The sequence below is a fragment of the Acinetobacter venetianus RAG-1 = CIP 110063 genome (assembly GCF_000368585.1).
GTDB lineage: Bacteria > Pseudomonadota > Gammaproteobacteria > Pseudomonadales > Moraxellaceae > Acinetobacter > Acinetobacter venetianus.
The window spans coordinates 1,253,420-1,311,090 of record NZ_KB849558.1 but is presented as its reverse complement, the minus strand read 5'-3'; the positions used below and the strand labels follow the sequence as shown (position 1 = coordinate 1,311,090).

Sequence of the window (57,671 nt, the reverse complement as noted above, 5' to 3'; positions counted from 1 at the left end):
TTTATTTGCATCTTAAAGAAACGGAGTATCGCTTCAATCATCGGAACGGTAATTTATATCTCGATTTGCTTAAATTACTCCGTAACAATCCTCTTTAACTTCCTAAGCCCCAAATTAATTATAGGATTGTTATTTTGCTAAGAATCTGTAAAACTAAAAAAGCTTAAATTTTGGTCATGACATTATGCACTGGTTAAGAACATGCCTTTCGCTGTTTTTATCATTTGCTATCCTCATCGTTGGATCGGCAGCAGCTGCTGCATCTGTACATAGTCCATGTTTAATGTCATCTCAAGATATGCAACCCATGCAAATGATGAATTCTGAAGATCATGATAAAGCAAGTGCTATGCACATGGATTGTATGAAAGCTGAAGTAAAGATTAAGAAGCAATTACATGATCCATCATGTATGTCTAAGCAAGATTGTATTATGTCTTTTGCAAAGATCGCCTATGCAAATACAACACAACAGATTTTACAATTACAGACATTTCTACCTTTAGAACAACTAGAATTTTATTCTTCAGATCAAGATATTCCTTCTCCACATCCTTCTGGTTTATGGAAACCACCTAGGCTTATCTAATTTGATGACTAATCATCATTCATAGAGTTTTCTATGGATGTTCTGCACGTGCGCGTGTACATCATTTTAGAGCTAAAAATATGAACTTTAATAAAGAAAAACTGTCCCTAAAATGGGGTGGATGCTCAATTGCGACGATCTGTTTTTTCTTGAGTTATGGTCATGCTTATGCCCAGCCATTGACTTTGGATACAGCGTTGAAGCTTGCTGAGCAATATGCACCTACTCTAAGGGCCAATAGTGCTCAGATTGAAGGCGCTGAGAATATGGTTTCAGCTTCCGGTATCTTACCCAATCCTAAACTGTTTGTTGGCTTAGATAATTACCCCGTGTCTGGCGATGCCGCATGGTCAGTCACACAAGAAGGCATGACGATGCAAAAGATTGGCATCATGCAAGATTTTCCAAACCGCGCCAAAAGACAAGCCGAGGTCGAGTTAGCAAAAGCTGAATTGGGTTCAGTCACTGCTCAAACTGAGATTCTACGTAGTGAGTTACGTCAAAAAGTTGCATCTGCTTGGTTTAAACGTTTTTATCTTGAGCGTAAATTGGCGCTATACGATGAACTGTTTTCAGAGAATCGATTACTTTCTCAGATGACCCAAACACAGGTCACCTCTGGTCGGACAATGGTTGCTGATGCACTTGATCCAAAACAAGAAGCCACGGTATTGCTTGACCAGAAGGATGATTTGCTTCGTGATTTAAATAAAGCCAAGCTAGAGTTGCATCGCTTGATCAGTGCAGAGCCTACCGAAAACCTTACTCAAATTGAAACCTTACCTGACCAAGCTCCATCCATCCATCTTGATACATCAAAGCTGTATCATCACTTGCATCAGCATCCTGAATTAAAAGCTTTTCAGGCTGAAAAGAAAACTGCTGAAGCAAAATTGAAACAAGCTCAAGCTTTACAAAAGCCTGATTGGGGGATTGAGCTTGCATACCAGCATCGTGCCCCAGAGTTTGGCGATATGATCGGTGTACAACTGACAACTGAGCTTCCTGTATTTTCAAAAAAACGTAGTGGTCCCCTCATTCAGGCAGCTTTAGCCGAACAAAACCGGATCATTGCCGATCAAGAAGTTCAATACCGTGAATATCTCACCATGCTGGATGATGGGTTATCTGATCTTGATGCGCTTGATCAGCAAATTAGACGTGCAATGCAAATAAGTATTCCACTCGCTAAACAAAAAGTGGGTTTACAGTTGGCAAGCTACCAAGCTGGTAAAAGCAATTTGTCCAATGTCATTACTGCCCGACAAGCTCTTTTAGAACAACAGCTGCGACTTATTGATCTTCAACAACAACAAGCAATTACAACAGCACAACTTTATTTTGCCTTTGAAGAGCCGACCTTAAACCATGCTGAGGAGCAGCTATAATGTTAAGAAATAAATTGGCAATGACTGTCATGGGAGTTGCCACAATTAGTCTTGTCGTAGGTGGCGGTGCCGGATATTGGTTTGCTCATCAGGAAGAGGGTTCTCAATCGGCATTGGTAAGCCAGAAGCAGGATGCTAAAGTGCTTTATTGGTACGATCCAATGAAACCAGAACATCATTTTGATAAGCCAGGCAAGTCTCCATTTATGGACATGCAACTGGTACCTAAATATGCAGACGAAAATACTGCGATGACGGATGAAAGTCGTCCTACAGTCAAAATAGATCCATCTCTTCAACAAAATTTAGCCATCCGTTACGGCACTGTTGAACAGGCTGTAATTGGAAATGCCATGTTTACTAATGGCATATTACAAGCAAATGAACGGCAAACAGCTATTTTACAAACTAGAGCAAGTGGCTTTGTTCAGCGAGTGTATGGGCATGCTGTTGGAGATATGGTGACCGAAGGAAGCCCTATAGCTGATATTTCAATACCCGAATGGACTGGAGAGCAAACTGAATTTTTAGCTGTGCTCCGTACTGGAGATCGTTCCCTTATTCAAGCAAGCCGTCAACGTTTGCAGCTTTTAGGAATACCACAAAATGTGATTCATCAAGTTGAGCGAACTCGTCGAGTGCAATCTAATATAACTTTGCAAGCTCCCATTAGTGGATTTATTGATTCACTAGAAGTCCGCAATGGTATGGCTTTGGCTATGGGACAAACCTTGGCCACAATTAAAGGTATCAACCCGATTTGGCTAGAGGCAGCCGTTCCTGAAAAACAAATTGCTGGAATCAAACGAGGTATGAGTGTAGAAGCCAATTTTGCTGCTTTTTCTCAAAAAGTAACTGGCAAAGTTATCGACATTTTGCCTACCTTAGATACAACATCAAGAACTATTAAAGTTCGGATTGAATTACCAAATCCTAGTGGTCAACTTAAGCCAGGGATGTTTGCTTCTGTCAATATAATAAATAATCCCCAAAGCAGTTTGGTTATACCAGAGCAAGCTGTTATACGGACAGGTACTCGGAATGTTGTCATTGTAGGGCATGAGCAAGGACGTTTTGAACCTGTTGTTGTACAGTTAGGTCAAAGTGATGGCAATAAAATTGCAGTCCTGCAAGGGTTGAAAGCTGGTCAGAAAGTAGTGATTTCAGGACAATTTCTGATTGATTCTGAAGCAAATTTGCAAGGCGTATTGGATAAGCTCAACACTGGGCAACCAATTGCATCATCTCAGACGATTAAGAGGTCAACATATCAAGGTCTTGGTAAAGTTGAAAAAGTCACAAATCAAGATATTACCATTTCACACCAAGCTATTCCTGAGTTGGGCTGGGGTGCTATGACTATGAGCTTTAAACAACCAGTTCAACCATTTACCCAAATTCAGCAAGGCGATCAGGTCCGTTTTGGGTTTACACATACTGGAGATGCTTACGTTATTTCTGACATTTCCAAGATGTCCATGACATCTATGAAGAACTAAACGGGAGAACCATTATGATCGCTCGTATTATTCGTTTTTCAATTGCGAATCGCATATTTGTTTTGTTGGCAGCTTTAGTTTTGGCAGCTTGGGGAACTTGGGCTGTAAAGAATACACCGGTTGATGCTTTGCCAGATTTGTCTGATGTACAAGTGATTGTCCGAACTAATTTTCCCGGTCAGGCACCACAAATTGTTGAAAATCAGGTGACCTATCCTTTAACAACAACCATGTTATCGGTGCCCGGTGTTAAAACTGTTCGCGGTTATTCTTTTTTTGGTGATTCATTTGTATATGTCATTTTTGATGAACATACCGATCTTTATTGGGCCCGTTCGCGTGTATTGGAATATCTAAATCAGATTCAGGGAAGAATTCCTGCAAATGCGAAATCTTCATTAGGGCCAGATGCCACAGGCGTTGGCTGGGTTTATGAATATGCGTTAGTTGATCCAACAGGACAACATGACCTTGCACAACTGAGAAGCATACAAGACTGGTTTTTAAAGTATGAACTAAAGACATTACCCAATGTGGCTGAAGTTGCCACGATTGGGGGAATGGTGAAGCAATATCAGGTTGTCTTAGACCCAAGCAAAATGGCGGCTTTAGGTGTTACACAAAACAATGTCATTGAAGCGATTCAAAAGGCTAATCAGGAAACTGGTGGTTCAGTCCTTGAAATGGCTGAAACTGAATATATGGTACGAGCTTCTGGTTATTTAAAAACTTTAGATGATTTTCGCCAGATTCCACTACGAACAAATAGTTTGGGTGTTCCTGTTTCTTTAGGTGATGTTGCAACAATTCAACTCGGACCGGAAATGCGTCGTGGTATCACTGAGCTGAATGGACAAGGTGAAACTGTTGGCGGTGTTGTGATTTTACGGGCCGGTAAGAATGCACGTGAAACGATTACTGCTGTGAAAGCAAAACTGGCTGAATTGCAACAAAGTTTACCTAAAGGAGTGCAAGTTGTTCCTGTATATGATCGCAGTAAACTGATTGATCGGGCAGTCGAGAATCTCAGTCATAAATTAATTGAAGAATTTATTGTCGTGGCTTTAGTCTGTGGACTTTTCCTCTGGCATTTACGATCAGCAATGGTAGCTATTGTTTCTTTACCACTTGGGATTTTGTCGGCTTTCTTAGTCATGTACTATCAGGGCCTAAATGCCAATATCATGTCATTGGGGGGGATTGCCATTGCTATTGGTGCTATGGTTGATGCAGCGGTTGTGATGGTTGAAAATGCACATAAGCATATAGAGACTTGGCAGCATGAACATCCCAATCAAGTATTAGAAACTCAAGCACGCTGGAATATTATTGCCCGTTCCGCCAGTGAAGTTGGTCCTGCTTTATTTTTTTGCTTACTTATCATTACCTTATCTTTTATTCCTATTTTTACTTTACAGGCACAAGAAGGACGTTTGTTCTCGCCTCTGGCGTTTACCAAAACCTATGCCATGGCAGCGGCAGCTGGTTTATCCATTACCCTGATTCCTGTTTTAATGGGTTATTGGATTCGAGGGAAATTACCTTCTGAACAGCGTAATCCACTGAACCGTTTTCTGATCAAAATATACAGCCCTATGTTGGATAAGGTTTTAGCTCATCCAAAGACAATTTTACTTGGTGCATTGCTAATTTTCCTTATTAGTCTTTTCCCTTTAACACGGTTAGGTGGGGAGTTTCTACCCAATATGGATGAAGGTGATTTACTGTATATGCCTTCAGCTTTACCGGGATTGTCCGCAGCAAAAGCTTCTGAGCTACTCCAACAGACTGATCGAATGATTAAAACCGTTCCTGAAGTTGCAACAGTATTCGGTAAAGCTGGTCGCGCTGAGTCAGCCACAGATTCTGCACCATTAGAAATGTTTGAAACCACGATTCAGTTCAAACCACGGTCTGAATGGCGTTCAGGTATGACACCTGACAAATTGATAAAAGAACTAGATAAGGCAGTCCAAGTACCGGGTTTAACAAACATTTGGGTGCCACCTATCCGTAACCGGATTGATATGTTGGCAACTGGGGTGAAAAGTCCAATCGGGATTAAGATTTCAGCAAATGATCTGCAAGATATTGATCGGGTAGCACAGCAAATTGAACAAGTGGCTAAACAGGTGCCCGGTGTTAGTTCAGCTTTAGCTGAACGGCTCACAGGTGGTCGATATGTTGATGTCGATATTAACCGTATGCAGGCTGCGCGATATGGTCTCAATATTAAAGATGTACAGCAAATCGTCTCATCAGCGATTGGCGGGGAAAATATTGGTGAAACTGTTGAAGGCTTGGCACGGTATCCCATTAATGTACGTTACCCACGAGAGATTCGAGATTCACTGGAAGCCTTAAGAAATTTACCGATTCTAACAGAATCTGGTCAACAAATAGTCTTGAGTAGTGTTGCTAATATTCAAATTACAGATGGGCCGCCAATGCTTAAAAGTGAGAATGCCCGTCCAAGTGGTTGGGTCTATGTCGATGTACAAGGACGTGACTTAGCTTCGGTTGTACAAGATTTGAAGCAGTCTATTGATCAAAAAGTAAAACGCTCCTCTGCCATGAGCATTAGCTATTCAGGACAGTTTGAGTTCATGGAGCGTGCGAATGCTCGCTTAAAAGTTGTTATTCCAATTACTTTGATGATCATTTTTCTATTGCTCTATTTGATTTTTAGGCAAGTACAAGATGCTGTTCTGATTATGGCAACACTACCTTTTGCGTTGATTGGTGGTATTTGGGCTATGTACTTGAGTGATTATCACTTTTCGGTTGCGATTGCTGTTGGTTTTATTGCACTTGCTGGTGTTGCCGCAGAGTTTGGTGTAGTCATGTTGTTCTATTTAAAGCAAGCAATTGAGCATGCACAGCAAAGCCTATCTTCTTCAGCGGCATCCTTAACAGAGCAACAACTCAATGATGCAATCCGAACAGGAGCTGTACTACGCGTTCGTCCTAAAGCCATGACGGTTGCCGTCATTTTGGCAGGCTTAATTCCTATACTTTTAGGGACTGGGACAGGTTCTGAATTGATGAGCCGTATTGCTTTACCTATGGTTGGGGGCATGATTTCAGCTCCTCTACTGTCAATGTTTGTTATCCCGGCTGCATATCAGCTTTTAATCAAAAGAAAACTATCAACACATTGATCGTTTTGTTATTTCGTCTAAAGAGGTTTTATTATGTTGAAATTTATAAAAATTATTGCTCTTGTTACCACTATTGCTGCATTAAGCGCATGTAGTAAAAATGAAGCGGCAGAGCAAAAGACTTCTGCTGTGCCAATGGAACATATGTCTCATGAGAAAGCAGAAATGGTCCAAGCTGTTGGCGTGATTACTGCAATTGATACTAAAGGAAGCATATTGACAATAAGCCATGAAGCAATTGCAGCGATTAATTGGCCGGCAATGACAATGGGTTTTAAGGTTGCTGACCCTAAGTTGTTAAATGGGCTTGCAGTAGGGCAAAAAGTTGATTTTGAATTAAAAGCAGAAGGTGGAAATCAAGTTATTACTAATATTAAGCCAAAGAAATAGGTTTGAACTAGTACACCTCATGTATTTAATACATTAGTCTGTAAGTAAAAAACTAACATCGTTCATTAGAAACGGTGTTGGTTTTTTACTATTTTCAATTATAAAATAATGATTTATGTTTTTTGTGAAAGATTTTAAAAAGAACTGTTTGGTTGATAAGTAGCCTATTGATTAGTCTCTAGATCTATAATGTCACCAAGTTTAATCTGTATATAGCATTTGATAACTGCATCTAATGCAGAAACAGATTTCTGAGTTGCTTTGGTATGGTTACCAAGCGGATTAATTTCCATGGCAACCCAATGTGTTCCAAAGAACACTAAACTAATCTTTTCACGTTCAAGAATATTGCCACATAACTTCCAATCAATAGTGGGAGTGGTTTTATGCTGCATAGCTAGCATGAGTGCATGAGGCAATTGTTCTGTAGTAAGTTGAGATATTTGAATCATAACAATGAAGGTTAGTTTTCTTTAAAAGTTTCATTCAATGCTTGTTGTACTGCATCAACTCTAGATTTACACGCTCTGTAAGCTGTCATGGATTCTTCAACAATCTTCATCAGATTATCAATGTCAGGCTCTTCTTGAGCTTCAAGTTGAGTAGCATTCTTCTTCAGTAATTCATAGCCATCTTTAAAGCTTAATTTTTTTTCACTCATGATTTGTCACCTTACTTACACTGGCATGAATATAGCCATCCTGCATCTCAATTGAAACAGTTGAACCGACCTGTTGTACAAATCGGATAGCCTTGTTTTGACTTCGTACAATTGCATAGCCTTTGGCAAGCACATTCCTTGGATTCTGTAATAAAGTCTCACGCATTAAAGACTCAACCTGTGTAATGGCAATCTTAAGCTGCTGCTGGGCAAAATATTGTGTTGAACCGTACCGGGTTTGTCGGAGACTTTTTTATTTAAGTTAGGCCACCTGACCTAACGGGTTAATCTTATCATAGTGCGTTGCTTCAAACTCAAAAGGCGATACATAACCCAGTGCACTGTGTACACGCTTTTTATTGAACCAATCTACCCAGTTTAGTGTCGCAAGTTGTACATCCGCTAAACCTTGCCAATCTGCTTTTAAATATTCAATCACCTCTGTTTTGTATAAGCCATTCACCGTTTCAGCCAGAGCATTATCGTATGAATCACCAGTTGTACCGACTGATGCTCGTAAATTTGCAGCTTCTAAACGATTGGTATAGCGAATAGAAAGATATTGAACACCTCTATCGGAATGGTGAATCACGTTCTTTGGCATGCCTCGATCGTGCAATGCTTGCTCCAATGCATCCAAAACCATGTCTGTATTCATCCGTGTAGATACTTTCCATCCAACAATTGTTCGTGAGAACACATCAATAATAAAGGCGGTATAGACCCAGCCTGAATGAGTTTGAATATACGTAAAGTCACTCACCCACAGTTGGTCAGGATGATCAGCATTAAAATTACGTTTCACTAAATCATCTGCTCTTTTTTGATCATCTCGGCTACGGGTGGTTTGTTTATTCTTACCACGCCAAACACCTTGTATACCTAGCTTCTGCATCAATCGAGCAACTGTACAACGTGCGATAACATAACCTTCACGTTTCAATTGTTGCCAGACCTTACGCACACCATATCGACCTAAACTTTCTTTCCAAATTCGTTTAATTTGTTCAGCATGATGCTCATCATGTAGATCTCGTTTCGCTCGATATTCTGGATTTACTGTGAGATCTAGTGTTCGATAATAGGTTGAAGCTGCGATCGGTAAAATCCTACAAATCGCATCAACACCATATAAGTCTTTATTGTTATGGATGAAATCCACCATTATTTGTGTGGGCGGTCGAGCTCCGCCTGAGCGAAAAAAGCGGCTGCTTTACGTAGAATTTCATTCGCACGTTGCAGTTCTTTATTTTCGCGTTCCAGTTGTTTGATACGTTCTTGGTCTGAAAACTGCTGTACTTTAACTGGATTTTGTTTATCTAAATATTTTTGATACCAAACACGTAGTGTTTCAGGAGTACAGCCAATCTTAGGAGCTATTGCTGTGATTGCAGCCCAATTCGATGGATAATCTTTCTCGGATTCAATCAATAATTGAACCGCTCTTTCTCTGATTTCAGGGGTATATTTTAATTTTGTCATCGGCATAGTCTCTCAAAATATTGACTCTCCGACAAACACGGTACGGTTCAAATTGTTGACTTAGCTAGGTCAAGGTTTCTGTTGGCTGTATTCATCTGATTCTGTGCATGAGTCCTGATAGTATTTATCAACTGGTCATTCTGGCTTTGATATGCTGTGATTTGATGCTGTGACAGCAGCTTGATGGTTTGCAAGTAGCCCATCACATCCTGAGAACGTTCTGAAATCACATTGCGAATACCTGCAATTACCTTGCTTGGTGTATCGAAAGAACGATGGGCGATTTCATCCAGAATGGTTCGATCTTTTTCATGACCAATCCCCACCCATATTGGAACCTTGCGCTTGCATAGCAGGGCAGCGAGATCATAGTCATTTAAATAAGCTAAATCATTTACGGCACCACCACCACGAATAATCACAATAAGGTCAGGTGGAATAGCATAATCTTTAGCCCATTGACGTAGTCCTGAGCTTAATGATTCCATAATACTATTTGCAGCAGTATTACCCTGAAAAGTAGCTGTGTGATAGACAAAGTGGCATACGCCAGCCTTGTCCAAGGCATCGGCATCTTTCCTGAAGTCACCCAGACCAGCAGCATTTTCTGGTGCAATCACCAGAACATTTTCAATGTCAAAAGGGGCAGGAAGTGACTGGTTCAGATTGGCCAAACCCTCAGAGCTTAGACGAGCAAGAATCTGTTGGTAACGTTTGGCAATATCACCTAGTGTGAAACTAGAGTCGATGTCTTCTATGTTGACGGAAAAACCGTACTGAGGATCAAAACGGGCTTTGATTTTAATGAGAACATTTAAGTCTTTTGAAAGTTCAATGCCACTTTCACGCTCAAATTTAAGCACAATTTTTACGGCGGTGAATTTCCAAATTGTTGCTTTACAGCTTGCAATGACTTTATCTGTATCCTCTTCCTTTTCAGCTAATTCAAGATAGTAGTGTCCACCCTTGATACTCAGGTTTCGTATCTCAGCTTTTACCCATACAGGTTCATCAAAGGACAGGCGAATGACTTCCTGTACGGTTGATAGATAGTCACTGAGGGAAAATTGAGGTTCAGACATTTATTCGCATTTTTAAGATATTGAGTAATTCTATCAGACAAAATGCTCTTTACTTAACTAGATTGAACAGTTTGCTAGAGCAATCAATGAATAGTTTTTTGATTTATTTATAGCGACAATAATTGTCGTTTGTTTTGGTTTTAATAGTTCGATAATAAATTATTTCAGTAATAATTATTGAATTGAAATTTCTATGATGAGGCAGTGGTGAAATAGTTTATAGGTAAAAAATTCTTAATTTGCTTTTAAGAAGAAATTAATTATTGAATATTCTGGTAATTTAGCTTGTTATCTGTTTTTGTTGTAAAAGAATTTTTAATATAAGATGATTGTATTTAATTCATTTTTGACAAAATTTTAACCCAGTGGAAACGATACAGGCAAAATATGTTTAATACAAAATATGGGCCATTCGACGGCAAAACTTGGGAAGATTTGTGTCAAATGATATTCAAAAGAAAATATGAAAAAGAGTCATATCAAAAAATCCCAGCCTCACCGGGAGACTTTGGATTAGAAGGCTTTACTTTAAGTAGTGGTTTAGCATTCCAATGTTATTGTCCTGAAAAACATTATGATAGAAAAGAGTTATATGAGAAGCAAAGAGACAAAATTACTGCCGATCTGAATAAACTTAAAGATTATGAAGAAGATATTGCTGCAAGATTAGGGGAAACAAAAATCTGCAAATGGATATTTGTTACTCCAGAATTTGATAAAAATGAATTGATTAAACATGCTAGGAAAAAAGAAGAGGAAATTAGAGGCTGGAAGTTAGGTTGTCTTACAGATGATTTTACAGTCTTACTTTATGATGCTGATGATTATGCCTTGGAGATTAGGGATTTTCAAACAGCATTGGGAGAAGTAATGTATTTTTCAGATATCCTACCACTTGTAGAATTAAATGAACCAAAAGAAGTATATGAGAAGAACATAGTGAGAAAAAATAAGTTAAGGCTAAAGGAGTTTGAAAATAAAGATAGTTATGAGAGAAAGTTAGCAAAACTTAATGATTTTAATATAGATCAATTTTTATCATGTGATCCGTACTTAAAATCTATTGAAGCTGCTTCGCCTACTTTTTACATGAAGTTATTACGTGTTATAACTGAATTCGAAAGTACTATTAAAGAGGAAACTATTACTTGGTTTGGCGATCCTCAAGACTTAACAGAAAAACTCCGAAAATTATTCATTGAAAGAATTATTAATGATTTGAAACCAAATTCAAATATAACGATGGCTGCGAAAATATCAGAAAAAATGTTTGCTAGATGGTTAGCAGTCTGTGAGTTAGATTATGATTGCTAACAATTTAATGAAAATAAAATTTAATAAAAGACCCGCCCCTGTACTTGTTGAGCATAGACCTGTTTATAAAATTGGTCAAATTTCTTTAATACTTTATATTTCATCAAGAGCTTATAAGTCTAGTTTAACTCGATTACATTTGTTTAATTGGGTTTTGAAAGATAAAAATAGGCAGAAAGACCTTTTAAATACAGTTGAAAATGGAAACTTTAGGATTTCTGCTTGGGGATTCGATCCAGCATTAACAATAGCAATTAGATTTGCTATAGCAGAAAAATTACTATTTGAAGAGGGTTCTGGATATAAATTAACAGATCTAGGTATTCGATTTGCAAAGAAAATTATGCTTGACGATTCAATTTTTCCAGAAGAAAAAAAATTTTTATCTTTAATAAAAAAATCTATTACTGAGGGGATGGTTGAATCTGTTACAAAGAGTTGGACAAGTTTATGATTATTTTAGGTTTAAAAATTAATTTAGTTACAAACGAAGGAAATTTTGGATTTAAGGAAACCTTTGGTAGAAACTTAACAGTAATAAAAGCGGGTAATTCTGGAGGGAAAAGTACATTAGTTAGTACCATTCTTTATGCACTAGGTATGGAGGAAATTCTAGGTGGGAAAGGAGAAAATACGCTACCTTATTGCTTAAGTACATATTTTGATTTTGAGGGGAAACGGATTCAAGTTGAAGCATCTGAAATTTATTTAGAGATTGAGAATAAATTTGGTGATGTCCGTACCATTCGTAGAACAATAAAAGACAAATATAAACATTCAAAATTAATAGAAATCTATGATAGTAAATATATTTCTAAAAAAGAGAGATTAGGCTCTGTAACGCCTACGTATGTACATGATGCTGGTGGTGCAAAGCGAGAAGAAGGTTTTCATTTTTATTTGGAGAAATTCTTAGGACTAGATTTACCGGAAGTAGGAACAACATCTGGTGGTATTGCTAAATTATATTTACAAACTATTTTTTCAGCACATGCAATTGAACAAAAACGTGGCTGGACAGACTATTTGGCTAATATTCCTTTTTATGGTATTAGAGATCCGAAAGTTAGAGTTGTTGAGTTTCTGTTAGGGCTTGAAGTGTTTGAAATTAATAATCTAAAAAATAAATTAATGAATAATTTGGGAGAAGTTACTCAAGAGTGGCAGATAGTAAATAAAAGATTGATTGATAAAGCAAATGAAATTGGCTTAAAGATAGAAGGACTTTATAGAGAGCCATCACTGTTATTTAACCCAGACGAGCTAATGATTTATGCTAAAGAAAATTATACGATAGATGAGTATATTATTAACCTAAAAAATGAATATGAGCAGTTAGTTAACAAAGAGAAAGCAGAACAAAATATCAGTTCAGATGAAATCTTAAAAGAAATTGAAATGATAACTGATGACTTGAAACTGATATCAATTGGTTTTGAGCAACTTAATTCTAAGATAATTAGTAATCGTGTATCAATTTCATCATATCAGGAAATTTTAGATACGATTGTTGAAGATTTAGGAAAAAATAAGGCTGCACTCAAGCTAAGAGACCTCGGTGCTGAGCTAGATATTGAAGTATCTAAAGATAAGTGCCCAACATGTTTTCAGCACATTGTTGATAATCTTTTAGCAGAGGAAATTAAAGGTCCACAACTGGATTTAAAAGAACAAATTGAACATCTTAATAGTCAGAAAAAGATGCTAGAAAAACAAATGGGTGGGGTAATTGAAGAAAATAAGTTACTTGAAGTAAAAGTGAATAACACAAAAAAAGAAATTAGTAGGAAACATAATATATTAGATAGTTTAAGAAAAGCGGTGACTTCAGGATCTGAAATGGAAAAACTCTATGTTAGGAAACAGATTTATATTGAAAATGAAGTATATAACCTAGAAAAATTTAAAGACAATTTCTATATTTTAAAAAATGAAATGAGTGCATTAATCGATCAATTTAGATGGGTTGATGGTCAGATTAGTTTGCTTCCTAAAGAAATCTATTCAGAAAAAGATATTAAAAAGATTAATTTTTTTGAGGATAGATTTAAGAGAAATGCAATGAAGTTTAATTATGAAAGTGCTCAAATTTCTGACATTGTCATTAGTAAAGATAACTTATTGCCATCATTAGCTCATATAGAGTTGAGAGAAATTCGTCGTTCTAGTACCAAAACAGATTCTAGTGCTAGCGATTTCGTACGTTTGATTTGGAGTTATGTTCTTGCTTTATTTCAAGCATCAAGTAGTAAGCCTATAGGAAATCATTTAAACTTTTTATTACTAGATGAGCCTGGTCAACACTCGATGGCTCAGCAGAGCCAACGCTCACTCTTAATGGAATTGTCCTCCTATAGTGATTTACAAAGCATAGTAGCTGCCTCTTTTGATGAATCAGAAGCTATTTTCCATGAAGTTACAAATGGTTTAGATTTTAAATTAATAACTTGGAGTGGAAAGTTGATAAAGCCGATGAAAGATTGAGTTATACTTCTTAACCTAATTTTTTTGTAGTAAAAATAGTAGTAAAAAATTAAATATAAAATATTTTATATTTATTTATCAGTGATATATGTGTTAAATTTGACTGCCACCGCTTCCGCCAAATATACTAAAGGGAATCAAACACATAGTTTGATTCCCTTTTTATTTGACACAATTTTGGCACTATTCGAAATTTTAGCAATCTCTTCTTTGTTCTTATCTGAATTAATCCACTTCGCATAACGCATCATTAGCATTACTAAACTATGACCCAACTGTGAAGCCACATAGACTGGATTAAGTCCATTCATTAAGCATACAGTCGCATATGTATGACGAGTGTTATAGGCAGGGCGATAGCGTAAGCCATTTGCTTTCAGTGCAGCTACAAACTTCTCACTTAATGATTTTTGTGTAGTAAATTCCTTACCTGTCTCATCACAGATAAATACGTGCTCATATTTGAGGTAGGTTAGTAATCTGAGTTGTTGAAATGCCTCGAAAGCAAAATCATTTAAATCTACAAATCTAGCTTTATTTGTTTTTGTGGTTTCCTGCTGAACGCCGTTCACACGACCTTTATTGATGTAAATCTGCTTATTTAAAAAATCTACATCCTGCCAAGTGAGTGCGATAATTTCTGATGGACGGCAACCTGTCCAGAATGCCACCACAAAATACCAATACACAGTTGGGTAGTCTGCAAGATATTTCTCTTTGGCTTTGTTGCATAAACCTAGCCACGAAGATTTATTCAGCCATATAATTTCAAAATGAATAAACCTGCCCCTAGAACCTATCGCACAACCAATTGGCCTTCCTATAATCGAGCCCTCATTAACCGAGGTAATATTTCCATTTGGTTTGATCCAAAGACTCAGTGGTATGCACAACCACAAGGCAAGCAAGGTCGAAATCAAACTTACTCAGACATAGCTATTCAATGCTGTTTAATGATCAAATCTCTATTTAGACTCTCTTTGCGCATGGTTACAGGTTTTGTTCAGAGCCTGATTAAACTTTGTGGATTAGATTGGACAGCACCAGATTATTCGACCATATGCAGAAGACAAAAGCATATTGATATTGTGATTAGCTATCAAAAAAGCAGCGATGAACTACATCTGCTCGTGGACTCTACTGGTTTAAAGTTTCTAGGTGAAGGTGAATGGAAACGCAAGAAACATGGATCTGAATATCGTCGCCAATGGCATAAGCTTCATATTGCTATAGATGCTGAAACCCTTCAAATACGTGCAGTACAACTCACCACAAATAATGTCAGCGATTCACAGGTACTTAGTGATTTACTTGATCAGATTCCATTGGATGAGCAAATAGACTCTGTTTATACCGATGGAGCTTATGACACAAAAAGATGCCGTCAAGTCATTGCAGATCGACAAGCGCATGCAGTGATTCCTCCTAGAAAAAATGCAAGACCTTGGAAAGATATAAAATCACATTCTCAGGAGCGAAATGAATTACTTCGAATAGTTAAACGTTTAGGCAGAACACTATGGAAAAAATGGTCAGGCTATCATCGGCGAAGTTTGGTGGAAACCAAGATGCATTGCATCAAATTATTAGGGGATAAACTCAGCGCTAAAAATTTTAACAATCAAGTCAACGAGATTCATGCACGTGTGGCAGTCTTAAATAAATTTACAGAATTAGGTCAACCTCATACCCAAGTTGCCACTTAAATTTGGATCACTTAGGGGCAGCTGTGCATTTCAAGCCTTTGTGCAACAAAGCCGTTCTATTGCCAGAATTCACCCTACTGCCTTATGCAGCCTTTATAGATAAACTTCGATTTTCTGCGGATGAAGCTGATTATAGTCAGCAAAATTATATCGTTTGGGAAACGCGTAGCATAACTACAGAAGAAGTCTTTTCTAGTGCACAAAGCCAACATCACGCATCGCTACTGACAGAAAATGATATTCAAGAATCTGACTTTATTGTATTTTTTGGTGGGCGCAATGTACAAAAGATGCTTGAATTAAGCAGTGATTTAAGAAAAATCATATCGTTAAGTTATCAAGCAAGAACACATATTGTCGCTGTAGATAATGCTATCTTTGCTTTGGGAGATTCGCTTGGAAAATTAGCCTCTGGTAATGGTGTAACCGTTCATTGGCGGCATAGGCAACAGTTTGAAAGTATATTTCCTCAAATTCCTGTTTTAGTTGATAAGGCTTTTTATATTGGTCAGACATTCTCAAGTTGTGTCGGTGGGGTAGCTGTTATGGATCTGGCCATAGAATTGTTATCACCTTTTCTTGGACAGCAGCTAGCAAGTAAAGGTTTGAGTGACATGATGACTGAACAGCATCGAAGCCATGACTATATTCATAAGGCGATTGATATTCCAATTGTAAGAGACCAGATTTTACATCAAGCTCTAATTAGCATGAATGATCAATTATTTAGTAAAACTTCGATTGAAAGTATTGCGAAGGAAATTGGTATGAGTCGCAGACAACTAGATAGAAAGTTTATAACTGAATTTAATTTATCAGCTCATGAGTACTTTAAGAAAAGGAAATTAGATCAGGCAAAATGGCTCATTAAGAATACCAGTATGCCAATTGTATATATTGCAAATCTCTTAGGGTTTGAAAGTCTGGGATATTTTAGAAGCCAATATAAAAAGATGTTTGGAAATTTACCATCTTTAGAAAAGCATGATGGTTGATTTAACTTGAATTATTGCTGAAATTATAAAATTAACTTTTATGGACATAAAGGTTTTGTAGGCTACAGTCTTGGATATCTTATTTAACTTATGTTCACCTATAATTTATTTCACAATTAAATTTATTCTAATAAATAATAAATTTAATCACTAGGAGAATTAAAATAACAATTTATAAAATATTTGTTTCATGAACTTAGCTATGAATACGGCGGCAATAGTGTTGTGCTACCTTTTGGATTAAATCTTTAGATGTTGAAAGAGATAAAATCTTTAGATTTTTTGAACTTGATTCTTTAGTGGCTTTATTGCACAAAGTCTTAAAAGCTAGAATTTTCCTAAGTGACACAAATTTAAGCCACAACTCGTATATGGTTGACCTAATTCAGTAAACTTATTGAGCAGTGTTACGTGTATGTGAATCTCATTAACTTGGCTTTGGAAGTTCCTAGCAGTTGGTTTGGCGAAGGAACTCGGGTTAGAAATTACTTAGCATAGGTTCATTCTTTATTAGATATTCATTAGAAAAACAACTTGACTCCTGCTTATTAGGCAGGAGTCTGAGATTATGGCATTTAATTATTTATTACAGAAACTAGCCCAATCCGCCATTAACGCACCAGATAAATCTTTGGGATTTAGTATTCCTTGGCTGGGAAAATATACGGGTGGGTCTGTAAATTTTAAGGGTGATAGTTTTGACGGCATAGATTTAGGTTTAGGTTTGGGTTTGGGGGTTAGTTCTCCAATAAATTATACTACCCCCCCTTAAAACATTCTTAGATAAAGCGTATGGTAAGCAACCTGATAAACAAGAGAAAAGGAAATAGTTATGGAGTCTAGAAAACGTGCATTGAAATTATATACTTATGCCTTCCTGTTTGTAGTTTTTGTAGTTGTTCCTTTATTTTTATTAGGAGCACACTATCAGTTAGGCTTTCTTATTCAAATAGCTGGTGTATTGTTTGCTATAGCGTGTTTTGTATCGTTTTTTGCTATTGTGAAATCTTGGATTGCATGGATTAAAGAGATGTTTTAAAGATTTATTAAGGTTCGCTTAACACACTTACTTCCTTTTAATTATCTATATCTGAAAAAATCTTGAATGTGCATAAGTAAATTTATAAGTCTTATTTGCATTTATCAGACAGGATAGAAGGTGTTTCAAATTTGAGTATAACCACACTCAGTTGGAAGTATTTTTGTTTTGTGATTGTATCTGTTTTAGATGTTTTTTTAATATATTTAATATCTATTCTTGATGAGAATATCAATTGGTTATAATGTTGGAATGAAAATATATACTACTCGTAACGGCTTTGTTGCACAAAGCTATTCTTGAAGGTTTCTTTAGCAATATAATTTCCAGATGAAGAAGCCTGTCCCTAAAATCTACCGTACAACCAATTGGTCCTCGTATAACCAAGCTTTAATCAAGCGACGAAATATTTCAATTTGGTTCGATCCCCAGACTCAATGGTATGCTCAACCACAAGCTAAACATGGAAGAAATCAAACCTATTCTGATACAGCAATTCAGTGCTGTTTGATGATCAAATCTATCTTTCGACTTTCTTTGCGTATGGTCACAGGTTTTGTGCAAAGCATTATTCAACTCAGTGGATTAAATTGGACAGCACCGGATTACTCTACCCTCTGTAGACGACAAAAGCATATTGATATTGCGATAAGCTATCAAAAAAGTCATGAGGGACTACATCTATTGGTCGACTCAACTGGCTTAAAGTTTTTAAGCGAAGGCGAATGGAAACGCAAGAAACATCAGCCTGAATATCGTCGGCAATGGCGTAAACTACATATTGGTATAGATGCTAAAACCTTGCAAATACGAGCCGTGCAGCTCACAACAAAAAATGTCAGTGATTCACAAGTCTTGGGTGATCTGCTAAATCAAATCCCATCTGATGAACTCATTGACTCTGTCTATACCGATGGAGCCTATGACACGAAATTGTGCAGACAAGTGATTTCAGATCGTCATGCACATGCCGTAATTCCTCCAAGAAAAAATGCAAGGCCATGGAAAGATAAGAAATTGGGATCTTTAGAAAGAAATGAACTATTGAAAACAGTCAAAGGTCTAGGAAGAACGCTTTGGAAAAAGTGGTCTGGCTATCATCGGCGCAGTTTGGTTGAAACTAAGATGCATTGTATCAAATTATTGGGCGATAAACTCAGTGCAAGGAGTTTTACAGTCAGGTCAATGAAATTCATGCACGTGTCGCTGTCTTAAATAAATTTACGAAATTAGGTCGACCTCATACCCAAGTTGTCACTTAAATTTGAGCAACTTAGGAAAGCTCTTTCTTTAAAATCTTTATGCAACAAAGCCGTTATAAAATAAAAAAGTGGCAATATTGGATATTGCCACTTTAGCTGAAATATTAATTCCAATATCTTAGATATTTGTCGACCCAATTCAGCTCAGTTTTAATACTGTAGCTGCCATCAGGTTGAAGAGAAATAGTATAGTGGATTCTTTTACCTCGACGACGGTCACCTTTTCCTTCAGGAACTTGTCCTTTATATTTTTCTACTTCTTGCGTAGGAGTAAGTACAATACGTTTCCATACACTTGAGGGGAGTTTCGCTATACCATTTTGTTGTGCAACCATTATTGCTTGTCTTTTTTGTTCGGCGTTTTCTCCACTTGCATAACGTAGTTCTTCAGGCACACCATATCCTTTTTTTATTTGTTCTTCATAAGTCAACCAAGGCGCATATTCAATAATAATTTGTTGAGGAACATAGCCTTCGGGTTCAACTTTACAGCTACTGTAGCTGGTAATATATTTTTGTTTCTTTATGGCATCAGGTGTCAGCGTCAGATTACCACATTCCGGCCAGTTGTTTTTGTAAACTATGCCATGGTTTGGCCAATACTGATTATCCATTTCAAAGCTAATACTATTTTTCATATTACCTCCATTTGTCTGACAACCTGTTAATGTCAACAGTCCAATCGCCATTAAAACTATTATCTTCATTTTGCTTTAACTCCATTTGATGCTTTAAAGGTCAGTGCTGTCCCATAATTAGCTTTAATCCAATTGAGATAATTCGTAATTTGAATTGCTTCATCTTCTCTGGTAGATCTATAAACAATCGTTGCAGTCTTTGTTACATCATCAGACTTTAATTTTTGATATTCGGTTAATGCCTTGCAGCCCCCAATAGTTTCTTTGGGTTTGCAGTTAGAGTCTGTGGTAAATTGCTGTTCGAGTTTCAAAAATTTCTCAAATTTTCCTGGATTGCTTGCGTTAAATTGAGCATTCTGAAATTTTAAAGTATCTTTCCAGTTCAAACCTAAATGCGATACCTGAACACCAGATGGTGCTTCTGCTTCAGGATGAGCATAACCTTTTTGATACTGAGCCAGCTCGGTTGCGTTCATTCCTGTTAAATGCTGGTTGATGCGATTGGCTGAATTATTATCATTTGCCCAAGCAAAATCACGTCCAGGATCGAAATAGGGACCAGCCGTACTACTTCTACCATCACCCATTACTGAATTTGATGTGCTGTCATGTACGATTGGATCGGTGACAATATTGTATTGACGTTTATTAATAAGAGGATCACTGAACTGAACACCTGCCTTTTTAGCCTGATCAATCATCCACATCAGGCTGACCTTATATAAATCTCCATCACTATACCCTCCACCAACATCTGAATGGGCACCCATAAAACCGCGTTCGATTCGTGTATTGGTTTGACCTTTTGCACCCACAGTGACTTTATAGGACTTATTATCTTTAGTTGATACTTCCGACGGATCACCATAAATAGAACGAACCATAAAGCCTTCCCGATGATCATTGACAGCAACGGCATGGGCAACACTCTTAAAGCGTTCAGATATTTTAACGGTCATCCCTAAACTATTATATTGATTCATATCATCATTTGGGTCGAGACCCAATGCAGGTACAGTGTCCCATATCCCCATAAACCTAAAATTCAGACTGATTTTTGCAGCCTCCATTTTACATTTCAGGTCTTTATCCCATAGAACACTCTCAACGCCAAAAGATTGATAAGCAGGTTTGAGTAAAGCTTTAGGATCATTCTGATTAACTGTATTACTGGTTAACCATTCTAACTTACTTGCAAACAATCGAGCACTTGCAGCACCACGACTAAAACCAACAGTATCAATATCAATCACTTGTGCTGTTGCTTGCTTGCCTTTTTTATTTTGTTCATCAATTAGTCTATGCACATAATCTGAAAAGTAGACTAGCATTTGATCAACCCGGTTGGGTAGAGAGCCGCCAGTTGCATTATCTGCTATATTCATAGATGATAAGTCTGAGCCAATTTCTGTATATTGGTCTTCTGTACCCGCTCCAGCAATATAAAATACATTATCATGATTTGGGCTTAAGCCCGCCTCAGCATTACTGGCAAAACGTTTTTCCTGATTCTTCCATAATGTTTTTGTTACATCAAACTGTCCCTTGGAAGCATAAGCATCCATAAACTTTTCAACATTACTTGGGTTATCATTTGTGTCCGTGTTTCCTGTTCCATCGAAAGCGAACAATAATAATCCTTGAGGATCAAAATATTGATTTGGTTGTTGGTTGACATAGGCGTATTGATTCTCACCCCCTGCAAGACCTAAAGGGTCGGGTGTGGTATAGCGACCTGTGGCTGGGTCATAATAGCGATAACCATTGTAGTACAGTCCTGTTTCAGGATCTGCGTATTGACCAATAAACCGCAGGTTGAGCTGGTAATGTTGCTCGGCTTGATTTGATGATAGTTGACTTGCACCAAAAAGTTCTTTTCCATCATCACGCCATATCACCTGTTGTTTCATGTTAGTCACTAAGCGAGAGCGACCCATATAGTCATTTAGAATGTAGTGCCATTGGCCTTGAGAGACATCTCCTTTAATACGCTTAAAAATGCTCTGTATTTTTGTGAATATTCCAGTGCTGGTCATAGGGACTAGGGCATTTGGATAATCAATTGTAGCGAGTAGGCGATTACCTGTATAAATATATTGACGTGTAATATGTCCACTTGCATCTAGTTCACCTGCAAGTTGGGTTCCATCGTAATAATAATATTGAATAATAGGCTGTTTTACTGTTTTACCCGTAGCATCGACATAAAGTACTTTTTTAATCCTTTGTCCTGCATCATTGTAGCTATAGGCAGCAATTAATTGTTTGTTACGCCATACCTGAGCAATTTGTCCATTAATATAGCTGAATCGTAATATACCTTGATCAGTCGGATACAGTATGGGGTGTCCTGTGCTGTTATAGGTAACACTGTTCATCTGTTTATCTTGTTGTAGTGTGGCTAATCTACTGTTCTGATAACGATATCCAATTGTTTGTGCATTAGGTCTTTGTCCCATCAAGCGATTACCTAAGGCATCATAAAAATATTTTTCCTGTAGTTCATCATTTTGTTTGTGATCAAATGTACTGATGACATGGTCACGACTGTCGTATAAGTAATCTTGTTGTTTAGTTTGTAACCCTATTGTTTTTACATCAGAAATTCTATGTTTGGTATCATATTGCCAATGTTGGCTTAACAGAACTTGGTTCGGTATATCTGCATAGGAATTTCGGATCAGGCTAAAACTTTGTTGAGCTGTTCCAGTCGTATAATGTAATCCTCTCCATAATCCTGTGGAGCTATATTCAAACCCCACTCGCACTTCATTACCTAGCACATAAGTGAGTTGATTGTCAGTTATTTCTTGGCGAATAAAAGCTGTTTTAAATATATCTCCAGCACCCTGAGCATATAATGCCGTACTATCACCTGTAATGTGTGTACCATCAGGTAGTCGGGTAGATAGAGGTTTACCATTCTTATCGTATTTATAATAGGTCGTTATTGGGGTACTTAGTCCAGTGTAGAGTATGCTACGACTATGCAACTTCCCTTGGTCATTATAACTAAATGTTAATATTTGATTGGGATCACGTATTTGTACAATCTGATTGCCTGAATAGGTGTAAGTTGTTAGTAAATCGACTTTTTTTAAACCTGCTTGTGATGGTTGAGTCAAACGTTTAGTAAGGATACGTCCTTGATCATCATAACTATATTTTAATGTTGCACCTGTTGCATAGGTGACTTGGTTACAACGACCATAAGCGTCCAAATGATAAATGATGCGACCTTGTATACTTGAATCAAGGATGACTAGACGACCAAAATCATCAGTGTATCGAGTGGTTGTTGTACCGTCATCCTGAGTAATACGATGTATGCCATTGCTATAATAGTGTTCAGTTCTGTCAGGTGGTGTCAAACTTTTAGATGGAGATGGCACACGCCATTGTGTTTGTAGTTGACCATTCGCTGTATATTTTAGCCATAGTTCATCACCATATTGATCAAGTACTCTTCCACTTACTCCATCTGAAAAGTAATCGATATGACTCAATATCCCTTGTTTACTATCAGCTATTGTTGTTAGGCGACCCTGTGTATCATATTTATAACCTGTTTCAATAAACTTGTTTACAGTAAGATTTTGTCTTTGAACTATATTATTTTCACTATCATATTTGAAAGAGAGCAATCCATTTTGACTATCTACACTTGTAGAAATTCGATTTGCATCATCATAATTATAGGTTTTGATCAATTGACCATTTAAATCGGTCACTGTTTGCAAGCGATCTAAATTATCATACCGATAACGTATTCCTTGTATTGTCTTTCCATCTTTTGTTTGTAAATTGATTTCTTGATATCGATTATTTGAATCATATTTGAAATTAAAGATCTGAATTTTCTGTCGATCATCAAGTTCTTGTGAAGTTTTAATATACTTTGTTACTCGCCCAAATTGATCATAATGTGCAACAGTTTTAGAATGTTCATAGGGGGTAAACCATGCTGATAGCAAGCCATTATCCCCATAAACATATGTGTTAACATCACTATCTTTCGGGGAGTTGGATGGACCATTTGGCAGAGGACCATCTTCCCAGCTCAAACGTCCCTGTTGGTCATAACCATATCTGGTTTCCCGAACTAGGGTGTCACCGAGGGGGGAGAATCCAGTTTCCTTAACAGAGATCAGTTGATGGTTTTGATTATAAAGATAATGTTTACGATACTGTTTACCTGTGATTACACTGGCACGAGACTCCGCCTTTAACCGACGATAATTCTGTTGATTAAGCTGTACCAGTAGAGGAGAGGATGCATTCGCCAAGTCATCAGCCACATTCCCTTGTTGAACCCGATAAGATTCATAGGTATAGGCCGTGGTCTGAGACTGAATACCGATACCTGATACAGTTCTAGCAATCACTTCACCCAGATCATTATATTTCAACGCAATGGCACGAATCACTTTCCCTGAAGAATCTAAATCAGCGGCATAAGAGACCAAACCTTGAGCATTAAAGCGATAACGTTTATTGACTTCACCACAACTAGCACAACCTGCCCCAAAGCTTTCCAATAACTGAAACTGTGTACCGACAACCTGATAGGAATAAGTCGTTTTCTGCCCCAAACTGTTGGTGACCACATTTTTAAACACAGGTTTATTGGCAGCGTAGTTTGCAGGCATATCTTTATGGGTACGTGGATCAAATTGAATGGTGACTTTTTCCATACCTTTGGCATGTTGACTGAGGATAGCCCGATCTTGCTGATCATACTGCCACTGGGAAATTAACCTGTATTTCTTTTGATCTGGATCGAACACAGACTTTGCTGTCAGATTATGAATATCCCCCCCTTGAAACTTAGGATCGTAACTATACTTAAAGCGACGCCCATCAGGATAAACAACCTGAGCCAGATTGTTATTACGATCAAGAAAATAATAATATTTTCCGAGAGGCGTGGTTAAAGTCATTTGGGGTAACCCAAATCGAGTGGTTAAATAAGCAAAAGAAAGCTGCTGACCTTGCCCATTCTTCACCACAGCAAGGCGTTGCTGTGAATTATATATAAAAGAAAAATTAAGAGCAGGGTTACTTTTATCCAAATCAGATAAAGCAGAGATTTTAGTGATATGCGCCAGACTAGGGTCTTTACCGCCTAAATACTGAAACAAATAATCCTGATTGGATTGGGTTTTATGCCAGACCCATCCGGAGCCATCAATCTTCTTTTCAATCCAGCCATCGGCAGGATTAAGGGGTAAGGCCCGAATCACAAACTGATTATTACCTAAACTGATCTTATTTTTTTTGAAATTGATACGCTGTCCTGATTCAAGACGAATCTGGATAATCTCAGGTTGCTCATAGAGTTTGATATCAAAAGAACTATACCATCCATAACCAAGAGAGGTATTGGCATTGCTCTGGCTATTATAAAAACGAGAGAAAGAGAGCCCTTTAAAGGCAGGCAGTTCTTTAAAATCTTCAACAGCTTCAAACTTATTACCATTGAGTACATTGATTGGGTTTCCGACACCATTATTGATACCGCCACAGGCATAGGTTGGTCCTTCGCTTTGAGTGATAACTGCGAAGGAGGAGCTAACACCACATTTGCTAAAATCTACAACCCCAGCCTGAGTTAATGTTGAATTTAATCCTAAAACGGAAAGTCCAAGGTTAAATAACCCTGCTTTGAGAATCGTATTTTTCATATTAAGTTCTATAAATTTTAAATTAATAAAAGTTAGTGATGGTTTGACCAGAACTGCAGCTGATGAGGTTATTTGTATCCCCAATAATGCTATTTGTTGTGGAGCCTGTATGACCTGTTGGCGAGTTATTACCCGCCAATCCCCCAACTAGGGCAGAACCAATATCACCAATTGCGTTGAGATTAGTTGCATCCTTTTCAAACTGAGAAATTGCGGACTGTTCAGCTGAATCTTGAATGCCTTCTAAAAGATTATTTTTCTTTTGTCCTACTTGCCATTGCATGGCTTGATTTTCCTGAAAACGATTGATTAAGTCTTCACCAACAAGATAACCATTTCTGTTTACTGTATTTGTTAGTAAGCCACCTTCAATTGCAGGACTCAACATTTGTGCAGAAATATCGACAACAATAGGAATTCGACCCGCAGCTAACATTCTTAAGTTGGCGGCATCACGGTTACTGGTAAAAAATGAGGTTAAAGAACTAAAAACATTTTTCATCAAAGGAATTCTTGGTTCATACCCATAAATAAAACGGAGCTTTAGTACATTGGCATCTTGAATATTCTGTTTAGATTTTTCTTTAACGGTCGTTGCTCTAGTATCTAAATTATCATTTGAAATAATACGTACATTTTGCCCAGTTTTAATACGATAGGCTTTTGCTAAGGTGACATCATTCCAATCGTCAAATGAGGCTTTAGATGGATTAATCATATGAATATGAACAAAAGCAGATTCTGTTTTTTTAATTATTTCTTTTAATGCTAGACCTTGTAATGCAACTTGTGCCAAATTAGGATCTTTACTTGTGATTGTACTTTTAACATGATTATTTCCTGGTAAATAAATTCCAGGGGTTGCGAAATATGGGACTAAACCTTTAAAAAAAGCATTTTGAATCCTTGCTGGATCAGCATTATAGATTGCGCCAGCTCTAGCGGCTTCATAAGCTGCATAAGTCACATTTAAACGTGCCACATAAATCAGTCCATATTGAATACCGACAAGACCAATAAATAAAAGCAAAGGCGCAATAATGATAAATTCAGTAAGAGAAACCCCTATTTGCTTAAATTTTCTCATTTTTACCACTAATCCTTTTTTTTTAGAAGATAGTTGTTTTTCATATACTGAACAGTATAGTATACATGGGTACACAAAAAATACACAGTGTTACTAAAGTTGCAAAATAAATTCATTTTATTTATAGGGTCTATTTGATTTTTACACAAAGCTTTTCTTAAAGGCTTCTTCAGCAATATAATTTCCAAATGAAGAAGTCTGCATCCAAAATCTATCACTCAACAAATTGGTCCTCTTATAACCAAGCTCTAATCAAGCGAAAAAATATTTCAATTTGGTTTAATCCTAAGACTCAATGATATGCTTAACCACAAGCTAAGCATGGAAGAAATCAAACCTATGCTGATATAACAATTCCGTGCTGTTTAATGATCAAATCTATCTCTCGACTTTCTTTGCGTATGGTCACTGGCTTTGTGTAAAGCCTAATTCAACTCAGTGGTTTTAGTTGGATAGCACCAGATTATTTCACACTTTGCAGAAGAAAAAAGCAGATTGATATTGCAATCAGCTGTGAAAAAAGTTACGAAGGGCTACATCTTCTGGTAGATTCAACTGACCTTAATTTTTTAGTTAGGCGAAGGTAAATGGAAATGCAAGAAACATCAGCCTAAATATCATCGGTAATGGCGTAAACTGCATATTGGTATAGATGCTAAAACATTGCAAATACGAGCTGTACAGTTCACAAAGAATAATGTCAGTGATTCACAAGTCTTAAGTGATCTACTGAATCAAATCCCATATGAAGAACGCATTGATTGTGTCTATCTTAGACAGTGTTGTAGAAAGCCAATCCCTCTAAATTCTTAAAATATTTTTGTTCAAAGGTTTCAGGACTTAACCAGCCATTTACTGAATGCCTTCTGATTCGATTGTAGTAAATCTCAATATATTCAAACAAGACAGTATTGGCCTCTTTTCGGGTAATAAGCGCACACTACCGTGAACTACATGAGCTTTTAGTGTATGAAAGAAGCTTTCCGTCACCGCATTATCCCAACAGTTTCCTTATCTAGACATGCTTTGAATACAGCTATTCGTCAATAATAGCGATCTAAAGTCAAGACTATATATAAATTGATGTCCAAACTCTATTTGGCGGAGTGACTGTAAGCTGGCGATCTAATAAACTCGGTGCTGTCGGCAAACGATGATTCGAATCAGTCGTATGCCTATATTTATGTGTAATCTTGCTGCGTAAATCAAGCTTTGTTAACATCCTTCCAACTGTACGTTCACTCATGCAGTGACCTAAATCAAGCATGTAGTGCACCAATGAAGGTGCTACTAAGCGAGCGGTGCTGCCCATATACAATTGTTAAATCAGTATACTTCTGATTGATGTAAATCTATTTCTTTCACCAAGCATAGAAGCCTGAAGCACTAACACCTAGGCATTTACAGGCGGAAGAAACCGTAATTTCAGTCATAGCTAGACCTTGGATTACCGTGTACTTTTCTTGGCATGATTTGTTTGGAAGGACACATGCACCTTTTTTTAAATATCATTGGCTTACCTGAGTTATTTGACTTCTTTTTCTAAATTGAGAATATGCTGTTGTTCTGGCGAGAGTTGGCGTTTGCTTGGACCGGTGTGATTAGCCTCACGAATCCATTTGTCTAATGTTTAATAACCCTCACCTAATTTCTGGGCGATTGCAGCAACAGACTCATGTGAGTTTGAAAGTGCATAATCAATTGATTACTGTTTAAATTCTGGACTAAAGCGTTTAGCCATTTTTACATCTCCAAAGATAATGCTACGTTATCTTTAGAGGTACTATGTGTCCATTATTTTGTCTAGGATCACAGATTGTCATGCTCATGTCTTAACTCCTCCAAGAAAAAATGCAAGGCCATGGAAATATAAGAAATCGGGATATTTAGAGAGAAATGAATTATTGAAAAGTCAAACGTCTAGGAAGAGCGCTTCTGAAAAAGTGGTCTAGTTATCATCGACATAGTTTGGTCGAAACCAAGATAGATTGCATCAAATTATTGGGAGATAAACTCAGTGCATGTAATTATAACAGTCAGGTCAATCAAATCCATGCACGTATAGCCATGTTAAATAAATTTACAAAATTAGGCCGACCTCACACCCAAGTTGTTACTTAAATTTGAGTAGCTTAGGAAAGCTCTATCTTTAAAATCTATATAAAACAAAGCCTTTACTGTATCTCATTTCTGCACCCAGTTTTATGTAACGAGGTATGTTTTTCGCGGTTAGGGGCATAAAACTGAACAGATTTATCAGCCTTTTTTTGAACAAGAAAATCTAAAATCTGAGTTGATCAAGCAGTGGTTAGGTAATTTGGAATGTAACCCATATTTATCCCGTAAAGAGAAAATAAAAAGATTTGTCTAATGATAAGTACGTTATTTGAGCCAATAATATTTTAAACAAGGTAGCTTAAGGTCTATAGCTAAATTTATCAATGTGCCGAGTTTTTAAGAACTGAGTACATTTTTTATTACTCAAATTTAAGCCTGTATTCAGCTCTATTTGGTCAAATTAGATTGTTTTCTTATTGGATTACAATATGATCAATGATAAAAATACAGAGCAAATACTCAGTAAAGTGCCAGAAGTAACACTACTCTTTTGGATCATAAAAATTGCTGCAACGACTTTAGGTGAAACCGCTGGCGATGCATTTTCAATGTCACTCAATCTAGGTTATCTAATTAGTTCCGTAATTTTCGCAGTATTTTTCATCGTGCTTGTGGTCTTTCAGATTAGAGCAAAGAGTTATCATCCATTCTTTTATTGGGCAACGATTATTGCCACCACCACATTAGGAACAACTATTGCAGACTTTGTTGATCGTTCATTGGGTATCGGATATTTAGGCGGAAGTCTCATTTTATCTGCTTTACTAGCTGTATCTTTGTTTATTTGGAGTCTCAGTTGTGGTTCGATCGCAGTCAATACGATTCAATCTCCGAAAAATGAGGCATTTTATTGGTTGACTATTATGTTTTCACAAACGCTCGGAACAGCATTGGGAGATTGGACAGCAGATACTCAGGGACTTGGTTATACAGGGGCAATGCTGATTTTTGGTGGTCTTCTTGTATTTTTGATTATTCTTTATTTTGGTACAAAAGCTTCAAGAACAATGCTTTTTTGGGCTGCATTTATTTTAACTCGACCATTAGGTGCTGTTTTAGGTGATTTTCTGGATAAACCAATCGCTCAAGGTGGTTTGGATTTAAGTCGGGCAGGTGCTTCAATTGTACTATTCACTTTTATCATTTTAAGTTTAATTATTTTTAAACCTAAAGCTGAAAAAGCATTGCATTAAAATAAATCGGATGAAAGTTTCAGCTCATATAAAGTGTAGAATAAGGATAAAAAGAGATGAAAAATAATTATCCCAAACCAATCATCATCTTGCATTGGCTGACACTATGCCTTGTATTGATTGCTTATTTTAGTAGTGGCAATCCACTACACGACAAGATTTGGGGACAAGTTCATGTGATGAGTGGTTTATTGGTATTTGCTGTCTCGGTTGCGAGAGTTGCAACCGTTTATTGCTATAGAAAGCAACTGCCACACAATAAGATAATTAGTCGCTATCAAGAAAAGTTGTTTAAGTTGGTTCGATTGGTTTTATATTTATCATTATTTGTCGTACCTGTGATGGGATGGTTGGCACTTTCTAGTATGACTAGTCAATTCGACTTATATTCGATGCAACTTCCTTTAGCAGGGCTGACAACTTCAAATCATTTGATTGGCGAAGCCCATCAGTTTCTAGGAAATATGTTTATTTTCTTTGTGGGTTTACATGCTGCCGCAGCTTTGGCACACCATTTCATATTTAAAGATGGCGTGCTCAAAAGTATGCTTGCGAAGAATGATAAATAGATATTGTGGGCAAGATTCGATTCTCTGAAGATCTTATTTGGTCATCTATTTATTTCTAAAGCTTGCCCCTGACAATTTAAAAATAATTGTGATTGATGCCAAGCCAACTGTCCTGAAACGATTGTTGTATCTACGTTATAGCGGAAAGTTTTATTTACAAAAGGACTCCAATTACAGCGCATATAGTTGTGTTGATCTTTCACGGTCAGCTGCAGTGTATTTTCTCGGAGTAAGGCTAAATCTGCCCAATAGCCTTCACGAATATAGCCTCGGTCTTTGATTTTAAATAGATCAGCGACTTGATGAGAGGTTTTTCGAACCATTGTTGCGATATCTAGTTTTTGATCTGCAACCAATTCCATTAGTACAGGGATTGCATGTTGCACTAAGGGGAGGCCTGCGGGTGCATCCAAATAGCTTTGTTGCTTTTCATCCCACGTATGCGGAGCGTGATCAGTGCCTATAATATCCAAACGATTGCTTTCAGCAATTGCATTAATCAGTGCTTCTTTGTCCTGTTGGGTTTTTATCGCAGGATTACATTTAATTAAATGTCCAAGAGCCGCATAATCTGATTCATCAAAGCTCAAATGATGAATACACACCTCAGCAGTAATATGTTTTCGGCTTAAAGGTAAGTCTTTAAATAAACACAGTTCTTTTGCAGTCGTAATATGTAAGACATGCAACTGCGTGCCATACTTTTCTGCAAGTGAAACAGCAAGTTTGGAGCTTTCAAAACAAGCATATTTATCTCGAATTTTGGGATGCATTGCTGCTGGAATATTTCTTCCATATTTTTCTAAAAATAGTTTTTCTCTGGCTTTGATGCGCGGTGTATATTCACAATGGGTAAGTAAAATAGTTGGGATATTGGCAAATAAACGTTCCAAAACTTTAGGATCATCCACCAGCATGTTGCCCGTGGATGCGCCCATAAACACCTTTACGCCACTCACCAGTTTTGGATCAAGTCGTTCCACAACCTCTAAAGTATCCGCACTCACACCAAAGTGAAATGCATAATTTGCCATGCTATGTTGTGCTGCAATTTGCTTCTTGTGCATCAACGTCTTTAGATCGAGTGTCGCTGGATTGGTATTGGGCATATCCATATAACTGGTAATGCCACCAATCACTGCAGCAGAGGACTCAGATGCAATACTTCCTTTTTGCGGTGAACCAGGATCTCGAAAGTGAACTTGATCATCAATCATGCCAGGGATGAGCCAATTGCCATCAGCTTCAATACTTTTTGCATGAACAATACCTGTTATATTGGATTGAATTTTTTCAATCCGTCCATGACGAATCAGCACATCACTGATTTGTTGCTGTCCTTCATTCACGATATTGGCATTGCGAATGATAATGTCTGGAGAATTTCTAAAACTCATTGTGCAGTGCCTTGTAGCCTTTGACCAATTCAATATTGGTCGTAACCACACTTTCAGAAAACTCACTGATGGAAATGTCGATTGGCGGATAAAGCGCTAAATCTGTTTGAGGGTTGATATAGCTCATGGCAGGTACATAAAAATGATCAGGTAAATCACGACCATCTACCACAGCATTGTGTCGAATCGCACTATGATTTCCAATTTTGCAGTTGAATAACACACTGTTAAAACCGACAAAAACATGATGTCCAATACTGCAAGGGCCATGAATAATAGAACGGTGCGCGATAGATGAGCTCTCGCCAATGATTACGGCTGCACCAGCTTTTGAATGAATCACAACGCCGTCTTGGATATTAGAGTTTGCGCCAATTACGATGGGCTCCATCTCACCATTTTCATTCGTTTCATCTGCTCGAATCACGGCATAAGGACCAATAAAAACATTGGCTTGGACAATCACTTTGCCGCAGATAATCGCAGTTTGATCAACATAGGCTGATTCATCTATAACAGGAAGATGTCCAGAAGGATTTTTACGAAGCATAGAAAGTCTACATCCATTAAATTAAAGTGTTGATTCGCTAAGAATGGTAATTTGATGATTGCCGATTCCGAGATAAAAACAGCTTGGACGATTGGTATGACAAGCAGGGCCATGTTGACGCACCAGAAATAAAATGCTGTCACCATCACAATCGAGTCTGGCTTCAACCAAAAATTGCCGATGTCCTGAACTTTCACCTTTACGCCATAAACATTGACGTGAACGAGACCAATAGCAAACATGTTGCTGGGTTAGTGTTTCTGTTAGGGCTTCGGCATTAACCCAAGCCAGCATCAGTACTTCTTTGCTGCTACTATCTTGTGTGATTGCAGGAATGAGCCCATCTTGATTCCATTTGATCTGAGAAAATACATTATCAAAATCAAATTTTTGCCCTATGAAACCCTGTTCCATATGTTTAAAAATACATGCGTCTACCATTGCCATGAACCTTGAGCAACTGCATCATGCGCATGTAAGCTTTCTGCATGAATGACTTTGAAATTGAAGCCATTTATATATTTATGATGAATAAATGTGCTGTATAAACGTCTTAAAGCATCTTCACAAAACATTAGATTTTGTCCATTAGCGATTGCAAAAGCTTGCTCATCGATGCGTTTAACTGCCGTTTGAACAGGTGTCATGAGGGCTTGTTCCGCCTGATTAATAAATAAAATCAGTGGAATATGCTTAATGTCTTGGTTTAGTTTAAATTTCAGAATGGCAAAACTTCTTTGACTGTGTGGTGTTGCAGCAATCGCATCAGTGGTGCTTAACCAATTCAAAATTTCTTGTTGATCTAGCTGTATCTCTTGGTTTTGTAATGCAGCGTTAAAGCGTTGCTGAATAATATTGCGTGATAGTGCAGCGGAGCATGGGCAAGTAGATGAATAAGGAATTTCAACTTTTAACTCGGCGGTAAATTGATTTTTGATTAGCTGACAGGTCAACACAAAAGGGTAGCTTTTCCAGCCTGATAACTTACTGATTAGCGCAGGGCGTTCGATATAAAGTTCACTATGGATCTCAATTTTTGCATTCGTTGATAATCCAGTATGGCTCGCTAAAAAATCTTCTAGGGCAAATTTAATATCAAGCAAGTTTAGGTTTTTGATGTTGCTCAATTCTAAAAGGCGCGTGTATAAACGAGACATATGAATGCCTTTGACCAAAGGATCATCCAAGCTGACGTAGGCATTTATTTGGCTTTGGCATTGGGTCTGTTCTATATAAAGTGGCAGTGCAATGTTCTCCATGCCAACCCAATCTAAAGCATGGTTATGGTCTTTTGGTTGTATTGATTCAGCGGAAATATCTGGGAGTAGTGCAAGATTCATTTGTAAAGAGTGCTTAAGTTGTAATGCATATTGTTATGTTATAACATAACAATATGCATCGGCAAGTTCGGTGCGTGTCAAAATTATTGTCCACGTATAACCGAGTAAAAATGAATAGAGCTTGTATTTTTGGACTGAGTTTGTGTTTATCCGCTTGTCATCAAGCGAGTGTTTATTCGACACAAAAAACGCGTACAAGTCAGCAGTTGCAGCGATCAGACATTCAACAACAAAGGATTTATAAAACTCAAAAAGCTATTTCACCAAGTTATTTAATTTGGAGAAATGCGCCTTTACATCAACAGCAAATCTATAAATATAAGCATTTCTTAAAAAGCCAAGGGTTGAATTTATATATTCCTGATGCCGAATTTTTTCAGACAGCGAGGGATTGGCAAAAATGTAACTATCCAGAATATGAGGTTCCGCCACAGGAACTTTGGAACAACATCATTCCAACGTTAAATATTCTTCATCAGTTGGTTGATCGAAAGATCGTGACTGATTTTTCAGTCACTTCGGTGTATCGAAGTTATGCATTAAATCAATGTGCTGGCGGAGCAGGTTCATCAAAGCATGTGTTCAATGCTGCATTGGATTTTCGTATTGGTGCTGAAAATCCAGATATTGCAGAGCAACAGTCTATTCAAGAAACAAAAGCAAAGTTATGCCAGTTTTGGCTTGATCATGGTGAAGCGCTAAGCATGGGCTTAGGCGTGTATGAGTCAGGCCAAATTCATATTGATAGTGCAGGTTATCGGACGTGGGGTGTAGATCATCGCTACACCTCATCGCCTTGCATGAAAGACTCTTTAAATCATCAGCATCAATCGCCAGCTTAAAACGGTGTATGGCTCAGCAATCAATATGAGTCAATTTAATGATGCTGGTGGATGCATTGATTTACCAAAACGAAATCTAATCCCGTTAAAAAGTGAGAAAGCCAATGAATCATTCTTTAGCCGCTCCCGAAAAACTACCAGTAACAGTGCTTTCTGGTTTTTTAGGTGCAGGTAAAACGACTTTATTGAACCATATTTTGAATAATCGTGAAGGTAGAAAAATTGCGGTAATCGTCAATGATATGTCTGATGTCAATATTGATGCTGCATTGGTCAGAGATGGAGGAGCAGAGCTATCCCGAACAGATGAAAAGCTGGTAGAAATGAGCAATGGCTGTATTTGCTGTACTTTAAGAGAGGATCTTTTGATTGAAGTACGCCGTTTAGCGCAAGATCATCGCTTTGATCAACTGGTGATTGAGTCTACAGGGATTTCAGAACCATTGCCTGTTGCTGAAACATTTACATTTGAAGATGAAAATGGTGTTTCACTCAATGAGTTCGCGCGCTTGGATACTATGGTGACAGTGGTAGATGCCTTTAACTTTTTAAAAGACTATAGCTCAATCGATAGTTTACAAATGCGTGGCGAGTCATTGGGTGAAGAGGACCAACGAAATGTCGTTGATCTATTGATTGATCAAATCGAATTTTGTGATGTGATTATATTAAATAAAGTTGATCTGATTAATGAAGATGAAAAACAAAAGCTGTTTGGAATACTACATTCATTGAATCCACGGGCAAAAATAGAAGTCTCCGAGTTTGGCCAAGTAAATTTAGATCGCGTTTTAAATACTAATTTATTTGATTTTAATGCGGCTGCCCAAGCGCCGGGTTGGCTCAAAGAGCTACGCGGTGAACATACACCTGAAACAGAGGAGTATGGAATCCAAAGCTTTGTGTATCGGGCGAGAAGACCTTTTCATCCGCAGCGTTTTTTTGATTTTATCAACTCAGAATGGAAAGGGGTAATCCGTTCAAAAGGATTTTTCTGGTTAGCATCTGAGCCTGAGTTTGCAGGTTCTTGGTCTCAAGCTGGAGCGATGGCTCGGCATGGTGTCGCAGGTTATTGGTGGGCTGCCGTGCCAGACGAACATTGGCCTGAAGACCCGCAGAGTCGAGAAGCGATTCAGAAAAATTGGAATGATCAGACAGGTGATGCGAGACAAGAAATTGTTTTAATCGGTATGGAAATGGATCAAGAGGATTTGATACGACGATTTGATGCTTGTTTGCTGGATGACAATGAAATGTTGCTGGGCGTAGAAACTTGGCAGAATTTTGAGAATCCATTTCACGGTTGGACAGATATGATTGTGAATTAAGATATTTTTAATACCTAGGCATTTTATTAATTATTGTAGAAACATTCTAAAATCAAAGTTTGGAATGTTTCTGTCCACCATTTTCCGACAAATTAACCTTTTGAGGGATATTCTCGTCAAATCTTTCTGTGATCATTAATTTTAATATATATTAAAATAATTTTACTAAACATCTGTTTTATCTATTAAAAATTGAGTATCTGAATTATAAAATATAGTTTCATCTCGATGGGGTTGTGTAATATTTAGTAGCTAAGTCAAATATTAAAAAAACAAACTGTACAATAAAAATTCACTCTTTTTTCACTTATTCACCTCTAAGTTCAAACGTGTAGTAATTCAAATAAATTAATTTTCCTTAGTTCAAGTTGAAAGCAAAGGAGCAACTATGACTCTATTATTGATATTGCTTAGCTTGTTGATTCAGTTTGTAATGTTGTGGGCTGTATTTTATTTCGAACTCAATCGAACAATTGGTAGTATTGTTTCCATCGTTATCGCTATTTTATGTAGTGTATTGATCACGCCGTGGAGTTTATTAGTCGGGCTGCCGATTATTTTAATGAGTGTGATTTTATTAATCCCCGCGTTGCGTGAAGCACTGATTAGTCGACCTGCGTTTGATGTGTTATCCAAAGCCATGCCGAGCATGAGTAGCACTGAAAGAGAAGCTTTGGATGCGGGTACTAGTTGGTGGGAAAAAGAGTTATTTATGGGGGCACCAGACTGGCACAAGTTTGATGAATATCCCTATCCAAAACTTTCTGAAGAAGAACAATCCTTTTTAGATAATGAAGTACAACAACTGTGTTCAATGCTGGATGAATGGAAAATTCATCATCAAGATAAAGATTTACCGCCAGAAGTTTGGCAATTTATTAAAGACAACGGCTTTTTAGGCTTAATTATTCCAAAGTCATTTGGTGGTAAAGAGTTTACGCCTTTTGCACAAAGTCGCATTATGAGCAAAATTGCATCACGCTCTTTAACTGCTGCTGTGAGTTGTATGGTGCCGAACTCATTAGGGCCAGGTGAGTTGTTATTGCACTATGGAACAACCGAACAAAAGCAACGCTATTTGCCGGGTTTGGCAGATGGAACGGAGATTCCGTGCTTTGGTTTAACCAGCCCAGAAGCGGGTTCGGATGCAGGGGCAATCCCTGATACAGGCGTCGTCTGTTACGGGAACTATCAAGGTCAAGAGGTCCTTGGTTTGAAAATGAATTTCTCGAAACGCTGGATTACGCTTGCGCCTATCGCGACGGTGATTGGTTTGGCATTCAAACTTTATGATCCTGATGGCTTATTGGGTGATAAAAGTAAATATGAATATGGCATTACCTGTGCATTGATTCCATCAAGCCACGAAGGTATCAAAATTGGCGCTCGACATAATCCGGGCGCACCGTTCATGAATGGTACAGTTGAAGGTAATGATGTTTTCATTCCGATTGATTGGATTATTGGTGGACAGGAGAATGCGGGTAAAGGTTGGCGCATGTTGATGGAGTGTCTCGGTGTTGGTCGTGGGATTTCATTACCAGCCTTGGCGACTGCTGCGGGTGAGATGAGTTATCTGCTAGTCGGCGCATTTGCGAGTGTAAGACAGCAGTTCAAAGTATCAGTTGGACATTTTGAAGGTGTACAAGAAGCGACCAGTGATATTGCAAGTGATGCTTATATGTTGGAAGCATTTAGATATTTAGTCACTTGTGGTTTGAATCAAGGTGGTACGCCTGCAGTAATGACAGCAATGGCAAAATACTATGCCACTGAAACCATGAGGAAAGTCATTAATCATGGTATGGATGTCGTCGGAGGACGTGCGATTCAACTTGGCCCACGTAATTTCCTTGCATTAACTTATCAATCGATTCCTGTTGCAATCACTGTTGAGGGTGCAAATATTTTAACGCGCTCATTGATGATTTTTGGTCAGGGTTCAATGCGTTGTCATCCTTATCTATTTGAAGAGTTACAATTACTACAATCTGAAAATAAGCAAGCGGCTTTGAAACAGTTCAATCCTTTATTATTTAAACATCTTGCTTACACTTTTAATCGTGCAGCAAAAGCAGTTGCTTTTGGTTTTACGGGTGGTTCAGATCAAGCGTCGAAACAAGCAGATGATTTTTCTAAACCCTACTATGCCTTGATTAATCGTTTGAGTGCAGACTTTGCCTTAACTGCGGATATGGCACTTGGACTTTTAGCAGGTGATTTAAAGCGTAAAGAGATGCTGTCTGGGCGTTTAGCAGATATTCATGCACATTTATTTATTGCGACTGCAATTTTAAAATTCTATGAGCATGGTCAGCGTACTGATGCTGAAAAGAAACATGCAGAGCTTGCATTAAATAAAGCACTCTACAATGTACAAGAAGCCTTTTATGGTTTCTACGAAAACTTCCCTGTGAAGATTGCAGCATGGTTAGTGAAATTGATTTGTTTCCCATTTGGTCGCCCGATTGATAAGCCATCTGATCAGCTCAAACAAGAAGTTGCACAGTTATTGCTGCGTGAAAATCCGTTTAGAGCAGACTTGAAGAAGCATGTCTATTACACAACCGAAGCAGATGATGTGATGGGGCGTATGGAGTCGACTTTCCAAATGCTGCTTGAAGTGCAACCGTTATGGGATAAGTTCAAAAAAGCCGAATCTAAAGATCAGTTCAAAGGCTTAGTGTTTGAAGAGCGTGTTGCAAATGCCGTCGAGCTTGGATTTATCACTAGCACTGAAGCTGAGCAAATCTTGCAATATAATGTGAAGCGTTATGACAGTATGCTCACCGATATTTTTGATGAGCATCTGGAACATGATTTACCACTTGAGAATCCACATTTGAAAAGTTGATTGAAGTGGAAACTAAAAAGCGAGTCATTTGGTATGGCTCGCTTTTTTATTCATAAATTAAACTTTTTCCGATAGCGCCAAAGTGTAGTACGGCTCATATCCAAGGCTTTAGCCACTTGATTAAGATCATAATCATATTTGATTAACATCTTACGAATCATATCTTTATTGATTTTATCTGAACTATGCATATGTTCGGTTGTGTGTATCATCAAATCAGACGGTATGTGTGGATTATCAATAATCTCATCTGGCAAATCACAAAGCTCAATTTCAGGTTTTTCATTTGCCATCGTAATGGCATAGAGCAGGGTATTTTTTAATTCACGCACATTCCCCGGCCAGTCGTAATCAATCAAGGCATTTAGTGCATCATTTGATAGTGAGGGAGTATGCTGAAAAATGGTTTGCTGCTCGCTTAAAATGAAGTTTGCAATCAGTGGAATATCTTCTTTTCGATCACGTAACGGTGGAACAAAAATGGGAATAACACGCAGGCGATAAAGCAAGTCTTGACGGAAACGGCCAAGTTTGGCTTCTTCTCTTAACGCGCGATGCGTCGCGGTAATAATGCGGACATTGGCTTTAATTGATTTCTCACCACCTAGGGGAGTGAATTCTCCAGTTTCAAGTACACGTAGCAGTTTTGCTTGTAACTCTAAGGGAATTTCAGCAATTTCATCTAAAAAAAGTGTTCCGCCAGCTGCACGCTCAAATACACCTTTATGCTCTCGAATTGCGCCTGTAAAAGCACCTTTGACATGCCCAAATAATTCGCTTTCCAAGATATTCGCGTTCAAAGCAGCACAGTTAATCGCAATAAACACTTTATTCTTTCTTTGGCTATAGTCATGTATGGCCTGAGCAACCAGCTCTTTACCGCTTCCAGATTCACCACGAACCAATACAGGGAATTCAGTGATTGCAACGCGTTGGATAATTGAAAACATACGTTGCATTTCAGGTGATTGGCTATGAAATGTTTCCGATAAACTTTGAATGCTTTGCTTTGGCAGTGTTGTTTCAATCTGTTGCAATAGCTGAACTACGAATAATGTTCCAGTGAAATTTTGATCTGAAACATGAATGTTATATCGATGACAGAACAATTCGCTTGAGCCATTTGCAGATTTAAAATTAAATTTTCCAGTATCTAATGCGTTATTCAATATTTGCTGTTTGCTTAACGCTGAGATCGAAGGATTAAGCCTTGTTGATTTGAACTCATAAATGATAGTCGAATCAGTGTGATCAACGATAAAAAGGGCACAGTCAGTAATGAGCTGCTGCAAATAACCCAAGAAATTTTCCAAATCAACTTGAGTTTTAAAATCAATGAGTTGAGTCATTATGTTTCATTTTATGTTTCACTGTTTGAATTATTGAAACATGAAATGAAAGAAAAGTGAAACGTAGTCTATTCTGAATTTTAAATATTACTTATTAATATATTGTTTTATTTGAATATAATTAAAAATGCAAAGAGTTGGCATCTTGTTTGCAAAATATGAATATAAGCAAGCAGATTGAGATTGATTCTAATGATATTCCATCAATTTTTCGAAAAAGAAAGTTCTACATATACCTATCTCATTGCATCAGAACAAACGCATGAAGCTGTATTAATTGATCCAGTTGCTTCTGAAATTGAGAGCTATGCGGAAAAGTTAAATGAACATAATTTAACATTGGTATATAGCCTCGATACGCATGTACATGCAGATCATGTCACAGCAGCTAATTTATTAAGAGAAAAATTTGGCTGTAAAACAGTTTTGCATCGTCATTCAGGTGTAGCGTGCGGAGATATTTTTATTACAGATCGTAGTGCTATACGTGTTGGTGAAATCTTAATTGAAGCTCGTTATACACCGGGTCACACCAATGCATGTACCAGTTATGTCGTTGATGACATGATATTCACAGGTGATGCACTGTTAATCGATGGTTGTGGTCGCACCGACTTCCAAGAAGGGAGTGCTGAAACTTTATATGACTCTATTCATCAACAGATTTTCACATTGGCTGATGAAACGATTGTGTATCCGGGACATGACTATAAAGGTCGTTTGTCATCGACCGTTGGGCATGAGCGTTTACATAATGCTCGATTAGGGCAAGGTAAATCTAAACAAGATTTTGTACAGTTTATGACGAATCTCGATTTACCTTATCCGAAAAAGATTGATATTGCTTTACCTGCCAATAAAGCCTGTGGACAAGCATAAGGAACAAATGACATGGAATTAAAGCGAGTTAATCAAGAGTTTTTTGTTTCGGATCAAATCAGCCAGCAAGATATTGCTGAAATAGCGGCAAAGGGTATTCGAACAATTATTTGTAATCGTCCTGATGGTGAAGGTGCTGATCAGCCTAATATCATCGAGATCCAAGAAGCTGCAATTCAACATGGGATTCAATTGGAATATTTACCTGTGGTGAGTGGTCGTGTGACTGATGAACAAGCATTTGAATTCAAAGAACTCTATCAAAAGTCACAAAAGCCACTTTTAGCATTCTGTCGATCTGGTACTCGTTCAATTACTTTGTGGGCGTTGTCACAGGTTGCAGAGCAAAGTCTTGATCAAATGTTATTGCAAGCGAAAGCTCTTGGCTATGATTTGCAGGGTTTGGTGCCTCGTATTCTGAAACAGAATCCTAATCAGTTGAATAATATTCCTACATTTTCTGTGGTGATTGTGGGGGGCGGGGCTGCAGGAATTTCGGTTGCATCGAGTTTACTATCAAGACAGCCAAACCTAGATATTGCGATTATTGATCCAGCAGAGATTCATTATTATCAACCGGGCTGGACGATGGTCGGTGGCGGTATTTTCCCACCTGAAAAAACGGTTCGTACTATGGCGAGTTTGATCCCAAAACAGGTGAATTGGATCAAAGCTGCTGTTGCTGCATTTGACCCAGACAATAAACAGGTTTTATTGGAAGGATGTAAGCCAATTAATTATGAAGCTTTGGTTATTTGCCCCGGATTAAAGTTGAATTGGCATGGTATCGAAGGCTTAGTTGAAACACTGGGTAAAAATGGTGTGACTTCGAATTATCGTTATGATCTTGCACCATATACGTGGCAGTTAGTGAGTAGCATGAAGCAAGGTAAAGCGATTTTCACGCAACCGCCGATGCCAATCAAATGTGCTGGCGCACCGCAGAAAGCCATGTATCTGTCAGCAGATCATTGGCAAAAACAAGGTGTACTCCAAAACATCAATATCGACTTTTATAATACAGGTGGTGTGTTATTTGGTGTGCAAGCGTATGTTCCAGCTTTGATGGAATATATCAAACGCTATAACGCAAATTTGCACTTTAATCATCAGTTAATCAAGGTCGATGGTGTTCAAAAGCGTGCTTGGTTTAAGGTGACTGAAGGAGAGAATAGTTCGGTAATTGAAACTGATTTTGATATGTTGCATGTTGTTCCACCACAACAAGCACCTGATTTTATTCGAGCAAGTAATCTTGTCGATGCTGCGGGTTGGGTGAGCGTAGATCAACATACCTTGCAGCATACAAAATATCCTTACATCTTTGCCTTGGGCGATGTGATGAATGCGCCAAATGCTAAAACTGCTGCTGCTGCCCGTAAGCAAGCGCCTATCGTTGCAGTGAATGTGTTGCAGTACTTAAAAGGCAGTAACCAGTTTGCTCAATATGATGGTTATGGTTCGTGTCCACTTACGGTCGAGCGTGGGAAAATCGTACTTGCAGAGTTTGGCTATGGCGGAAAGTTATTACCAAGTTTTCCAAAATGGTTCTTGGATGGGCAAAAACCAACTCGTATGGCATGGCTATTAAAAGAGCAAATTCTCCCACCTATGTATTGGGATGGCATGTTGAAAGGGCACGAGTGGCTGGTTAAACCAAAACTCTAGCCCACTTCTCAAATCTAAACCCCGTTTCTGCGCTAGCTTTCAATCGAGAGCTAGTGAGGGAAACTCATGCTGAAAAAAGCAATCTATCTCTTATAAGAGGTCTTTTATGGATATGTGGTTATTGGTCTTAGAAGGTCTTGCAATCGGATGCTTACTTGGGCTGACGGGAGCTGGTGGCGGAATCTTGGCTGTTCCTGCGCTTATGGCGAGTCAGGGGTGGACGGTTTCACAAGCTGCGCCTGTGGGATTACTGGCTGTTACACTCTCTGCATTTGTTGGAAGTATTCAGGGCTTATTTAAAAAAATCGTAAGATACCGCGCTGCGATTTGGATTGCTCTGATTAGTATTCCTTCGGCACGCTATGGTGTTCATCTTGCCAATATCATTTCTCCAGTTTGGTTAAGTCTCGCATTTAGCTTGGTTATGTTGATCGTCGCTTATCGTATCTTTTTTAACAAAGTAAATGATTTAGAAGACCCGCCATGTAAGGTGAATCATAGTACAGGCAAGCTAATTTGGAATGTGAAAACTGCTTCAGTTTTAGGTTTGATCGGTGTAATAGCTGGCTTGCTCACAGGTCTACTTGGTGTTGGTGGGGGCTTTGTGATCGTACCTGCTCTTAGAAAAGCAACTGATCTAGACATGCGTAGTATAGTTGCGACATCCTTGATGATTATCTTCTTAATCGGCGGTGTTAGTATTTCAATTCATGTACTTGATGGCTTTCAATATCCGCTGATTGTGACTTTAAGTTTTGTGCTGGCATGTATCGTAGGGATGTTAGTAGGCAGAAGATTAATTAGCATGATTGATCTTAAAACGGTACAGAAAATTTTTGCTACGGTTGTGATCAGTGTTGCTGCTTACCTGATGTGGACCAGTCTAGCGACCTTGATTGCAACTCAAATTGCTTAGCTTTTATCGCCAGTAATTGAAAACAAATAAAAAAATAAAGCCTAGCTGACGTGAGTTAGGCTTTACTCATTACTACATTTAAATTTATGTTTATTTTGCATTTTTATATTATGATGAAGCACAAGTGACAGACTTGATCGGTTCAAGCTTCACATAAATTTCATATCATTTTTATTAACATGATAACGATAAAAAAATAATGGGTCAGGAAGAATCAATGTTTAAATTTCTTCTGCGATGGGTAGATAGTTGGTCCTTCAAGCAAACTTTAGAGACAAATGAATCTGACATTTCACATCACGTAAAAGACACTCAAATTCAATGGTTGAGAATCATACCGTTTATTTTATTGCATCTGGCATGTCTTGCTGTGTTTTGGGTTGGAGTTTCTTGGTTTGCTGTCATGTTCATGCTGATGTTCTATTTCATCAGGATGTTTGCAATTACTGCTTTTTTTCATCGTTATCTATCGCACAAAACATTTCAAACCTCTCGACCTTTTCAGTTTTTGTTTATTTTAATTGGAACAATGAGTGCCCAACGAGGGCCTTTGTGGTGGGCTGCGCATCATCGCTATCATCATCGTTTTACGGATACTGAACATGATCCCCATTCATCTCATCATGGCTTTTGGTATAGCCATGTGGGTTGGTTTTTAAATGAACAGAATTTCTCGACACGAAAAGAAGTCATCAAAGATTGGCTCAAGTTTCCTGAAATTGTTTGGCTCGATCGTTTCAGTTTACCTGTGGTATTGTTCACTGCCTTAGCAATCTATTTATTTGGAAATTGGCTGAATGTTGCTTATCCCAATTTAGGAACGTCAGGACCTCAGTTACTAGTTTGGGGATTTGTAATTTCGACAGTGTTACTGATTCACGCGACCTTATGCATCAATTCTTTGGCCCATTTATATGGGCGGCGCGATTTCGAAACCAAAGATAACAGTAGAAATAATCTATTCCTTTCAATTATCACCTTAGGTGAGGGTTGGCATAATAACCATCACTATTATGCAGGGAGTACCCGTCAAGGCTTCTTTTGGTGGCAAATTGATGTTACATATTATCTATTAAAAATAATGTCTTACACAGGTTTGGTCTGGGGAATAAAACCTGTACCACAACGTATTTACACAGAATATCACCAACAACGTGAAAGCATAAAAATCCACACAACTAAAGTTCAAAGTCGGGAGTCTTCATGAAAATTGCAATTGTAGGCTCTGGTATTTCTGGAATGTATGCGGCATGGAAATTGTCTAAACATCATCAAATTACTGTCTTTGAAAAAGAAAATTACTTTGGTGGGCATACTGATACGCATGATTTATGGATTGATCATCAGAAAGTTGCTGTTGATAGTGGTTTCATTGTGTTTAATGAATATAACTATCCTCTATTTACTGAAATGCTAAATCAATTAGGTGTTGAAGCTCAAAATAGTGATATGAGTTTTTCAGTCAATAATTTAGTGACTGGTCTGCAATATAACCCTTCAAAGAAATGGTCATTATTGACCCGACCACAGAATTTTATAAATCCAAATTTTCGAATCATGTTGTCTGATTTGATGCGTTTTTATCAAGAAAACAAAGACATTGATGTGGCTGCTTATGAACCACATTTGACCATTGAAGATTATTTGAATCGTAATGATTATTCACAAGTTTTTAGAGAAGAACATCTTTATCCAATGTGTGGTGCGCTGTGGTCTAGCCCAGTTGAGCAGGTTGGAAAAATTCCTTATAAATTTGTGGTGAGTTTTTTTCAACATCATCGAATGTTGCAGTTAAAAGAACGTCCACAATGGCAAACTGTGAAGGGTGGTTCAGCAAGTTATATTCAAGCCATTCAAGCACAAAGCCCATCCATCCAGTGGAAGCATGGTGCAGTTAAACAAGTCCTTCGAACAGAAGATTCGGTGACGATTGTATCAGCGCAAGAAGAAGAGGAATTTGATTGGGTGATTTTTGCTAGTCATGCCGATGATACTTTGAAACTCATTCATCAGCCGAGTGCGGCAGAGCAAGAGATTCTCGGTTGCTTTGATTATCAAGATAATAAAATGGTGGTGCATTGCGATACTTCGATTATGCCGAAACGTAAATCGCAATGGGCAAGTTGGCATGTGCATGTCACTGCTTTAGATGCTACTAAGAAAAATAGCAATAACGATCAAATTCACTATGGTTTTACCTATTGGATGAATAATTTGCAAAATTTAGCGTGTAAGACACAGATTTTTGCAACACTCAATCCTAATATGCCGATCTCAAGAGGAAAAGTGTACGTAGAACGCCATTATCGTCATCCAGTATTTGATAAAAAAGCGATAGCCGCACAATCAGAGTGGTCTGAAATTAATGGCAGAAATCGTAGCTCTTTTTGTGGTGCTTATTGGGGCTGGGGGTTTCATGAGGATGGAGCGAGAAGTGCTGAACGTGTTGTCGCACAAATCTTAGAGATGGTAGAGCAATTGGAGGTGGCATAATGCATCAACCTTCGCTTGCGATTGCAAAAGCGCATATTCGTCATCGCCGTTTTTTTCCTAAAGCACATGATTTTAAGTCATGTCTGAGCTATTTATATTTTGATCCTGATCAAGTTGAACAACATTTTAAAGAATCTAAACTAAGTTCAACCAAAGCTTGGAATGTTTTAATACTAAATGAGGATGATTTTTTAAAAGGCTACACGGGAAATATGCGGGAAAAAATCAAAAAAATAATTTTGCAGCAAAACGATACGATTTTATCGGCGCAATCTCATATTCGAGTATTGGCATTACCCAGAACCTTAGGTTTTCGCTTTAACTCCGTGGTTTTTTATTTCGTTTTTAATGCTCGTTATGAACCACAATTTATTTTAAGTGAAATCACTAATACGCCGTGGAATGAAACAAAAGTGTATGTGCATGATTGTCAGCAAAAATCTATTGATCATCAGCAATATCAGGGTTTTCAGTTTGATTTTGAAAAGGCATTTCATGTCTCTCCATTTATGCCGATGGATATTCAATATAAATGGAAATTTAATTTTTCAGATCAGCAAAATGTGATTTATATGCAGCTTTATCAGTCTCAAAAGCTGATTTTTGATGCAACGATGCTCTATGAGCTAGAGGACATCACAGTTCCTTCACAACTAAATCGCTATGCTATTCATCATGTCTTTGAACCTTTTAAGATGTTGGCTTCGATTTATATACAAGCTTTTAATCTATGGCGAAAGAAGGTTCCATTTTATCGTCACCCTAAAAAAGATAAGGACTTAGAAGAAAATGATGAAAACGCTTATTTTCGGTGAACAGGATTCATTGCCGTTTGTTTTAAAAAGTCTGATGAAGCTCCGTCATGGCCAAATTCATTTTCGTGGAGAATGGAATGGTTCTGTCGGTGAGGTATCTGATTTAGAAGCAACGATAGATATTCATAATAAAGATCTAATCGAACTGATTTTTAAAAACGGTGTTCTAGGTGCAGCTGAAGGCTATATTCGAGGCTATTGGAGCAGTGAACAGTTGGTCGAGCTGATCCAAATCTTGGCACGCAATCGTCATGTTTTAGACAAAATAAATCAAAACGTTATTTCTCAAGCCAGCCAAATGATTCTTAAAGCTTGGTATAAAACTAGAAAGAATTCATTAACGGGTAGTCGTAAAAATATCGCGGAACACTATGACTTAAGCAATGATTTTTTTAAATTGTTTCTTGATTCTTCGATGATGTACTCCAGTGCAGTCTATAAAAATAAAGATATGACATTGGAACAAGCATCTGATTATAAAAAAGAACTTATTTGTCAGAAACTTCAATTAAAACCGATGGATCATTTGGTAGAAATTGGGAGTGGTTGGGGCGGTTTTGCAATTTATGCAGCTCAACATTATGGCTGTAAAGTGACGACGATTACTATTTCGCAAGCACAATTTGACGAAGCGACTCAGCGTATTGCAGCGGCGGGATTAGGCCATCGCGTTGAAGTTCAGTTAAAAGATTACCGTTTATTAGAAGGTCAGTTTGACAAGCTAGTTTCCATTGAAATGATCGAAGCAGTAGGCGAGCAATATTTATCAACTTACTTCAACAAGTGCCGATCATTGTTAAAACCAAATGGTTTGGGCTTAATTCAAGCCATCACTATCGAAGATGCTCGTTATAAGAAAGCACTTAACACGGTGGACTATATTAAGCGCTATATTTTCCCTGGTAGTTTTATTCCTTGTATTAGCGTGCTCACACAAGCTGCTTCTGAGCAGGGATTACGTTTAAAACATCTTGAAGATATTGGTTTGAGTTATGCAGAAACCATTCATCAATGGCGTGAGCGTTTTTTAGAAGCAAAATCGCAGGTTTTAGCTTTAGGTTTTGATGAGAATTTCATTCGTATGTGGGATTTTTATCTTTGTTATTGCGAAGGTGGCTTCAAAGAAGGCGTGATCAGTGATGTACACCTATTATTTGAAGCAAGCCCTTATTAATTATAGATAAACTTTAGACATCAAGGAGGCAGTTATGATATGGCAATTGTTTTTACTTGATGTGGTGGTGATGTGCTTATGCTGGTTATGGGCAACAAAGAATCATCGTGCTGGCATTGTTGATGTGGCATGGAGTTTTTGTATTGCGCTCAATATTTTCATTACCGCTTTATGGGTTGAGCTAGCACCGATACAAATTAGATTATTTATTGGTATTTTTAGCTCGATTTGGTTTCTGAGATTGAGCTGGCATTTATTGCGTCGTTATTTGGCTGAGGATGAGGAAGATCGTCGCTATGCCAACATGCGCCGAGCGATGGGAAAATATCAGCATTTGGGCTTTTTTACTTTTTTTATGTTCCAAGCAGGTTTAGCTATTTTATTTAGCATTCCGATGTGGAGCTTGTTGAATGTGCCTGAAGCTGCTTGGACTGTCGAAACGAATGATTATGTGATTATCGCTGGCATGATCATGATGATTGCATTTGTTGGTGAAGTGATTGCAGATCAACAGCTATATAGATTTAAGCAAAATCCAAGCAATCATGGCAAAACCATGGATCAAGGATTATGGAGATACTCACGGCATCCAAATTATTTTTTTGAATGGATGCATTGGTTTGCTTATCCGATCTTAGGTTTAGCAGCTGGATTATATAGTTTATGGATTTATCCATTATTGATGTGGTTATTTTTGTACTACATCACAGGTATTCCATTCAGTGAACAACAAGCATTAAAAAATCGTGGAAAAAATTATTCCGATTATCAAAAACGAACTTCTATGTTTATTCCGTGGAAGCCCAAACAGTAGGTACGCTCATGGACTTTATTATTCATAAATCATTAAAACTTGTAGAAAGCGGTTTGGTGCCAGATCAAGCGATTCGTGCAGCCATACGCGCCTTGAGTAAAAAACGCCTCATTCAGGAAGGACGCTATGATCCTGAACAAGGTGCTCAGCGCTATATGGATGTGCTCAACATGCTGAAGCACAGTGAAATTGCCATCGAAACTGACAAAGCCAATGAACAGCACTATGAACTGCCAACGGCTTTTTTTCAGGCTGTTCTAGGAAAGCGACTAAAGTATAGCGCCTGCTTTTTCCCACATGACAAAACATCACTAGATGAAGCTGAGGAGTTTGCACTCAGAATCTATAGTGATCGTGCTCAATTAAATGATGGTCAATCGATTCTAGAGCTTGGTTGTGGCTGGGGTTCATTGACATTATGGATGGCTGAGCAATATCCCAACGCAAAAATAACCGCAGTGTCTAATTCAGCTACGCAACGTCAGCACATTTTGGCGCAAGCTGAAAAACGTGGTTTGAATAATATTGATGTGTTGACCTGTGACGTGAATGTACTGGAGTTACAGGAAAATTCTTTCGATCGGGTCGTTTCGGTTGAAATGTTTGAGCATGTCAGAAACTATCAACGGCTATTTGCCAAAATACAATCTTGGTTAAAAGCAGATGGCTTATTATGGTGTCATATTTTTTGCCATCGCTTCCTACATTATCCATTTGAAATAAAAAGTGAATATGACTGGATGTCACGCTATTTCTTTACAGGTGGATTAATGCCTGCGACGTCAACTTTTTTGCATTTTCAGGAGCATTTAGAGCTTGAACGGCATTGGCAGTGGTCAGGCACACATTATGAAAAAACAGCGAATGCTTGGTTGGAAAATATGGATCGAAACAGTGAGCAATTAAAACCATTGTTTGAACAAGTCTATGGCCAAGATGCTGAAGCATGGTGGCAACGTTGGCGTATTTTCTTTATGGCTTGTGCTGAATTGTTTGGTTTTGAACAAGGACAAGAGTGGGTCGTTGGACACTTCCTGTTCAAAAAGAAAACAGTATAATTAAAAATAGATTCTATTGAACGGTCAACCTATGTTGAAAAGCAAAAATAATGAGGCAAGTACACATCCACTCACGGAGATGTTTAATCGTCATTATTGGCTGCAAATTGGGTTGATCGCACTTTCAATTATCATCGGTATTGCTTGTAGTGCATGGGTAATCAAAGGTTCGTTACTTAAAACTGCACTTGAGCAAGAGATGGAACATTATTGGATGCGAGTTGATCGCAATCCAAATGCAGATTTACCAGATACCAAAAATCTGTATGGTTATCGTTGGGAAACTCAAACCCCACCACCAGCATTTAAAAATCAAGTCTTACAACAGGGCGTACACCGAATTTTTGTCGATGGTAAAGAACGGATGACGGTTTACGGAGAGCGAAAAGGGCAGCATGTGCTGCTGGTGTTCGGCGAAAGTAATGTCAATAAAATCGTCTGGATGTTTGGTCTTGCACCACTCATGTTTAGTTTGATTGTTCTATACAGTTTTTTATGGTGGTCGAATCGCAGAGCGCGTCGCTATTTTTCTCCGATCACACGTTTGGCAAATGCTTTAGAACATATTGATTGGGCGCATCAAAACAAAGAAGCCTCGCCATTTTTAGGTATAAATACCAATGGTAATATGGAGGCTGAGTATTTAAAACAGGCTTTAGAAAAATATCATCAAGTGCTGAGCGAGTTTATCAATCGTGAAAGAGAGTTTACAGGTGACGTGAGTCATGAATTACGTACACCTTTAACCATTCTCAAAGGCAATGTGCAGCTTTGTCAGGCACGATATGGCAATGATAAATCATTGAATCGTATTTCAAATACCATTGAAGATATGCAGCTTTTGGTTGACACCTTATTAGCAATTGCTAGAAATACCACCAATACGCTGACTACTGAACAGATGCTACTGTCGAGTATTATTCAAGATTTAGTCAATGACTTAGAGCCAGTCAGTCAAACCAAAGGAATGGAAATCAAGGTGCAATATGACCCACATGAGTTTCCGCGATTGATTCATCCTTCGATGACTAAAATGGTTTTAAGTAATATCCTACGAAATGCATTGAATTATTCTCAAGGTACAGATATTCATATCATTCAACGCAAGAACAGTATTGTGATCGCAGATAATGGGATTGGCATTACTATGCCGAATGATTCTAAGGTTCAGGAACTAAGCAGCTCTCAATTGCAGCTGACGGCAAAAGGTCATGGAATAGGATTACAACTGGTACAAAAACTCTGTACGCAGTTAGGGTGGAGAGTCGAACTATTTGATCGACAATATTATTTAACCACACATCCACATCTACAACTTGACAATACAACGGGTCTTATCGTGGTTGTGTATCTCAATTAATGCGCTTCAGCATCGAAAGCAACTTTAAGCCCAACACCTGAAATGGTGTGAATTAACTTTTCTTCAAAAGGTTTATCGACCATTTTTCTTAAATTATAAATATGGCTGCGTAACGCATCACTTTCAGGTTCTTCATCCCCCCAGAGTTCGATAATAATTTCTTGTTTTGTAATGACTTTGGGTGAGTTTCTCATCAAGATTTTAAGTAGTTTGAATTGAATACGCGGTAATTCTATCGCTTGACCCGCACGAGTGACAGTTTGAGTTGAACTGTCTAGAATGAGATCATGAATTTGGATTTTACTGGATGATACTTCGCCCAATGAACGTTTGATCAATGCTTTGACACGCATTACAAGCTCATTAAAATCAAAAGGTTTGACTAAATAATCATCTGTTCCAGCAGTAAAGCCCTTTAATTTGTCATCCAAGGTATCTCGTGCAGTGAGCATTAAAATAGGAATGTCTTTACCTTGATCCGTTCTGAGCCATTCGCATAAATCATATCCAGAACCATCAGGTAGATTAATATCAAGTAATAGGAGATGGTAGGGCTGAGTTTTTAGAAAATTACGTGCTGCATCTAAATTACGTGCATGATCAATGACGAAACCATGTTCCTCTAAAAATTCGCAAACCGTAGCGGCAAGTTCGTAATGGTCTTCGACCATAAGAATAAATTGATTGCTCATAATCGTTTGATCAAGTTATTGATTTAGTAGTTGTTGCTTTAATTTAGCATTAAATGGAGAACTACCAAACCATATTTTAAAGTATTGATTGGCTTGTTGATCGGTAATTGAACCTAATGGTTTTTGGTTGAGAGAAAGACTTAATGTTTTATTGAGCTGATTATAATTTAATGAATATAAATCACCTTTTTTTACAGGCTTATATAATTCAGTAATTTGATTTAGAACGGAATTATTAGAAAAATTGGTCACATTCTTTTTCAGGAAATGTGTTGCAGCCCGTTTAAATGCCCATTCTGGAATATTCTGAGTATAAGTGAAATCTAGGCGAATATTTTGATTTTCCCAATTTTGATGGCAGTTCTCTGCATAATAACTGACGGAACCCACATTTTTACTCGTTGCTAATAGTGGAGCTGTTTTGCAGATTTGAATATTTGCATGTGCAAATTTAATCGGTATGAGAACAAATAAAATACTTAACCTAGTCATTATCGAAATTAAACGAGTATTCATTCACCACCTCAATATTTGCTGCCTATTTGGTTATAGCTGTTTTAATCTTCAAAATTAATAGGTATAGAAATTTAAATTACGTTCTAATTTTTGAATTTCATGACGTGCATAGCCTAAATTCGTATGCTCACGATCTAAAACCGCATATAAAAACAGGCCATGGTTGGTTTCTAGCGGAGTAATGATGTGATACTGATTGTCAGTACTCATCAAAACACTTTCTAGAAAATCATTAGGATCAATTTCATTCATTAATTGCTTTTGGTAATTAAATAAATTTGCACCTTCAGCAGCGGCAAGATCGATATTAAAGAACTCATCACCAATGGTTTCTAAAATAGAACCATCGAAGGTATCGACCAAAGCTAAAACAATTAAACCTTCAATTTTATTTAATCGTTTTAATAATGAATGATTGTCCATAATTTATTCTGCACTTTTTTGTGGCTGAATTTTATACTATTTTTTGAACGGCAAGGTCAAAGAATAGCCACTTCCGACATATGGCAGTGAGCGATATAAACCATTTGCAGGATCCCAAAAATCTTGTTGAAAGATAATTAGTTTTTGCTCATTAATTTTGATTTGGCTAATACCATACGAAGACATGGTTTTTGTCCGACCAAACATTTTAAAGTCATAGACCATGTGCCAATGGATATATGCAGAGTCTTGTTTATGAGTCGCACTTATTAATGTCACGGACACATTACTGACGTGTTCATTCATACCTTCGAAATGTTTGATGAGATCCTGTTTATTTGAGAATTGGGAAAGTGTGTCATTGATAAATAATTGATCTGCATAAAGTTGACTGGCGTTTTTGACAAAATTTTCAGTTCCCATCGTATTGAAAGCTGCAACAAAGTTTTGACCAATTTTTTGAGCTTGTTGATCATCTAACATGATTCCCGTAATTTCTTTCTTAGCTTTTTCATAATCAGCGGTGTAACTCGGTACACTTTTACAAGCAGCCAAAGAAAGTAAGGTCAGTGTCGAGACTGCGAGCGTTCTGAGCAATTTCATGTTGATGATCTCATTCCATTTTAGATTTATCTTAAAAGTTGAAATGTGAATGTGATGTGAACTGCTTTTTGAGATACATACAAAAATAAAGCCACTAAATTGTGGCTTTATTTCGATGGACAGGAAAAGCTTATTTTTTGCCTTTCTTGGTTTTTAGGTATTCTTGGTAGGATTCTTCAGCAAAGCGTCTTAAAGAATCACCAATCGCTGCATATTGATATTCATTTAAGTTTGCTAAGGATGCGCGAGCTGAAGGGTGCAGAACGCCGAAACCTGATCCAGGAAGTAAAACCACACCTGTTTCATCAGCTACACGGAATAATAGCTCGGTCGGATTTTTATTTTTCATGACCCAATCTGCAAACTCATCACCATATAACGTGCGAGACGTATTTTCCAGATTTACTAAAGTATAGTAATCAACGGCATTTGGATCTTGAGGAACTTCCACACCAAGTTGTCGATACAGCGCAGCATCACGTTCACGTACAACAGATTTAACGGCTTTCTTATAACTTTGACGTGAATCCATCATATTGAATAATGCAAATAGCACCATTTGGACTTGTTGCGGTGTCGATAAGCCTGCCGTGTGGTTCAATGCCACATTTCGGCTATCTGCGACCAAACGATCAATAAACTTAATACTTGCAGGATCTGTTGTGAGTGAAGAATAACGCTCTTCCAACTCTTTTTTATCTTTCTTCGATAATGCTGCAAGCTTCTTATCAAGAATATTATTGTTGGTGAGCGCGATCACACCTAAACGCCAGCCTGTAGCACCGAAATATTTCGAGAATGAATAAACAAGGATCGTATTGTCAGGACAGATTGCAAATAAAGATTTGAAGTTATCTGCAAAAGTACCATATACATCATCTGTTAAAATCAACAAATCGGGGCGCTTTTTAACGATATCAGCCAAGATTGCTAGCCCTTCATCACTCATTTTTACTGAAGGAGGGTTACTTGGGTTCACCAAGAAGAATGCTTTAATTGAAGGATCTTCTAATTTTCTAAGTTCTGACTCTGGATATTGCCAGCCGAGCTTAGGATCAGCTTCAATAAATACTTCTTCAAGTTGATAGTCGTTGAGCTTTGGAATTTCTAAATATGGCGTAAAAATCGGTGTTCCGATTGCAATACGGTCGCCATTTGAAATGATTTTATTTTCTTTCAATGAGTTAAAAATATAGGCCATCGCTGCTGTCCCACCTTCAACAGCAAACAAGTCAAGGTTTTGCTTGGCCATACCTTGTATGCCCATTTCACGCAGAACATACTCTTTAATAATCGTTTCACTGATACGTAGCATTCGGTCTGGAACGGGATAGTTACAACCTAAAATTCCTTCAACCATTTCGAGCAAGAAAGCATCAGGATCTAAACCAAGTTGATCCCGAACATAAGAAACAGCTTTTCCTAAGAAAATAACACCTTGTTTATCTTGATTCTGCATCACAAAGTTATCAAAGCGTGATTGCAAACCTACAGGTCGTGGATATCCACCAAGACCTTCTGGCATATAAGAAAAAGAGAACTCTGATTCTGTGGTTGAAAATAAACCAAGTTGGAAAAAAGCTCGACGGGGGATCGTTGCTAAGAAATTTGGATTTCCTCGACCTGCATTGAGCATAAGGCGATCGGTTCTACTTTGCGCTAACTCAATTAGATTATCTTTTAGCTCGAATGGACTCAGTTTTGAATATTTAGTGTAATCAACGTTCCCCATGGGAAGTCTCCTTAATTATAGTGAAGCGATTAAAATGTTTATAACTGTTAGTTTTTAAGCTAAACCCACGATTAATGGGCCTAACAAAGTAAGAAATACATTTGCGAGGGCATAAGTGATCGCAAAAGGAACCGTTGGAATAGAATTACCAGCTTTGTCTAAGACGCCCCCAAAAGCAGGGTTTGCACTTCGTGAACCAGAGAGTGCACCAGCCATGACTGCAACATTGTCATAACGTAAAACATAGCGGGCAAAAAGCATTGAAAGAATAAGAGGAACGAGTGTAACAACGACTCCGATCATGAAAAGCGATAAGCCACTTTCTTTGATGGTTTGGATGGCCTGTAAGCCAGATTGAAGTCCAACGGCTGCAACAAAACCTGCCAGACCAAGATCTTTTAACAGTTGTGAAGCTGCTAATGGCATATTGCCATGTACTTGATTTCGACTGCGTAACCATCCGAATAAAAGACCAGATAGTAATGCACCACCACCTGCACCGAGCGTGAGAGGAACACCACCAATGCGAACAACAAATAAGCCAACAATGAGACCGACCACTAAGCCAGCCCCATGAAAGATCCAATCTGTTTTTAAGCTTTCAGGCAGTGCTTTACCTGCCTCTTTTACTAAACGATCTAAATCACTTTTTGTGCCGTAAACAGTAATCAAATCACCTTGCTTTAAAATGGTATCGTCACTCAATGTTTGAGATTCATCATTACGTTTGATTGCAAGTACATAGATGCCATGTTTCAAATAATCGGGTGTATTGGCTTTAATATCTCCCAACGTTCGATTTATGTATTTTGAATTTCTTAAAATTACATCTGAGGTATCCATAATCATCTCCATACCTTGAGATGATTGAAGTTCAGTACCAATATGCTCTGAGATTGAAACTACACTTGCACGACGACCTACAATTAAAATGACATCATCTGTTTGTAACGTTACTTCTGGCGCAACATCAATGAATTGATCTTTTCGTTTAAGCCGTTCGACTGTGATACTCGGTTGTGTTTTTTCAAGTTCTGCAATTGCGATGCCATTGGCTTGCTTTACTTTATAAATACGCCCAACGATTTCAGGCATTGCTAATTCTTGGCCTGGGGCAAGCTCGAAAGCACCTTTTAAACGTTCTGATTGTGCCTTTAATGCATCATCATGAATTTCTCTTCCCATAAATTTAGGCAAGATATTTACACAGATGATGATGGCGCCAAGCGAACCAAAGATGTAAGTCACTGCATATCCGATCGCTACATTTGCCTGTAACTTTTGAATTTCGGCTAGGGGGAGGTCTAGACGAGAAATTGCATCACCAGCGGTGCCAATGATAGCTGACTGAGTCATACCACCAGCAGCCAGACCTGCGGCTAAGCCTTTATCCAAATTAAAGATTTTAGCCATAACAAGTACGGTAATAAGACCACAAACTGCCATGAATACCGCGAGTAAAATTTCTTTAATCGATTGGGGTCCAAGAGATTTGAAAAACTGCGGACCACTTTCAAAACCAACCGCATAGATGAACAATGCGAATAAAATTGCTTTAACACCGTTATCAACAGGAACGCCTATCAGACTTAATACCACTGCAACAAGGAGTGATCCTGCAACACCGCCAAACTGAAATTTTCCGAATTGAAACTGACCAATCCAGAAGCCAATTGCTAAAGACAGGAACAGTAATATTTCGGGACTATGTTGCAATTCACTCTGTAACCATTCAATCATTTTTATATCTCTCTTTTATTGTTTGGTATAACTTTGAGTATGAAATTTATTTATTTTTCATGTGCGTTTTAAAATACTATGCATCAATAATAAGAGCAAATATCTTGATTTTATTGAGTAAATTACTTGGATTAATATAATGTAATGATTTAAATAAAATTATTATCATTGCATTTGATTTGTATCATTTAGAAATAAGTTTTTTAACGAAAAGTAAAATAAACTTACTCAATGAAACAATTGTTTGGAAACTTAAAAGACGTGGCTAACATCTAAAATAAATTTGGTTTAAAAGCGACTAAAACATAAATGTCTATAAGTACGAGCAGAGAAAAAATATCTATTTTGAAATAACTCTATCTAAACAACCTGTCTTAAATCACGTGCTGTTTCTAGTAATAATGGCAAAATATGAGTGATGAGATAATCTTTTGTTGTACGCATGGTAGGTGAAACAATATTTAGGGCAGCAACGACATCGGCATTTGCATCATAAATCGGTACTGCAACAGCATGTACGCCCAATTCATGTTCTTCACATGAATAACACCAATCCTGTTCTTTAATTTCATGTAATAACTTTAAAAAAATTTCACTCTCAGTATGCGTATATTTGGTTAAACGTTTAAGTGGATATTTTTCTAACCATTGTTTTTGTGCTTCGTCATCTAGATGGGCAAGCAGAATTTTTCCAGCAGAAGTCGCATGGGCAGGTAAGCGATTACCTAAGTGCAATCCATATGGATTTACTCTGTCTGTTTGTTGGTGTGCTGCACTTCGCGCTATC

At 37.8% G+C, this 57,671-nt stretch carries 47 protein-coding genes, 6 pseudogenes and 1 other annotated feature (2 of these 54 running past the window's edge); of the genes and pseudogenes, 31 read left to right on the top strand and 22 right to left on the bottom strand.

What is annotated here, in order from left to right; translation table 11 throughout:
• From F959_RS11690 to F959_RS11665, 6 genes are all read left to right on the top strand, one after another.
• On the top strand, positions 1–98 hold the final stretch of the coding sequence (locus F959_RS11690; protein WP_004880421.1) for an IS1595-like element ISAju1 family transposase. Its footprint begins 580 nt before the window's first position; 98 of the gene's 678 nt are visible here — the last part of the coding sequence; the start codon falls outside the window, past its left edge; the stop codon is at positions 96–98.
• An 86-nt stretch (positions 99–184) separates the two neighbouring features.
• Positions 185–589 carry a hypothetical protein gene (locus F959_RS11685; protein ID WP_004880419.1) on the top strand — a complete coding sequence of 135 codons (405 nt, stop codon included), beginning with the start codon at positions 185–187 and terminating at the stop codon, positions 587–589.
• Positions 590–669: 80 nt separating this feature from the next.
• Positions 670–1,977 (top strand): TolC family protein, encoded by a 1,308-nt coding sequence (locus F959_RS11680; RefSeq protein ID WP_004880418.1) that lies wholly within the window; start codon positions 670–672, stop codon positions 1,975–1,977.
• The gene (locus F959_RS11675; protein ID WP_004880415.1) at positions 1,977–3,476 is read left to right on the top strand and encodes an efflux RND transporter periplasmic adaptor subunit; all 1,500 of its coding nucleotides are present in this window, start codon (positions 1,977–1,979) and stop codon (positions 3,474–3,476) included. The genes F959_RS11680 and F959_RS11675 overlap by 1 nt, the downstream gene beginning before the upstream one ends.
• A gap of 14 nt (positions 3,477–3,490) precedes the next feature.
• Positions 3,491–6,637, top strand: a complete 3,147-nt coding sequence (locus tag F959_RS11670; RefSeq protein ID WP_004880414.1) for an efflux RND transporter permease subunit — start codon at positions 3,491–3,493, stop codon at positions 6,635–6,637.
• A 33-nt stretch (positions 6,638–6,670) separates the two neighbouring features.
• A complete protein-coding gene (locus tag F959_RS11665; RefSeq protein WP_004880412.1) occupies positions 6,671–7,027 on the top strand; it encodes a copper-binding protein in 357 nt (118 codons plus the stop codon).
• 164 nt (positions 7,028–7,191) lie between these two features.
• Here F959_RS11665 and F959_RS11660 read toward each other — a convergent pair whose 3' ends face one another.
• The 5 genes and pseudogenes from F959_RS11660 to xseA form a co-directional block, all read right to left on the bottom strand.
• Positions 7,192–7,479 (bottom strand): phage protein NinX family protein, encoded by a 288-nt coding sequence (locus F959_RS11660; RefSeq protein WP_004880409.1) that lies wholly within the window; start codon positions 7,477–7,479, stop codon positions 7,192–7,194.
• Between the two features lie 11 nt (positions 7,480–7,490).
• A complete protein-coding gene (xseB, locus tag F959_RS11655) occupies positions 7,491–7,688 on the bottom strand; it encodes an exodeoxyribonuclease VII small subunit (RefSeq protein ID WP_004880406.1) in 198 nt (65 codons plus the stop codon).
• Positions 7,681–7,914: pseudogene (locus F959_RS16555) on the bottom strand (exodeoxyribonuclease VII large subunit); the annotation flags it as partial. The gene xseB and the pseudogene F959_RS16555, both read right to left, overlap by 8 nt.
• A gap of 36 nt (positions 7,915–7,950) precedes the next feature.
• Positions 7,951–9,170, bottom strand: a protein-coding gene (locus F959_RS11650) for an IS3 family transposase (RefSeq protein ID WP_154649196.1) whose coding sequence is annotated in 2 segments (ribosomal slippage) — positions 7,951–8,894 and positions 8,894–9,170 — 1,221 coding nt in all. Because the reading frame shifts where the segments join, the coding sequence is not laid out codon by codon here.
• Positions 8,779–8,895 (bottom strand) — a sequence feature (AL1L pseudoknot). It overlaps the preceding gene by 117 nt.
• A gap of 50 nt (positions 9,171–9,220) precedes the next feature.
• Positions 9,221–10,252: pseudogene (gene xseA / locus F959_RS11640) on the bottom strand (exodeoxyribonuclease VII large subunit); the annotation flags it as partial.
• 387 nt (positions 10,253–10,639) lie between these two features.
• On the opposite strand from xseA, the gene F959_RS11635 reads away from it, so the two are divergent.
• Genes F959_RS11635 through F959_RS11625 form a run of 3 tightly spaced genes read left to right on the top strand, consistent with a single transcriptional unit; the run spans position 10,640 to position 14,050 of the window.
• A complete protein-coding gene (locus F959_RS11635) occupies positions 10,640–11,566 on the top strand; it encodes a hypothetical protein (RefSeq protein ID WP_004880397.1) in 927 nt (308 codons plus the stop codon).
• Positions 11,556–12,020, top strand: coding sequence for a hypothetical protein (locus F959_RS11630; RefSeq protein WP_004880393.1), 465 nt, complete (start codon positions 11,556–11,558; stop codon positions 12,018–12,020). The genes F959_RS11635 and F959_RS11630 overlap by 11 nt, the downstream gene beginning before the upstream one ends.
• Entirely contained in the window at positions 12,017–14,050 is a 2,034-nt protein-coding gene (locus tag F959_RS11625) for a hypothetical protein (protein WP_004880389.1), read from the top strand. Before F959_RS11630 ends, F959_RS11625 begins: the two co-directional genes overlap by 4 nt.
• A 137-nt stretch (positions 14,051–14,187) precedes the next feature.
• Here the strand turns inward: F959_RS11625 and F959_RS11620 are convergent, their stop codons facing one another.
• Complete coding sequence (locus F959_RS11620; protein ID WP_228127149.1) at positions 14,188–14,721, bottom strand: site-specific integrase; 534 nt, start codon at positions 14,719–14,721, stop codon at positions 14,188–14,190.
• Between the two features lie 102 nt (positions 14,722–14,823).
• Between F959_RS11620 and F959_RS11615 the strand changes: the two genes are divergently transcribed.
• The 5 genes and pseudogenes from F959_RS11615 (at position 14,824) to F959_RS11595 (ending at position 19,052) form a co-directional block, all read left to right on the top strand.
• On the top strand, positions 14,824–15,756 hold the full coding sequence (locus tag F959_RS11615) for an IS5 family transposase (RefSeq protein WP_004880383.1): 933 nt from the start codon (positions 14,824–14,826) through the stop codon (positions 15,754–15,756).
• A 23-nt stretch (positions 15,757–15,779) separates the two neighbouring features.
• Positions 15,780–16,751, top strand: a complete 972-nt coding sequence (locus F959_RS11610) for a helix-turn-helix domain-containing protein (protein WP_004880382.1) — start codon at positions 15,780–15,782, stop codon at positions 16,749–16,751.
• 568 nt (positions 16,752–17,319) lie between these two features.
• Positions 17,320–17,523, top strand: a complete 204-nt coding sequence (locus tag F959_RS11605; RefSeq protein WP_004880380.1) for a hypothetical protein — start codon at positions 17,320–17,322, stop codon at positions 17,521–17,523.
• Positions 17,524–17,583: 60 nt separating this feature from the next.
• On the top strand, positions 17,584–17,790 hold the full coding sequence (locus F959_RS11600) for a hypothetical protein (protein ID WP_004880378.1): 207 nt from the start codon (positions 17,584–17,586) through the stop codon (positions 17,788–17,790).
• 330 nt (positions 17,791–18,120) lie between these two features.
• A pseudogene (locus tag F959_RS11595) lies at positions 18,121–19,052 on the top strand (IS5 family transposase).
• Between the two features lie 104 nt (positions 19,053–19,156).
• Here F959_RS11595 and F959_RS11590 read toward each other — a convergent pair.
• Genes F959_RS11590 through F959_RS11580 form a run of 3 tightly spaced genes read right to left on the bottom strand, consistent with a single transcriptional unit; the run spans position 19,157 to position 26,461 of the window.
• Complete coding sequence (locus tag F959_RS11590) at positions 19,157–19,759, bottom strand: hypothetical protein (protein ID WP_004880375.1); 603 nt, start codon at positions 19,757–19,759, stop codon at positions 19,157–19,159.
• Entirely contained in the window at positions 19,756–25,374 is a 5,619-nt protein-coding gene (locus F959_RS11585) for a phospholipase effector Tle1 domain-containing protein (RefSeq protein ID WP_004880372.1), read from the bottom strand. The genes F959_RS11590 and F959_RS11585 overlap by 4 nt, the downstream gene beginning before the upstream one ends.
• A 22-nt stretch (positions 25,375–25,396) precedes the next feature.
• On the bottom strand, positions 25,397–26,461 hold the full coding sequence (locus tag F959_RS11580; protein ID WP_004878314.1) for a TadE family protein: 1,065 nt from the start codon (positions 26,459–26,461) through the stop codon (positions 25,397–25,399).
• Between the two features lie 188 nt (positions 26,462–26,649).
• Here F959_RS11580 and F959_RS16545 point away from each other — a divergent pair.
• Positions 26,650–27,232 (top strand): annotated as a pseudogene (locus F959_RS16545) (IS5 family transposase); the annotation flags it as partial.
• A gap of 1 nt (position 27,233) precedes the next feature.
• Here F959_RS16545 and F959_RS16540 read toward each other — a convergent pair.
• Positions 27,234–28,163: pseudogene (locus tag F959_RS16540) on the bottom strand (IS3 family transposase).
• 106 nt (positions 28,164–28,269) lie between these two features.
• On the opposite strand from F959_RS16540, the pseudogene F959_RS16535 reads away from it, so the two are divergent.
• The 3 genes and pseudogenes from F959_RS16535 to F959_RS11570 all read left to right on the top strand — a co-directional run.
• Positions 28,270–28,582, top strand: a pseudogene (locus tag F959_RS16535) (transposase); the annotation flags it as partial.
• Between the two features lie 425 nt (positions 28,583–29,007).
• Positions 29,008–29,772, top strand: a complete 765-nt coding sequence (locus F959_RS11575; protein ID WP_004880368.1) for a COG4705 family protein — start codon at positions 29,008–29,010, stop codon at positions 29,770–29,772.
• A gap of 56 nt (positions 29,773–29,828) precedes the next feature.
• Positions 29,829–30,341: a cytochrome b gene (locus F959_RS11570; RefSeq protein WP_004880367.1), complete on the top strand. Its 513-nt coding sequence runs from the start codon at positions 29,829–29,831 to the stop codon at positions 30,339–30,341.
• A 41-nt stretch (positions 30,342–30,382) separates the two neighbouring features.
• On the opposite strand, the gene F959_RS11565 is transcribed toward F959_RS11570, so the two are convergent.
• Genes F959_RS11565 through folE2 form a run of 4 tightly spaced genes read right to left on the bottom strand, consistent with a single transcriptional unit; the run spans position 30,383 to position 33,628 of the window.
• Positions 30,383–31,738, bottom strand: coding sequence for a dihydroorotase (locus tag F959_RS11565; protein WP_004880365.1), 1,356 nt, complete (start codon positions 31,736–31,738; stop codon positions 30,383–30,385).
• Entirely contained in the window at positions 31,728–32,288 is a 561-nt protein-coding gene (locus tag F959_RS11560) for a gamma carbonic anhydrase family protein (RefSeq protein ID WP_004880364.1), read from the bottom strand. The genes F959_RS11565 and F959_RS11560 overlap by 11 nt, the downstream gene beginning before the upstream one ends.
• Positions 32,289–32,309: 21 nt before the next feature.
• Entirely contained in the window at positions 32,310–32,729 is a 420-nt protein-coding gene (gene hisI, locus F959_RS11555) for a phosphoribosyl-AMP cyclohydrolase (protein ID WP_004880362.1), read from the bottom strand.
• Positions 32,723–33,628, bottom strand: coding sequence for a GTP cyclohydrolase FolE2 (gene folE2 / locus F959_RS11550; protein ID WP_004880359.1), 906 nt, complete (start codon positions 33,626–33,628; stop codon positions 32,723–32,725). Before folE2 ends, hisI begins: the two co-directional genes overlap by 7 nt.
• Before the next feature lie 110 nt (positions 33,629–33,738).
• Between folE2 and F959_RS11545 the strand changes: the two genes are divergently transcribed.
• The 3 genes from F959_RS11545 (at position 33,739) to F959_RS11535 (ending at position 38,652) form a co-directional block, all read left to right on the top strand.
• A complete protein-coding gene (locus tag F959_RS11545) occupies positions 33,739–34,470 on the top strand; it encodes a D-Ala-D-Ala carboxypeptidase family metallohydrolase (protein WP_004880357.1) in 732 nt (243 codons plus the stop codon).
• Positions 34,471–34,574: 104 nt separating this feature from the next.
• Positions 34,575–35,798, top strand: a complete 1,224-nt coding sequence (gene zigA, locus F959_RS11540) for a zinc metallochaperone GTPase ZigA (RefSeq protein WP_004880355.1) — start codon at positions 34,575–34,577, stop codon at positions 35,796–35,798.
• Between the two features lie 388 nt (positions 35,799–36,186).
• Positions 36,187–38,652 carry an acyl-CoA dehydrogenase gene (locus tag F959_RS11535; protein WP_004880352.1) on the top strand — a complete coding sequence of 822 codons (2,466 nt, stop codon included), beginning with the start codon at positions 36,187–36,189 and terminating at the stop codon, positions 38,650–38,652.
• Between the two features lie 50 nt (positions 38,653–38,702).
• On the opposite strand, the gene F959_RS11530 is transcribed toward F959_RS11535, so the two are convergent.
• Entirely contained in the window at positions 38,703–40,001 is a 1,299-nt protein-coding gene (locus tag F959_RS11530) for a sigma-54 interaction domain-containing protein (RefSeq protein ID WP_004880349.1), read from the bottom strand.
• Between the two features lie 192 nt (positions 40,002–40,193).
• Between F959_RS11530 and F959_RS11525 the strand changes: the two genes are divergently transcribed.
• The 10 genes from F959_RS11525 (at position 40,194) to F959_RS11480 (ending at position 51,178) form a co-directional block, all read left to right on the top strand.
• The gene (locus F959_RS11525) at positions 40,194–40,880 is read left to right on the top strand and encodes an MBL fold metallo-hydrolase (protein WP_004880348.1); all 687 of its coding nucleotides are present in this window, start codon (positions 40,194–40,196) and stop codon (positions 40,878–40,880) included.
• A gap of 12 nt (positions 40,881–40,892) precedes the next feature.
• Positions 40,893–42,548 (top strand): bifunctional protein tyrosine phosphatase family protein/NAD(P)/FAD-dependent oxidoreductase, encoded by a 1,656-nt coding sequence (locus F959_RS11520; RefSeq protein ID WP_004880342.1) that lies wholly within the window; start codon positions 40,893–40,895, stop codon positions 42,546–42,548.
• 106 nt (positions 42,549–42,654) lie between these two features.
• Positions 42,655–43,464, top strand: coding sequence for a sulfite exporter TauE/SafE family protein (locus F959_RS11515; protein WP_004880341.1), 810 nt, complete (start codon positions 42,655–42,657; stop codon positions 43,462–43,464).
• A gap of 217 nt (positions 43,465–43,681) precedes the next feature.
• Positions 43,682–44,671, top strand: coding sequence for an acyl-CoA desaturase (locus F959_RS11510; RefSeq protein ID WP_004880338.1), 990 nt, complete (start codon positions 43,682–43,684; stop codon positions 44,669–44,671).
• A complete protein-coding gene (locus F959_RS11505) occupies positions 44,668–45,957 on the top strand; it encodes an NAD(P)/FAD-dependent oxidoreductase (protein WP_004880337.1) in 1,290 nt (429 codons plus the stop codon). Before F959_RS11510 ends, F959_RS11505 begins: the two co-directional genes overlap by 4 nt.
• Entirely contained in the window at positions 45,957–46,772 is an 816-nt protein-coding gene (locus F959_RS11500) for a DUF1365 domain-containing protein (RefSeq protein ID WP_004880334.1), read from the top strand. The genes F959_RS11505 and F959_RS11500 overlap by 1 nt, the downstream gene beginning before the upstream one ends.
• Positions 46,747–47,946, top strand: a complete 1,200-nt coding sequence (locus tag F959_RS11495; protein WP_004880333.1) for an SAM-dependent methyltransferase — start codon at positions 46,747–46,749, stop codon at positions 47,944–47,946. Before F959_RS11500 ends, F959_RS11495 begins: the two co-directional genes overlap by 26 nt.
• Before the next feature lie 34 nt (positions 47,947–47,980).
• Positions 47,981–48,760, top strand: a complete 780-nt coding sequence (locus F959_RS11490) for a DUF1295 domain-containing protein (protein WP_004880331.1) — start codon at positions 47,981–47,983, stop codon at positions 48,758–48,760.
• Between the two features lie 8 nt (positions 48,761–48,768).
• Positions 48,769–49,818 carry an SAM-dependent methyltransferase gene (locus tag F959_RS11485; protein ID WP_004880329.1) on the top strand — a complete coding sequence of 350 codons (1,050 nt, stop codon included), beginning with the start codon at positions 48,769–48,771 and terminating at the stop codon, positions 49,816–49,818.
• A gap of 31 nt (positions 49,819–49,849) precedes the next feature.
• Positions 49,850–51,178, top strand: coding sequence for a sensor histidine kinase (locus F959_RS11480; RefSeq protein ID WP_004880327.1), 1,329 nt, complete (start codon positions 49,850–49,852; stop codon positions 51,176–51,178).
• Here F959_RS11480 and F959_RS11475 read toward each other — a convergent pair.
• From F959_RS11475 to pcaU, 7 genes are all read right to left on the bottom strand, one after another.
• Positions 51,175–51,870, bottom strand: coding sequence for a response regulator transcription factor (locus F959_RS11475; protein ID WP_004880325.1), 696 nt, complete (start codon positions 51,868–51,870; stop codon positions 51,175–51,177). The genes F959_RS11480 and F959_RS11475 overlap by 4 nt on opposite strands.
• 15 nt (positions 51,871–51,885) lie before the next feature.
• Complete coding sequence (locus tag F959_RS11470) at positions 51,886–52,362, bottom strand: chalcone isomerase family protein (RefSeq protein ID WP_227499192.1); 477 nt, start codon at positions 52,360–52,362, stop codon at positions 51,886–51,888.
• A 78-nt stretch (positions 52,363–52,440) separates the two neighbouring features.
• On the bottom strand, positions 52,441–52,809 hold the full coding sequence (locus tag F959_RS11465; RefSeq protein WP_004880321.1) for a roadblock/LC7 domain-containing protein: 369 nt from the start codon (positions 52,807–52,809) through the stop codon (positions 52,441–52,443).
• A 36-nt stretch (positions 52,810–52,845) separates the two neighbouring features.
• A complete protein-coding gene (locus F959_RS11460) occupies positions 52,846–53,412 on the bottom strand; it encodes a nuclear transport factor 2-like protein (protein ID WP_004880320.1) in 567 nt (188 codons plus the stop codon).
• 130 nt (positions 53,413–53,542) lie between these two features.
• Entirely contained in the window at positions 53,543–55,144 is a 1,602-nt protein-coding gene (locus F959_RS11455) for a bifunctional aspartate transaminase/aspartate 4-decarboxylase (RefSeq protein WP_004880318.1), read from the bottom strand.
• Positions 55,145–55,198: 54 nt separating this feature from the next.
• Positions 55,199–56,884 carry an aspartate-alanine antiporter gene (gene aspT, locus F959_RS11450; RefSeq protein ID WP_004880316.1) on the bottom strand — a complete coding sequence of 562 codons (1,686 nt, stop codon included), beginning with the start codon at positions 56,882–56,884 and terminating at the stop codon, positions 55,199–55,201.
• Positions 56,885–57,244: 360 nt separating this feature from the next.
• A protein-coding gene (pcaU, locus tag F959_RS11445; RefSeq protein WP_004880314.1) for an IclR family transcriptional regulator PcaU crosses the window boundary here: on the bottom strand, positions 57,245–57,671 show its 3' portion. It continues 398 nt past the right edge of the window; the window shows 427 of its 825 coding nt (coding positions 399–825); the start codon falls outside the window, past its right edge — the gene reads right to left on this strand; it ends in the stop codon at positions 57,245–57,247.

Coding starts and splice junctions, on each gene's coding strand:
- F959_RS11685 (WP_004880419.1), top strand. CDS start 185: ATGCACTGGTTAAGAACATGCCTTTCGCTGTTTTTATCATTTGCTATC.
- F959_RS11680 (WP_004880418.1), top strand. CDS start 670: ATGAACTTTAATAAAGAAAAACTGTCCCTAAAATGGGGTGGATGCTCA.
- F959_RS11675 (WP_004880415.1), top strand. CDS start 1,977: ATGTTAAGAAATAAATTGGCAATGACTGTCATGGGAGTTGCCACAATT.
- F959_RS11670 (WP_004880414.1), top strand. CDS start 3,491: ATGATCGCTCGTATTATTCGTTTTTCAATTGCGAATCGCATATTTGTT.
- F959_RS11665 (WP_004880412.1), top strand. CDS start 6,671: ATGTTGAAATTTATAAAAATTATTGCTCTTGTTACCACTATTGCTGCA.
- F959_RS11660 (WP_004880409.1), bottom strand. CDS start 7,479: ATGATTCAAATATCTCAACTTACTACAGAACAATTGCCTCATGCACTC.
- xseB (WP_004880406.1), bottom strand. CDS start 7,688: ATGAGTGAAAAAAAATTAAGCTTTAAAGATGGCTATGAATTACTGAAG.
- F959_RS11635 (WP_004880397.1), top strand. CDS start 10,640: ATGTTTAATACAAAATATGGGCCATTCGACGGCAAAACTTGGGAAGAT.
- F959_RS11630 (WP_004880393.1), top strand. CDS start 11,556: ATGATTGCTAACAATTTAATGAAAATAAAATTTAATAAAAGACCCGCC.
- F959_RS11625 (WP_004880389.1), top strand. CDS start 12,017: ATGATTATTTTAGGTTTAAAAATTAATTTAGTTACAAACGAAGGAAAT.
- F959_RS11615 (WP_004880383.1), top strand. CDS start 14,824: ATGAATAAACCTGCCCCTAGAACCTATCGCACAACCAATTGGCCTTCC.
- F959_RS11605 (WP_004880380.1), top strand. CDS start 17,320: ATGGCATTTAATTATTTATTACAGAAACTAGCCCAATCCGCCATTAAC.
- F959_RS11600 (WP_004880378.1), top strand. CDS start 17,584: ATGGAGTCTAGAAAACGTGCATTGAAATTATATACTTATGCCTTCCTG.
- F959_RS11590 (WP_004880375.1), bottom strand. CDS start 19,759: ATGAAGATAATAGTTTTAATGGCGATTGGACTGTTGACATTAACAGGT.
- F959_RS11585 (WP_004880372.1), bottom strand. CDS start 25,374: ATGAAAAATACGATTCTCAAAGCAGGGTTATTTAACCTTGGACTTTCC.
- F959_RS11580 (WP_004878314.1), bottom strand. CDS start 26,461: ATGAGAAAATTTAAGCAAATAGGGGTTTCTCTTACTGAATTTATCATT.
- F959_RS11575 (WP_004880368.1), top strand. CDS start 29,008: ATGATCAATGATAAAAATACAGAGCAAATACTCAGTAAAGTGCCAGAA.
- F959_RS11570 (WP_004880367.1), top strand. CDS start 29,829: ATGAAAAATAATTATCCCAAACCAATCATCATCTTGCATTGGCTGACA.
- F959_RS11565 (WP_004880365.1), bottom strand. CDS start 31,738: ATGAGTTTTAGAAATTCTCCAGACATTATCATTCGCAATGCCAATATC.
- F959_RS11560 (WP_004880364.1), bottom strand. CDS start 32,288: ATGCTTCGTAAAAATCCTTCTGGACATCTTCCTGTTATAGATGAATCA.
- hisI (WP_004880362.1), bottom strand. CDS start 32,729: ATGGTAGACGCATGTATTTTTAAACATATGGAACAGGGTTTCATAGGG.
- folE2 (WP_004880359.1), bottom strand. CDS start 33,628: ATGAATCTTGCACTACTCCCAGATATTTCCGCTGAATCAATACAACCA.
- F959_RS11545 (WP_004880357.1), top strand. CDS start 33,739: ATGAATAGAGCTTGTATTTTTGGACTGAGTTTGTGTTTATCCGCTTGT.
- zigA (WP_004880355.1), top strand. CDS start 34,575: ATGAATCATTCTTTAGCCGCTCCCGAAAAACTACCAGTAACAGTGCTT.
- F959_RS11535 (WP_004880352.1), top strand. CDS start 36,187: ATGACTCTATTATTGATATTGCTTAGCTTGTTGATTCAGTTTGTAATG.
- F959_RS11530 (WP_004880349.1), bottom strand. CDS start 40,001: ATGACTCAACTCATTGATTTTAAAACTCAAGTTGATTTGGAAAATTTC.
- F959_RS11525 (WP_004880348.1), top strand. CDS start 40,194: ATGATATTCCATCAATTTTTCGAAAAAGAAAGTTCTACATATACCTAT.
- F959_RS11520 (WP_004880342.1), top strand. CDS start 40,893: ATGGAATTAAAGCGAGTTAATCAAGAGTTTTTTGTTTCGGATCAAATC.
- F959_RS11515 (WP_004880341.1), top strand. CDS start 42,655: ATGGATATGTGGTTATTGGTCTTAGAAGGTCTTGCAATCGGATGCTTA.
- F959_RS11510 (WP_004880338.1), top strand. CDS start 43,682: ATGTTTAAATTTCTTCTGCGATGGGTAGATAGTTGGTCCTTCAAGCAA.
- F959_RS11505 (WP_004880337.1), top strand. CDS start 44,668: ATGAAAATTGCAATTGTAGGCTCTGGTATTTCTGGAATGTATGCGGCA.
- F959_RS11500 (WP_004880334.1), top strand. CDS start 45,957: ATGCATCAACCTTCGCTTGCGATTGCAAAAGCGCATATTCGTCATCGC.
- F959_RS11495 (WP_004880333.1), top strand. CDS start 46,747: ATGATGAAAACGCTTATTTTCGGTGAACAGGATTCATTGCCGTTTGTT.
- F959_RS11490 (WP_004880331.1), top strand. CDS start 47,981: ATGATATGGCAATTGTTTTTACTTGATGTGGTGGTGATGTGCTTATGC.
- F959_RS11485 (WP_004880329.1), top strand. CDS start 48,769: ATGGACTTTATTATTCATAAATCATTAAAACTTGTAGAAAGCGGTTTG.
- F959_RS11480 (WP_004880327.1), top strand. CDS start 49,850: ATGTTGAAAAGCAAAAATAATGAGGCAAGTACACATCCACTCACGGAG.
- F959_RS11475 (WP_004880325.1), bottom strand. CDS start 51,870: ATGAGCAATCAATTTATTCTTATGGTCGAAGACCATTACGAACTTGCC.
- F959_RS11470 (WP_227499192.1), bottom strand. CDS start 52,362: ATGACTAGGTTAAGTATTTTATTTGTTCTCATACCGATTAAATTTGCA.
- F959_RS11465 (WP_004880321.1), bottom strand. CDS start 52,809: ATGGACAATCATTCATTATTAAAACGATTAAATAAAATTGAAGGTTTA.
- F959_RS11460 (WP_004880320.1), bottom strand. CDS start 53,412: ATGAAATTGCTCAGAACGCTCGCAGTCTCGACACTGACCTTACTTTCT.
- F959_RS11455 (WP_004880318.1), bottom strand. CDS start 55,144: ATGGGGAACGTTGATTACACTAAATATTCAAAACTGAGTCCATTCGAG.
- aspT (WP_004880316.1), bottom strand. CDS start 56,884: ATGATTGAATGGTTACAGAGTGAATTGCAACATAGTCCCGAAATATTA.